The sequence below is a fragment of the Streptomyces sp. NPDC057854 genome, from assembly GCF_042797055.1.
GTDB lineage: Bacteria > Actinomycetota > Actinomycetes > Streptomycetales > Streptomycetaceae > Streptomyces.
In genome coordinates, this window is sequence record NZ_JBHVMF010000004.1 from 1 (window position 1) to 54,592 (window position 54,592).

Below are 54,592 nucleotides of genomic sequence, written 5' to 3' on the forward strand. Positions count from 1 at the left end.
GGCCGGTGCCGCGCGCGCCCGTGCCGGCGGACGCCTCGCTCTTCGGCGCCGCTCCGGCACCGCCGCCGCGGCGGCGCCGCGACGGACGGCCGCCGTCGCCGGTGGACGCGCGGGCGGGCCGGGACGCGGCCGGGGCGGCCGGCTGCGGCACCTCCAGGGTGACGGCGACGCCGGACGGCTCGCGGGCGCCGGTGAGGGTGGCCAGTTCCTCGTCGCTGGACTTCACGCGGAGGGTACGGGGCTGGATGCCGGCGTCCTTCATGAGCCGGCTGAACTCGTGCTTCTGCTCGGGCAGGACGAGCGTCACGACGCTGCCGGAGCCGCCGGCCCGGGCGGTCCGGCCGCCGCGGTGCAGGTAGTCCTTGTGGTCGGCCGGCGGGTCGACGTTCACGACCAGGTCGAGGTCGTCGATGTGGATGCCGCGGGCGGCGACGTTCGTCGCCACCAGCGCGGTGACGTGCCCCGTCTTGAACTGCTCCAGGGTCCGGGTGCGCTGCGGCTGGGTCCGGCCGCCGTGCAGGGCCGCCGCGCGGACGCCGACGGAGAGCAGCCGCTTGGCGAGCCGGTCCGCCGACCGCTTGGTGTCGAGGAAGAGGATGACCCGGCCGTCGCGGGCCGCGATGCGGGTGGTGACGGCCTTCTTGTCTGTCGCGTCCTGCACGTGGAGGACGTGGTGCTCCATCGTGGTCACCGCACCGGCGGACGGGTCCACGGAGTGGACCACGGGGTCGGTGAGGAAGCGCTTGACGAGCTTGTCGATGTTCTGGTCCAGGGTGGCGGAGAACAGCATCCGCTGCCCGTCCGGCCGCACCTGGGTGATCAGCTTGGTGATCTGCGGCAGGAAGCCCATGTCGGTCATCTGGTCGGCCTCGTCGAGGACCGTGATCCGGACGTCGTCGAGGACGCAGTCGCCGCGCTCCACCAGGTCGTTCAGCCGGCCGGGGCTCGCCACGACCACCTCGGCGCCGCGCCGCAGCGCGGTGGCCTGCTTGGTGATCGACAGTCCGCCGACGACGGTCGTCATCCGCAGGTTCACGGCGGTCGCGTACGGGGCGAGGGAGTCGGTGACCTGCTGGGCCAGCTCGCGGGTCGGCACGAGCACCAGCGCGAGCGGGGCCGTCGGCCGGGCCCGCAGCCCGGCCGTGCGGGCCAGCAGCGCCAGCCCGAAGGCGAGGGTCTTGCCGGAGCCCGTCCGGCCGCGCGCCAGCACGTCACGGCCGGCGAGCGAGTCCGGCAGGGTGGCGCCCTGGATGGGGAAGGGCGTGGTCACGCCCTGCGCGGCGAGGGTCGTGTGCAGCCCGGCGGGCATGTCGAGACGGGCGAAGTCGTCCACGGCGGGCAGCGGCGGCGTCACGCTCTCCGGCACCCGGAACTCGCCGGACGAGGCCGGCGACGGCACCTGGGCCGAGGCGGTGGCGGGGACGCGCTTGCCCGGCTTCCGGGGCCTACGGGACATAGATTTCTCTGCCTTTCTTCGAACTGCACGAACCACGGACTGCACGAACTACGGACTGCACGAACTGCGAACTGCACGCACCACGGGCGGCACGGGCCGCGCACGGCGCCGCACCGGCCGCGTACAGCACAAACCGGGGTCCGCGCCCTCACGGCGCGAACCCCGGCGAGTGACGGACTAGGGCGTCCGGTGATCAGGCGGGAACGATGTTCTCGGCCTGCGGGCCCTTCTGGCCCTGGGTGACGTCGAACGAGACTCGCTGGCCCTCCTGGAGCTCACGGAAGCCGCTCGTCGCGATGTTCGAGTAGTGGGCGAACACGTCCGGACCGCCACCGTCCTGCTCGATGAAGCCGAAGCCCTTTTCCGAGTTGAACCACTTCACGGTTCCCTGTGCCATGACTTTCTCCTTCTGTAAGGCAGAGGCCCCATCCGGAGATGCCGGTAAAACGAAATATGCGCCTGCGGAAAAGCATTCCGGTCAGGCGCACATAGGTTCATGGGTACCACAACTGCAACACTTCCCACCCTAACACGAAGAGGCCGACCGCGCGCGGTTCAGTCGCGGGCGGCCGGCGCCGACAGGGCGTGCAGGCGGAGCGCCAGCTGGATCTCCAGGGCGCGGGGCGGCGCCTGCCAGTCCGGGCCCAGGAGCCGGCCCACCCGCTCCAGCCGCTGCGCCACCGTGTTCACGTGCACGTGCAGGTCGTCCTTGGTGCGCGCGGGGCTCATGCCGCAGGCGAAGTAGGCGTCCAGGGTGCGCACGAGGTCGGTGCCGCGCCGCCGGTCGTACGCGACGACCTGGCCGATCGTGCGCTCCACGAAGCCGCCGATGTCCCGGCTGTCGGCGAGGAGCAGGCCGAGGAAGCCCAGGTCCTCGGCCGCGGCGCCCTCGCCGGCGCGGTGCAGCACCCGGAGCGCGTCGAGGCAGCGGCGGGCCTCCTGGTAGGCGGCGGCCACCCGGTCGGGGTGGTCGAGCGGGTCGCGGACGGGCGCGGAGGCTCCGACGGTGACGGGTTCGCGGAGGGCGCCGCCGAGCTGGGCCGCGGTCTGCCGGGCCAGTTCGGCGGCGTCCTCGCCGGGGCCCAGCGGCAGCAGGAGCACGGTACCGCCGTCGCGGGCGGAGGCGAGGCCGCGGCGGGTGGCGGCGAGGTGGGAGGCGGCGGACCGGAGGCGCTGCCGGTCGGCGCTCTCGCGGCCGGGCGGCTCGGTGCCGCTTCCGGGGCCGGCCCGGTCGACGCGGGCGGCGAGCACCACGTGGGGGGCGTCGCTGTCGGCACGGAGGCGGGCGGCGCGCTCGCGGAGCAGGCGGCGGTCGCGGTCGGGGGCGTCGAGGAGGTCGTCCAGCAGCTCGCCCCGTACCCGCTCCTCCGCCTCGCCGGCCGAGCGGCGGGCGAGCAGCAGCAGGGAGGTGACGAGCGCGGCCCGCTCCAGGGTCCGCAGGTCGACGGGGTCGAGGTCGGGCCGGCCGCGCAGGACGAGCGCGCCCAGGTGCTCGCCGCCGGCGGAGACGGCGGCGACCCAGTCGTCGCCGTCGCGGACCGCGTGTCCGCCGGCCCGGCGGGCGGGGCCGGCGGCGGTCTCGGTGAACTCGACGGTGCCGCCCAGGACCTCGGAGACGGCCTCGGCGACGTCGTGGACGCCGCCGCCGCGCAGGACCAGCTCGGAGAGGCGGTCGTGGACCTCGGAGGCGCGTTCGATGACCGCGCTGTGGGCGCGGATGATGTCGTTGGCCCGCTCCAGTTCGGCGAGGGCGGAGCGGGTCTCGGCGAGCAGGTTGGCGGTGTCGATGGCGACGGCCGCGTGGGCGGCGAAGGAGCCGAGGAGGGCGACCTGCTCGCGCTCGAAGACCCTGGCCCGGCGGTCGGCGGCGAAGAGCACCCCGATGACCTGGCTGCCGAGGGTGAGCGGCACGCCGAGGATGGCGACCAGGCCCTCGTCGCGGACGGCGGTGTCGATGGTGCGGGTGTGCTGGAAGCGCGCGTCGCCGAAGTAGTCCTCGGTGACGTAGGGGCGGGCGGTCTGCGCGACGAGGCCGCCGAGCCCTTCGCCCATGCCGAGGCGGACCTGCTGGAAGCGGGCGGAGACGGAGCCCTCGGTGACCCGCATGTAGGTGTCGCCGGCGACGGGGTCGTTGAGGCTCAGGTAGGAGACCTCGGTGCCGAGGAGGGCGCGGGCGCGCTGGACGATGGCGCGCAGCACCGCGTCGAGGTCGCGGAGGCCGGCGAGGTCGTGGGCGGTCGCGAACAGGGCGGACAGCTCGGCCTCGCGGCGGCGCCGGCCCTCCAGCTCGGCGCGGACGCGCAGGGCGAGCTGCTTGGCCTCTTCGAGGCCGGCCAGCTCCTCGGGCCCCGCGCCGCTCGCGCGGGCGAGGAGCAGGGGCCGGTCGTATGCCTCCGTGGCGGCTCCTCGGGCGAGGAGGTCCAGGTAGGAGACGTGTGCGTGGGACATGGACACAGGGATACCGGGCGGAGGCGGGCCCGCACTAGCCCTGTGGACGACTCCTGTGGACGACCGGCCCGCGACCGGCCCGGGCCCGCTCGCCCGCGGTGTCAGCCGCTGTGCGCGGTGCGGAACCAGGTGGGTTCGTCGACGAGCGCCCGCTCGATCCGGCGGTGGGAGAAGCGCTTCATCTCGGGGAGTGCGCCGATCTCGAACCAGTCGACGTCCAGCGACTCGTCGTCGTTGACCCGGGCCTCGCCGCCGACCGCCCGGCAGGCGAAGGTGACGTCGAGGTACTGGCAGATGTCGCCGTTGGGGTAGACGACGGGCTTGCGCAGCGTCTCCACCATGAGGATCCGTTCGGGCACGCACCGTACCCCGGTCTCCTCCTCCACCTCGCGGACCGCGCAGTCGGCGGGCTGTTCGCCGGGCTCCACGATGCCGCCGACCACCGCCCACCCGCCGGTGTCGGCGCGCCGTCCCAGCAGCACCCGGCCCCGGTCGTCGAACACGACGGCGCTGACGCCGGGCAGGAACAGCAGCTGGTGCCCGGCGGTCTTGCGGAGTTCTCGGATGAAGTCAGGAGTGGCCATGCGGTCGACCCTAGATCATCCGCCGGAGCGGCCCCGCGGGCTCAGGAACGCTCGCGCCGGGCCCGTACGCCGCGGGCCGCGGCCCAGCCGAGGCCGGCGACGGCGACGGCGGCGATCAGGGCCTCGGGGAGGGTGCCGAGCCGGGTCGCGGGGGTCCGCGTGGAGCGCAGCGGGACCTCCTCGACCAGGTAGTCGGGGGTGAACATGGCGGTCCGCGAGACGATATCGCCGTCGGGGCGGATGACGGCGCTGACGCCGCTGGTGACCGGGACGACGACGGACCGGCTGTGTTCGACGGCCCGGACGCGGGACATGGCGAGCTGCTGGTAGGTCATCTCGCTGCGGCCGAAGGTGGCGTTGTTGCTGGGGACGGTGAGGAGCTGCGCGCCGTGGGTGACGGTGTCGCGGACGGCCCAGTCGAAGGCCGCCTCGTAGCAGGTGGCGAGGCCGACCCTGGTGCCTGCGAGGTCGAAGACGCCGACCTTGTTGCCGGGGCCGAAGTCGCGGGCGACGCGGTCGACGTCGCTGTTGAAGAGGCGGACGACCGACCGCATCGGGATGTACTCGCCGAAGGGCTGGACGTGCCGCTTGTCGTAGGTGGCGACGGGTCCCTGGCCGGGCTCCCACTGGATGAGGGTGTTGCGGAGCTTGCCGGTGGGCGGGGAGACGACGGCGCCGATGACGGTGGGGGCCTTGACGGCGTCGACGGCGCCGCCGATGACGGCCGCGGCGTCGGGGTTGGCGTAGGGGTCGATGTCGGAGGAGTTCTCCGGCCAGAGGACGAAGTCCGGCTGGGGCTTCGTGCCGGCCTCGACCTCCGCGGCGAGCTCGCGGGTGCGGGCGGCGTGGTTGTCGAGGACCTGGCGGCGCTGGGAGTTGAAGTCGAGGCCGAGGCGGGGGACGTTGCCCTGGATGGCGGCGACGGTGGCGGTGCCGTCCTCGGGGGCGACGCTGACGAGCGGCAGGGCGGCGACGGCGCCGGTGACGGGGGCGAGGACGGACAGCGCGGCAACGGCGAGCGGTCCGCGCGGGACGGTGCCGGTGGCGCGGTGGACGCGGACGAGGCGGGCCGCGGCGTACAGCCCGAAGCCGCACAGGGCGACCGCGAAGCCGAGCACGGGGGTGCCGCCGACGGCGGCGAGCGGCAGGAAGATCCCGTCGGCCTGGCCGAAGGCGATCTTGCCCCAGGGGAAGCCGCCGAAGGGCACGCGCGCGCGTGCGGCCTCGCCGAGGATCCAGACGCCGGCGGCGAGCACCGGCCACCACGGCAGCCGGGAGACAGCGGCGATGCCGAGTCCGGTGGCGGCGACGAACAGGGACTCGACGGCGGCGAGCGCGAGCCAGGGCACCGGGCCGACCTCTTCGCCGGTCCAGACGAGGAGCGGCAGGAGGAAGCCGAGCCCGGCGAGGTAGCCGAGGCCGAAGCCGGCCCGGAGGCGGCGCCCGTCCAGGGCCCAGGCGAGCAGGGCGAAGGCGGGCGGCGCCAGCCACCACAGGGGGCGCGGCGGGAAGCTCAGGTAGAGCAGGACGCCGGAGAGCAGGGCCGCCGCGGGCCGGGCGAAGCGCGCGGCCCCGCCGAAGCGGCGCGGCCGGCCCTCGCCGGCGGGCGTGTCGTCGGCGGCTCCGGCCGCTTCGGGGGTGATGGTGGTGCTCACCTTGCGGAGTGTACGGGGCGTGTCTGTTGACGCCCGGCCCGGCACGGTACGCGCGCGGTCACCGCGCCCGCGCCGGTGCACGCGCGCGTGCCGGTCAGGCGCCGGTGGGGGTCTGGGGCGGGGCGGGACGGCGGAGCCGGCCGCGGATGGAGTCGACCGCTCCCCTGGCGCCGTCGACGGTGACGGTGAAGGTGCGGCCGTCGGCGAGCCGGAGGACCAGGCCCTCGCCGCGGCGGACGACGACGGCGGTGCCGCGGTCGGGGCGCCAGCGGTAGCCCCAGCCGCCCCACTGGCGGGGGGTGACCCGGGGGGCGTAGTCGGCGTCGACGACCTCGGTGAAGGGGATGGTCCGGCGCGGGACGCCGATGTGGCCGCAGCGGACCTCCAGGGCGCGGTCGTCGACGCGGACCTCGACGTGCACGAAGGCGAGGGTGCCGAAGAGGACGAGGAGTCCGGCGGCGACGCAGCCGACGACGGCCATGACGAGGGCGGCGATGCCGGAGGTCCACGGGGAGACGACGGCGAGGGTGATGCCGAGCGCCATGCAGGCGGCTCCGGTGGCGGCGGCGAGCCACTGGAAGCGATTGGTCGCGCGGCCGGTCCACACGGCGGGCGGGCGCCCGCCGGAGCGCTGCTGCCCGGAATGCCTCATAGCGGGGAGACTACCCAGAGTCGCCCGTTTCAGCGCGCCGGAGCGGGGTCATCCGGTCGCGGAGGGTGAGAAGGCCCGGGTCAGAGGGACGGCGCGGGGGCGCCGGCGACGAGCCGGCCGGCGGCGTAGGCGAGGGCGGCGGCCGGCAGTGTGCCGGGGCGCCCGCTGAGCAGCGCGGAGAGGGTGCCGGTCGGTGCGGCGCCGGGGGCCGGCCGGGCGCCGACGCGGCGGAGGGCCTGGGCGGCGACGGCGTCGGCGGAGCCGTGGAAGACGATCGGCGGGAGGCCGGGATCGCGGCGGGCGGCCAGGGCGGCGAGGATGCGGTCCTCGACCAGCTCGTAGTGGGTGCAGCCGAGGACGACGGCGCGGACGTCCGGCGGGGTGAGCGCGGCGGCGGCGGCGACGGCGCGGTCGACGGCGTCGGGGTCGGCGTGCTCGACGGCGTCGGCGAGGCCGGGGCAGGGCACCTCGGTGACCTCGGCGCCGGTGGCGAACTCGCGGATGAGTCCGCGCTGGTAGGGGCTGCCGGTGGTGGCGGGGGTCGCCCAGATGGCGACCTTGCCGCCGTCGGCGGACGCCGGCTTGATCGCGGGGACGGTGCCGATGACCGGGATGCCCGGTTCGAGGGCGGCGCGCAGGGCGGGCAGGGCGTGCACGGTGGCGGTGTTGCAGGCCACGATCAGCGCGTCGGGCCGCTCGGCGGCGGCGGCCCGGGCGACGGCCAGGGCGCGCCCGGTGAGGTCCTCGGGGGTACGCGGTCCCCAGGGCATGCCGTCGGGGTCGTTGGAGAGCAGCAGCTCGGCGTCCGGGCGCAGCCGGCGCACCGCGGCGGCTGCCGGGAGGAGGCCGATTCCGGAGTCCATGAGCGCGATCTTCACCCGGTCACCCTAGCCGATGGGCCCGGTGTTCCCGGCGTTCTGGGGCAGACTGCGGCGAATGAGCACCCTTGCCTGGTTCGCGTCCGTCTCCCTGGCCGTCTGGGTCTGGCTCCTGCTCGGCCACGGCTTCTTCTGGCGCACCGATCAGCGCCTGCCGCGGGCCGCCGGGCGTCACGCGCGCGTGGCGGCGGAGGACTGGCCCGGTGTCGTGGTGGTGGTGCCCGCGCGGGACGAGGCGGGGGTGCTGCCGCTGAGCCTGCCGTCGCTGCTGGCGCAGGACTATCCGGGCCGGGCCGAGGTGATCCTGGTGGACGACGGGAGCGCGGACGGGACCGGCCGGCTCGCCGCCGGACTGGCCGCCCGTCACGGCGGGCTTCCGCTGACGGTGACGTCGCCGGGGGAACCGGAGCCGGGGTGGACGGGCAAACTGTGGGCGCTGCGGCACGGGATGGCGCTGGCACGCGCGCGGGGGCCGGAGTTCCTGCTCCTCACCGACGCGGACATCGCCCACGAACCGGACAGCCTGCGCCGGCTGGTGGCGGCGGCGCTGGACGACGACCGGGACCTGGTGTCGCAGATGGCGCGGCTGCGGGTGGCCGGCCCGTGGGAGCGGCTGGTGGTGCCGGCCTTCGTCTACTTCTTCGCCCAGCTGTACCCGTTCCGGTGGATCAACGCGGACCGGCCGCGGGCGACGGCGGCGGCCGGCGGGTGCGTGCTGCTGCGGACGGAGACGGCGGTGGCGGCGGGGGTGCCGGACGTGATTCGTGAGGCGGTGATCGACGACGTGGCGCTGGCGCGGGCGGTGCGGGCGGCCGGCGGGCGGATCTGGCTGGGGCTCGCGGAGCGGGTGGACTCGGTGCGGCCGTACCCGGACCTCGGCGAGCTGTGGCGGATGGTGACGCGGAGCGCGTACACGCAGCTGCGCCACAGCCCGTGGCTGCTCCTGGGGACGGTCGCCGGGCTGGTGCTGGTGTATCTGGTGCCGCCGGTCGCGCTGGTGGCGGGGGTCGTGTCGGGGGACGCGGCGGCGGCGTGGGCGGGCGGGGCGGCGTGGGCGGTGATGGCGGGAACGTACGGGCCGATGCTGCGGTACTACCGGCTGCCGCTCGTGACGGCCCCGCTGCTGCCGTTCACGGCGTTCCTCTATCTGGTGATGACGGTGGATTCCGCGGTGCGGCACCACCGGGGGCGAGGCGGGGCGTGGAAGGGGCGGGTGTACTCGGGAAGCGGGGCGGCGAAGGGCGGGAATTTCGCTTCTCGACACGGGGAGTGACGCGGCGAATTCGGCGCGTATACAGGAAGCCCTTCGGTGCCGGATTGACGTTTCGGCATACCCAAGATCACTTCTCCCACCCCTTCCGGTCGCCTTTTCTTTATCCGTTCTTCATACCGGACGCGCCCCTCGTCGCCGATCCGCCCGACCAGCCGGTAACCCCCTCTCAGCTCGGGTTTTGCGCGATCATGGAACACCCGCCTGCCCGATTTCGGCACGTTCGCTCGGGTTGGGGATCCACGGCCGCCAGAAGCCCGTCAAAGAAGCTGTTGAGCGGGCTCCCCAATCGGCAGATCGTGGGCTTAACTTATGTGCCATGACCTCCCCCCGCTCCAGCTATGGAGGCGGTTACCAGACCGCGCCGTCCTTCCCGGACACCCCTATCTACGACTCCCTGGTCGCGGAGCGGGGCACGCCTCAGATCGCCCCGATCCGAGTGCCCGCCGCGTACGAGGCCCCCGTCGGCTACCAGGCCCCCGCGCCGACCGGTTCCTACCTGCCGGCGCTGCCGGCGGCGCTCCCCGCCCTCCCGTCCGCGCCGTCGCCGCAGCCGGCGCCCGCGTACCACGGCGGCGGGTACGGCTACCCGCAGCCCGCCCCGCAGATGGCGCCCGCGCCGCTGCAGCCGGCCCCGACGCCGTACATCCCGCAGCAGCCTGCCCCGCCGCGCGGCTACCCGACGGGACCCGTCCCGCAGCCGGCCCGCCCGGTGCCCACCGGCTACGAGGCGATGCGCCCGGCCGCCCCGCGCCCCGCCCCGGCGCCGGTCCCGGCCCCCGCGCCGTACCAGGACCCGTACAACCGCCCCTACCAGGGCGGCGGTTACTGACAGCCGCTCCCGCACGGCGGCCGGCCCCCGCTCCCCCGCGCGGCGGCCGGCCCCGTTCCGCCTCGGGTGCGGCTGGCAGGATGAGGGCATGTCCGACGCCGTACTCCGCTCCGTCCACGTCCACCCGGTGAAGGCCCTCCGCGCGCTCGACCGCACGGAGGCCGAGGTGCAGCCCTGGGGTCTCGCGCACGACCGCCGCTGGGCGGTCGTCGACGCCGGGGGGACGGTCATGACCCAGCGCCGCCACCCCCGGCTGGCCCTCGCCGCCGCCGAACCCCTCCCGGACGGCGGCCTGCTGCTCACCGCGCCCGGACGCGAACCGCTCCGGGTCGCGGTGCCGGAGCCCTCGGCGACGCTCACCATGGACATCTTCGGCAAGGCGGTGGAGACGGTGCCCGCGGGCGAGACGGCCGCCGCCTGGTTCTCCGCCTTTCTGGAGGCCGACGCGCGCCTCGTCCACCTCGACGCGCCCGAGCACCGGCGCCCCGTGAACCCCGCCTACGGGCGCCCCGGCGACACCGTCAGCCTCGCCGACGGCTACCCCCTGCTCGTCACCTCCACCGCCTCCCTCGACGCCCTCAACACGCTGATCGCGCGCGGCGAGCACGCAGCCGAGGGACCGCTGCCGATGACCCGCTTCCGGCCGAACCTGGTCGTCGACGGCGCCGAGCCGTGGGCGGAGGACGGATGGACCCGGCTGGCGGTGGGCGACGTGACCTTCCGGGTGGCGAAGCCGTGCGCGCGGTGCGTGGTCACCACCACCGACCAGACCACCGCCGAACGCGGCCGGGAGCCGCTGCGGACGCTGGGCCGGCACCGCAATCTGAACGGCAAGCTCGTCTTCGGCCTGCTCCTCATCCCCGAGCAGCGCGGCACCGTCCGCGCCGGCGACCCGGTCAAGCCCCTCGGCTGACCCGCCCCCCCCCTTCCGCTCGACAGGCGAGCCGCGCGCCCCACGGGCACACTCGTCGGAGGAGCGACGAACGAGGGGGTTCCGGGATGCGCGCAGCCACCGGACTCTGGCGCTGGCGGCACAATCCCCTGCGCAGGACGACGGACCTGGTCGAGGCGTGGGTGGCGCTCGTCGCCGCCGTCCTGCTGTGCGTGGCGGTGCCCGTGGCCGGCTGGACGGCCGGCTCCTCCGCGCAGCACTCCCTCCAGCGCGCCGTCCACGCCCAGCAGCAGGGGCGCGTGCCGACCACGGCCCGCGTCCTCGGCCCCGCCCCCGCGCCGCCCGGCGCCTCCGTCTCGGACCGGAACGCGGCCGAACAGCGGTTCCGGCGCGCGGTGACGGCCCGCTGGACCGCCCCCGACGGCACCTCCCGCACCGGCACCGTCACCACCTCCCGGGCCGACGCCGACCCCGGCGACACCTTCCCGCTCTGGACCGACCGGGCCGGACGCCCCGTGAACGCCCCGCTGGCCGGCGACACCGCCCGGGCCCACGCCTTCGTCGCCGGCCTCACGGCGGCACTCCTCGCCGGGCTCGGCGTGGAACTCCTCCGCCGGCTCGTGATGCGGCGGCTCGTGATGCGGCGGCACGCCCGCCTCGACCGCGCGTGGGCGACCGTCGGCCCGGACTGGGGCCGCACCGGCGCCGGCAGCTGACGCGACCGGAGCCCGGGCCTCCGCCCCTCGTACGGGTGCGGCTCGACGACCCGTCAACCCCGCGCCCCCTCGCGCGCTACGGTGGGGGGCCGGATCCAGTTCGGCGTCGACGTACGAGGCGGGGGCAGAGCACACCCATGGCACAGGGCACGGTCCAGGTGACGCACACCGGCACGTCGCGGTGGCGGCGCCGCACGGGCGAGTACGCCTCCCTCGCCGCCGCGCTGGAGGCGGCCGGCGACGGCGACGTCCTCACCGTCGCGCCCGGCACGTACCGGGAGAACCTCGTCGTGACCCGGGCGGTGACGCTGCGCGGACCCGAGGACGGTTCGGGGCCGGTGCGGATCGCGCCGCCGGACGGGGTGCCGCTGACGCTGCGCGCGTCCGCGATCGTGCAGGACCTGCACATCGAGGGCCAGGACGTGGCGGCGCCCGCGCTGCTCGTCGAGGACGGCACGCCGGAACTGCTCGACCTCAGGATCATGACCCGCTCGGCCGCCGGCATCGAGGTGCGCGGCCGGGCCCGCCCGACCGCCCGCCGCTGCACGGTCGACAATCCGGCCGGGGTCGGCATCGCCGCCGTCGACGGCGCCGGCGGTGTCTTCGAGGAGTGCGAGGTCGTCTCCGCCGGGCAGGCCGGGGTGTCGGTGCGCGGCGGCGCGCACCCGCGGCTGGAGCGCTGCCGGGTGCACCACGCGTCGGGCGCCGGGATCGCCGTCACCGGCGAGGGCAGCGGCCTGGAGGGCGTCGGCTGCGAGGTGTACGAGATCAAGGGCGCCGGACTGCAGATCGCGGCCCGGGGCACCGCGCACCTGGTGGACTCGTCCGTGCACCGCACCTCCGCCGACGGCGTCACCCTGGACACCGACGCCGTGCTCACGCTCTCCGACTGCGACATCCACGACGTGCCGGAGAACGCGGTGGACCTGCGGTCCCGTTCGGTGCTGACGCTCACCCGGTCGACGGTCCGCCGGTTCGGGCGCAACGGGCTGTCCGTGTGGGACCCGGGCACGCGCGTGGACGCCCACCAGTGCGAGATCCACGACAGCACCGGCGACTACCCGGCGGTGTGGGTGAGCGACGGGGCGAGCGCGGTGCTCGACGCGTGCCGGGTGCACGACGTGCCGGACGCGCTGTTCGTGCTGGACCGCGGCTCGCGGGTGGACGTCGTGGACAGCGACCTCACCCAGGTGCGGAACACCGCCGTGTCGGTGAGCGACGGCGCCACCGCCCAGCTCGACGACTGCCGCATCAAGGAGGCGTCCACCGGGGCGTGGTTCCGCGACCACGGCAGCGGCGGCACGCTCGCCAACTGCACCGTGGACACGGTGCAGACCGGCGTCATCGTCACCAAGGGCGCCGACCCGACGGTCGAGCGCTGTGTCGTCACCTCCCCCGCCGAGGCCGGCTTCTACGTGTCGGCCGAGGGCCGCGGCACCTTCCTCGGCTGCCGGGTCACCGGCAGCGGCGGCTACGGCTTCCACGTGATGGACGGCTGCCGGACGGTGCTGCGCCGCTGCCGGACCGAGCGGTGCGCGCGCGGCGGGTACGAGTTCCCCGAGGATGGGCCGGTGGCCGAGGACTGCACCGGCGACGAGAGCGCCGTCCGCGCGCCGTCCGTGCCGCAGCCGGCCGTCGCGGCCCCGGCCCGGGCGGACGGCGGACACTCCCCCGGCCTCCTCTCCGCCTATCCCCCGCCGCGCACCGCCGCCGCGGCGGCCCCCGCGTCCGCCGCGGTGCCGTCCGTCCCGGCGCCCCGCCCGTCCGAGGACGTGCTCGGCGCGCTGGACGCGCTGGTCGGCCTGGACAGCGTCAAGCACGAGGTGCGGACGCTCACCAACATGATCGAGGTGGGCCGCAAGCGGCAGGAGGCCGGCCTGAAGGCCGCCTCGGTCCGCCGCCACCTCGTCTTCACCGGGAACCCCGGCACCGGCAAGACGACCGTCGCCCGCCTCTACGGCGAGATCCTCGCGTCGCTCGGCGTGCTGGAGCGCGGGCACCTGGTGGAGGTGTCCCGGGTGGACCTGGTCGGCGAGCACATCGGCTCGACCGCGATCCGCACCCAGGAGGCGTTCGACCGGGCCCGCGGCGGCGTGCTGTTCGTGGACGAGGCGTACGCGCTGTCCCCGGAGGACTCCGGCCGGGACTTCGGTCGCGAGGCGATCGACACGCTGGTGAAGCTGATGGAGGACCACCGGGACGCGGTCGTGGTGATCGTGGCCGGCTACACCGCCGAGATGGAGCGCTTCCTCACCGTCAACCCCGGTGTGGCGTCCCGCTTCTCACGGACCATCAGCTTCGGCGACTACACGCCGGAGGAGCTGCTGCGGATCGTGCGGCAGCAGGCGGACGAGCACGAGTACCGGCTCGCGGAGGGCATGGACGACGCCCTGCTGACGTACTTCGAGAAGCTGCCGAAGGGCCCGGCGTTCGGCAACGGGCGGACCGCGCGCCAGACCTTCGAGTCCATGGTCGAGCGGCACGCGGGCCGGGTCGCGGTGCTCGCCGAGGCGAACACCGACGACCTCACCCTGCTCTATCCGGAGGACCTGCCCGAGCTGCCCTGATCCGCGGCCGCGTCCACGCCGCGCTGCCGCGGCAGGGCGGGCAGCAGCCGGTCCAGGAGCGCGGCCCGGCACATCGCGAAGGCGGGGTCGGCCTGGTAGTCGGAGTGGCCGAGGACCGGTTCGGGCAGCGGGTGGGCGGGGGTGCGTCCGTACGCGACGGGGTCGCGCAGCGCCGGGGCGTCGACGCCCGGGCGGCCGTCCTCGGCGGGGACCCGGACCGGGCCGCCGATGGGGTCGGTGGCCCGGTACAGATTGGTCCAGCAGTCCACGGCCCGGTGCAGGCCGCGCAGCGCGTCCGGGCCGAAGTAGGCGGGGAACCAGCGGCCGTAGAGCCGTTCCAGCGGGGAGCCGTAGGTGAGGAGGGCGACCCGGGCGCGGGTCGCGGCCGGCAGCTGCCAGACCGCGGCGGCGGCGAGGACGCTGCCCTGGGAGTGGCCGGAGATGACGAGCCGGCCGCCGGTCCCGGCGGTCCAGGAGCACATCCGCCAGGTGAGGTCGGGCACGGCCCGCTCGGCGTAGCAGGGCGGGGCGAACGGGTGGGCGGCGCGCGGCCAGAAGGTGCCGACGTCCCACAGGATGCCGATGGTGCGGCGGGCGGACGCGTCCCGGTAGGCGCGGCGGCCCCAGGTGACGAAGAGCAGGAAGCCGAAGCCGATCATCCAGGAGCCGAGTGCCTGGGTGGTGGCGGCGAGCCCGGCGACGGCGGGGTGCGCGCCGGCGAAGGCCCGGCCGGGGACCTCGCCGCTCGCCCAGGCGCCGGCGACGGACGCGGCGCCGAGGAGCAGGGCGGTGCCGGCGACGACGCCGACGAGGAGCGGGGCGGAGTCGGTGAGCGCGGCGCGGGCGCGGCTCGCGGCGATCTGGCCGGTACGGACGGGGTCGGGGCGCTCGCCGGCGTAGTCGGCCTCGACGGCGGCCCGCAGCCGGCGGGTGGCGAGCGCGGTGCGGGCGGCGAGGAGGGCGGCGGGCGCGAGCAGCAGCAGGAGCAGCACGGGGATGACGGACGCCTGCCAGCTGAGCAGGACGGGCGGTCCGGCGAGGGGGCTGCCGGCGCTGCCGGGGGTGGCGGAGCCGTCGAGCCGGTCCGCGACCCACTGGGCGACGCCTCCGGACATGACGCCGCCGAGGGCGCAGGCCAGCGTGGCGGTGGCGGGGCCGCCGAGTCCGGCGAGCGCGGTGCGCGGGTCGCGCCGGGGGCGCTGGAGCAGCAGGGCGACCGCGCCGAGGGCGACGACCAGGCCGCCCTGGGCGACGGTGAGGGCGCCGAAGGCGGCGTTCCCGGGGAGGGCGCCGGCGGAGGTCCAGCCGGGCCGGTCCCAGGCGGTGTGCACGGCGGTGAGCGCGAGCAGCCCGGCGGCGAGGGCCGGCAAGCGGGTGAGGACGGCGTGCTCGACGCGCTGGTCGAGCCGCCGCTCGCTGCGGCCCCGGCCGCAGACCGACCAGAGCACCAGGACGGCGCAGACCAGCAGGGCGGCGCGCAGGGCGAGTCCGGTGGCGGCGAGGGTGCCGGTGTCGTGGCGGGCGGGGGCGGCGGCGAGGGCGCCGGCGACGGTGAGGAGGCCGGCGGCGGTGTGCGCGGCGCGCAGCCGGGCGACGAGCCGCCTCCCGTACCAGAACCCGGGCCGTCCGAGCGCGGGCCGCGGATCCTCGGGCGAGGCGGATGCGGCGGACGACGCGGGCGTTGCGGGGTCGGCGGGGGCGGAAGGGGCGGTGGGCGGGTCGGCGGGGGCGGAAGGGGCGGTGGGCGGGTCGTCGGTGGGCAGGTCGTCGGTGGGCGGGCGCTGGGCCTCGTACGCGCTCCAGGTGCGGCGGGAGAGGTACCAGAGCAGGCCGACGAGCGCGGCGGGCAGGGCGGCGGCGAGGGCCAGCCTGCGACCGGGCCCGGACCACCAGCCGCCCCGGTCGGCGGCGAGGAAGCCGAGCCAGGCGCGGCCGTCGGCGCAGCCCGCGGTGCCCGCGCACTGCCAGGCCGTCAGGTCGAGGGCGACCTCGCAGGCGGCGGCGGTGAGCAGCACGGTGAGGGTGAGGGCGAGCAGCCGGACCAGCACGCCGTAGAGCCGGACGAGGGCGGGGCGGCCCGGGGCGGGCGGGCGCATCCAGTGGGCGAGGTTGACCACCATGAACGGCAGGAGCAGCAGCCACAGGGCGCGGGCGCCGTCGCCCGAGGTGAGGTTGGACCAGACGTACGCCTCCGGGACCGGCCCGGTCCGCCGGCGGTCGGGCCGGTCCTCGGCGCCGGCGTCGTCGGCGCGCCGGTGGACGGCGGCGGTGTCGTCACCGGTGACCCGCACGGTCCTGGGGTCGTCGAGCATGGACTGGGGAGTGGCTCCGCCGACTCCGTGGACGAGGAGTTCGAGTGCCGCGCCCCCGTGCTCCGGGGCGGGTGTGGCAGGGGACACTGAGGAGCTTCCTCTCGTGGGTGGGAGGATGCGACGTCGGCTCCAGGATCGCGGACGACCGTGCCCCCGCGCACGGCCTCTCACCGAATCCGACAGCCATTCCCTCGTCTCCTGCGGAAGGACCGGCCCCGGCGGTGACTGACAATCAGAACCTCCTCGCGGAGCAGCGACGCGCCCTGATCCTCGACGAGGTGCGGCGGCGCGGCGGTGTCCGGGTGAACGAGCTGACGCGGCGGCTCGGCGTCTCCGACATGACGATCCGGCGCGACCTGGACGCGCTGGCCCGGCAGGGCATGGTCGCGAAGGTGCACGGCGGGGCGGTGCCGGTGGCGGAACCGAGCACGCACGAGCCGGGGTTCGAGGCGAAGTCGGCGCTGGAGCCGAGCGCGAAGGACGAGATCGCGCGGGCGGCGGCGGCGCTGGTGCAGCCGGGCGCGGCGATCGCGCTGTCCGGCGGGACGACGACGTACGCGCTGGCCCGCCGGCTGCTGGACGTGCCGGACCTGACCGTGGTGACGAACTCGGTCCGGGTGGCGGACGTCTTCCACGAGGGGCGTCCGGTGTCGGGCGAGGGGCGGCGGGCGCCGACGGTGGTGCTGACCGGCGGGGTGCGGACGCCGTCGGACGCGCTGGTGGGGCCGGTGGCGGACCGGGCGGTCCGCTCGCTCCACTTCGACCTGCTGTTCCTCGGGGTGCACGGCCTTTCGGTGGAGGCCGGTCTGTCGACGCCGAATCTGGCGGAGGCGGAGACCAACGGGTGCCTGATGCGGTCGGCGCGCCGGGTGGTGGTGGTCGCGGACCACACCAAGTGGGGGACGGTGGGCCTGAGTTCGTTCGGGACGCTGGACGAGGTGGACACCTGGGTGACGGACCGGGGCATGGCCGCGGAGGTGCGGGCGGAGGTCGCGGAGCACGTGCCGGGGCTGCTGGTGGCCGGCGAGGTGGCGGCGTGAGCCGGTTCCGGGTGGAGCGGCGGACCGGCCTGGTGCCGGAGGAGGTGTGGCGGCGGCTCACCGACTGGCCGGCGCACGGCCGGCAGGTGCCGCTGACCCGTACGACGGTGCTGACGCCCGGTCCGAACGGGCCGGGGACGCGGTTCACGGCCCGCACCGGGCTCGGGCCGCTGGGCTTCGACGACCCGATGGAGGTGGTCCGCTGGCAGCCGCCGCACCGGAACCGGCCAGGGGTGTGCCGGCTGGAGAAGCGCGGACGGCTGGTGCGCGGCTGGGCGGAGTTCGAGGTGGCGGCGGCGGCCGGCGGGACGCGGGTGGTGTGGACGGAGGAGCTGGCGGTACGGGGCCTGCCGGGCGTGTGCGACGGGGTGCTGGCGCGGGCGGGCCGGAGGGTGTTCGGCCGGGCCCTGGACGGTCTGCTGAACACCTAGCGATCGAACGGGCTTTCGCCTTGCCGGGGTGACCGCTAGGGTGCTTCCTCCCATCCGCACCCCTCGGGGAGGTCCGGTCCATGCCACGCCGACTCCGGCCGGTGGAGCTCGACTTCACCGGCGCCGCGCCCGTCCGCCTCGCCTTCGAGGCGGTGCTCCAGGCGCCGCCCCCGGCCGTCTACCGCGCGATCGCGGTGGAGGTGGGCAGCCTGCCCGCCTGGTTCGCCCCGGTCGCCTCGGCCGTCCCCCTCGACGACGGAGCGCGCCGGACGATACGGCTGCGCGGCGGCGTCCGGTTCGAGGAGACGATCCTGGCCGCCGAACCGGACCTCCGCTACGCCTACCGTGTCGACCTCACCAACGCGCCGGCCGTCTCCGCGCTGGCCGAGGAGTGGGCGCTGGCGCCGTCGGGCGCGGGGACGCGGCTGCGCTGGACGATGGCGGCCGACGGCCCCGCCGCGTTCCGCGCGGGGCTGCGGCTGGCCTCGCCGGGCCTCGGCGTGTCGTTCCGGCGGGCGGCGTCGGCGCTGGACCGGCGGCTCATTCCGGCCAGACGCCCGTCGCCAGGAACCGCTCCACGGCCGCCGCGTACGGGGTGATGTCGAGGCCCTGCTCGGCGAGCCAGGCGTCGGAGTAGTACTTGTCGAGGTAGCGGTCGCCGGGGTCGCAGATGAGGGTGACGACGCTGCCGGTGCGCTCCTCGGCGACCATCTCGGCCACGATTTTGAAGGCGCTCCACAGGCCGGTGCCGGTGGAGCCGCCCGCCTTCCGGCCGATGGCGGTCTCCAGGGCGCGGACGGCGGCCACGCTCGCCGCGTCCGGGACCTTCATCATCCGGTCGACGGCGCCGGGCACGAAGCTGGGCTCCATCCGGGGCCGGCCGATGCCCTCGATGCGGGACCCGCAGTCGGCGGTGGCGTCGGGGTCGTGGTGCACCCAGCCGTCGAAGAAGCAGGAGTTCTCCGGGTCGGCGACGCAGATCCGGGTGTCCTGCTGGGTGTAGTGGACGTAGCGGGCGATGGTGGCGGAGGTGCCGCCGGTACCGGCGGTGGCGACGATCCAGGCCGGCTCGGGGTACCGCTCCAGCCGCAGCTGCTGGTAGATCGACTCGGCGATGTTGTTGTTGCCGCGCCAGTCGGTGGCCCGTTCGGCGTAGGTGAACTGGTCCATGTAGTGGCCGCCGGTGCGGGCCGCGAGCGCCGCCGACTCCGCGTACATCGAGCGCGGGTCGTCCACGAAGTGGCATTGCCCGCCGTGGAATTCGATGAGCCGGCACTTCTCGGGGCTGGTGGTGCGGGGCATGACGGCGACGAACGGGACGCCGATGAGCTTCGCGAAGTACGCCTCGGAGACGGCGGTCGAGCCGCTGGACGCCTCGATGACGGGCTTGCCGGGGCGGAGCCGGCCGTTGCAGAGCGCGTACAGGAAGAGCGAGCGGGCGAGCCGGTGCTTGAGGCTGCCGGTCGGGTGGGTGGACTCGTCCTTGAGGTAGAGGTCGATGCCCCACTTGTCGGGCAGCGGGAAGCGCAGGAGGTGGGTGTCGGCGGAGCGGTTGGCGTCGGCCTGGACCTTGCGGACCGCTTCCTTCAGCCAGGCGCGGTAGGCGGGATCGCTGCGGTCGACGTCCACGGTGGCCATGGCCTGGACGGTGTGCGGGGTGGTGCTCAACGGTCTCTCCTCGCTGTCCCGCCGGGGCCGGGCCCCGGGCTTCCCACCCCCGACGATACCCCCTCCCACCTGGGCAAACGTTCCCTTTGACGCTCCATAGGCACGCCTTGGGGAACGCCCGTACGACGCTCCCTGGTGCCCGCGCCGACGGCCCGGCACACTGGGGAGGAACGCACAGGCGGAAGGGGTGGACCGGCATGACGGAACCGGAGTTCAGCGCCAGGGGCGTACGCATCGAGAGCCGGCAGCGCTCGCTCACCCGGGCCGGCGAGGTCCGCATCGAGGACGGCCGGCTCGCGCTGCTCACGAGTTACGGCTCCGAGATCGACAGCGCGCCCGTGAAGGCGGTCCGGGCGGGCCGCCCGTGGTTCGCGAAGGGGGACGAGACGGTGGCGCGGGTGAACGGCACGCGGTACCGCCTCACCATGGACGCCGCCGGCGAGGACGACGACCGGGACGCCGAGCAGGCGGGCCGCTTCCTCGCCGCGCTGAAGCGGGCCGCGGGAGGGCGCTGACCTGCGCGGGCTCGCGGCGGGTTGCGGGCCGGTGACGGCCGGGTCACGCTGGAACCACCTCACTGAGGGTTCACCGGCGGTGACACTGAGCTCAGTGCGCCGCCCTGATGTACCGCATGACAGATCCGAATCTCCGTCTTCTTCAGGACCACTTCGGGGAGTCGCAGCCGTGATCAGCGAGCCGAGCAGGTATTACGCGGTGGAGCTCCATGCCCTGCCGCACCGCATCCGACAGATCCGCAGGATCGTCGCCGCCCATCTGCGCCATTGGCAGCTCGACGACTTGGTCGATCCCGTCGCACTGGGAGTGACCGAGCTGTTGACCAACGTGCACCGCCACGCGCAGCCCGACAAGGAGTGCACCGTCGAGCTGGAACTCCTGCTCGACCGGCTGACCGTCTCGGTCCGGGACAACGACCCCCGGATACCGGCGGCCGCCGCCGGGACGACCGGCGACGACCCGCAGGACGGGCCGGACGCGCTCGCCACCTCGGGCCGCGGCCTCGCCCTCGTCGGGGCGCTCAGCGACAGCTGGGGCGCCCGTCCGCACGGGACGGGCGGCAAGGTCGTCTGGTTCACCCTCACCGCGCCGCCGTACGCCGGCGGTCCGGCCGTCGCCGCCGCCGAGGCCGGCCTCGGCTTCGGCCTGGTGCCGCTCGCCCCGGTCGTCTCGTACGGCCGGCTCGCGGGCGCGCCCCTGAGCGCGCCCGCCCAGGCCCCGGCGCTCGCGGCGGGCGGCGCCCTGGTCTGAGCCCGCTCAGGCGGTGGCGACCAGGGTCAGATAGGCGATGCCCAGGACGTTCCGGTAGCCGTTCAGCCAGCTCGACCGCTGCCGGTCGACCCGCTCGCGGGTCTCGGCGGCCAGCGGGTGGTCCGGGTGGGCGGCGAGCCACACCTCCGTGTCGTACCGGTAGCCGGACTCGAACGCCTCCCACTCGTCGCGGCCGGCCGTCTCGATCCACGCCGGGCGGAACCCCGCCCCGATCGCCAGGTCGACGAGCCCGCCCAGCGGCAGGTGGTCGGCGGCGCTCGCGCCGGGCCACATCGCGGCCAGCTCCCCCTCCTCCGGGATCCGCTCCCAGAAGCCCTCGCCGAGCACGACCAGGCCGCCGGGCCGGACCAGCCGGCGCAGCTCGCGCAGCGCCTCCGCCGGGTCGTGCCGCTCCGGGTCGCACAGCGCCTGGCTGGCGCCGAGGCAGAGGATCGCGTCGACGGGGCCGCGGGCGGTGCCGCGCGCGGACTCCTCCACGAAGAGCGTGCGGTCGGCGAGGCCGCGCTCGGCGGCGAGCGCCCGGCCCCGGGCCAGGTCCTCGGCGTTGATGTCGATGCCGACGCCCTGGGCGCCGGGCACCGCGTCGAGGATGCGGAGCAGCAGCTCGCCCCAGCCGCAGCCGATGTCGAGGACGTCGGCGGGCGAGGCGGCGGCGATCCGGCGGACCAGGCTCGCGGCGCGCTCCTCGGAGAGCGGGCCGTGGAAGGTGAGACTGCCCAGGCGGGGCGGGAGTTCGGCGTCGGTGGAGATCATGGACGGCGAGGCTACCGGCCGCGGCGGACCCGGCCCACCGCTTTTCCGGGCCGCGCCCGCCGGACCCGCGGCGGAGTCCCGTCCTCGGGCCCGTCCCCCGACGGGTCCCCGGTCCACACTCCGGCCCGTCCTCCGGTCACACGGGGGCGCCGGCGAGGGCGGCCAGCGGGTCGTCGAGGACCGGCTGCCAGGCCAGTTCGGCCGCGCCCACCAGGCTGTTGTGGTCGAGGGTGCAGGGCAGGATCGGCACGCCGCCGCTGCGGCCCCACAGGCTGCGGTCCGCGACGACCGCGCGCAGCCGCTCCGGGTCGGCGTCCAGCAGCTCGCGATGGAGGCCGCCGAGGATGATCCGGTCCGGGTTGAGGATGTTCACCAGGCCCGCGAGGCCGAGGCCGAGACGGTCGATCAGCTCCTCCACCGCGGCCCGCACCCCCGGGTCGTCGGGTGCGTTCCTGAGCAGGTCGCGGGCCTGCTGGAGCAGCGACACCTCCGGGCCGGGCGCGCGGCCGGCGACGGTGAGGAAGGCCAGCGGATCGGTCTCGACGTCCAGGCAGCCCCGGCCGCCGCAGTGGCAGGGACCGCCCTCCGGGTTGACCGGCAGATGGCCCACCTCCAGGGCGAGGCCCGAACTGCCCGTGTGGAGCCGCCCGTCGAGGACGAGCGCCCCGCCGACGCCCCGGTGCCCGGTCGCCACGCAGAGCAGGTCACGGGCGCCGCGCCCGGCGCCGTGCCGGTGCTCGGCGAGCGCGGCGAGGTTCACGTCGTTGCCGGTGAAGGCCGGTCCCTCGACGCCGGCGTCCCGGATCCGGTCGGCGAAGATCTCGCGGACCGGCGCGCCCGCCGGCCAGGCCAGGTGGAGCGGGTTCAGCGCGGTGCCCTCGGGCTCGGCGACGGCGGACGGCACGGCGAGGCCGGCGCCGACGCAGCGCCGCCCGGTCTCCCGCAGAAGCGCGGCCCCCGCGTCCACGACGGCGCCGAGGACCTGCGCCGGATCCGCCGAGACCGTCACCTTGCCGGGGACGGTGGCGACGACGGTGCCGCCGAGACCGATCAGCGCGGCCCGGAAACCGTCCGCGTGGACCTGCGCGGCGAGCGCCACGGGCCCCTTCTCGTCGACCGCGAGCCGGTGCGACGGCCGGCCCTGCGAACCGGCGGCGGCGCCGGGGTTGGAGTCGACCCGGATGAGCCCGAGGGCCTCCAGCTCGGCGGCGACGGCTCCGGCGGTGGCGCGGGTGACGCCCAGCTCGGCGGTGAGGACGGCCCGCGTCGGCGCCCGTCCGGTGTGCACCAGCTCCAGGGCGGGACCGAGCGCGCTCCGCCCCCTGTCCAGCCGAGTACGCGTCGTCGTCGCCTTGCCGTTCATGCGCCCGAGTCTGCCATGATCGGCGCCCGCCGCCGGACCCGCTCCCGTCACGGCCGGGGGCGGGTACGGGAGCGCGGCCGGGACAACAGGCCGACCTCGCGGCCGAGGCGTTCGGCGGCGGTGGCGAAGAACGCGTCCCGGTCCTCCACGATCCTGTTGAACTGGCCGAACACCTCGAACGACACCAGGCCGAAGAGCTGCGCCCAGGCGAAGACGAGGGCGACGGCGAGCGCGGGCGGCAGGTCGGGGGCGAGATCGGCGGCCAGCCGCTCGGCCTCCGGCGCGAGGCCGTCCGGCAGCGGCGGCAGCGCCACGCCCTCGTCCTGATGGGCGGCGCGGGCGGTCGCCACCAGCAGCAGGCCGACCCGGGCGGCCGGGCCGACGGTGTCCTGCGGGGCGCTGTAGCCGGGGACCGGGGAACCGTAGATGAGGGCGTACTCGTGGGGATGCTCCACGGCCCAGCGGCGTACGGCGCGGCAGACGGCGGTCCACTGGGCGAGGTGGTCGCGGGGCGCGGCGGCCACGGCGGCGGCGTGAGCCGTCTCGGCGGCGGCGCCGACGGCGTCGTACGCGTCGATGATCAGCGCGGTCAGCAGGTCGTCACGGCTGGGGAAGTAGCGGTAGAGCGCCGAGGAGACCATGCCGAGCTCGCGGGCGACGGCGCGCAGCGACAGCTTGGCGGCGCCCTCGGCGGCGAGCTGCCGGCGGGCCTCGTCCTTGATGGCGGCGGTGATCTCGATCCGGGCGCGGGCGCGGGCTCCTTGAACGGGGGTCATGGAGAGCAGTCTGCCACGGTTCGGAGCGCCGCACTGAAATGAGAGCAGTGCTCTTGCTTGCGAGCGTCGATCCGTGCAGACTGTTCTCAAGCGAGAGCAGTGCTCACGATTCAGGGAAGCGCTACGAATCGAGAGCAGCGCTCACGTTTTGCGGGCCCCGCACGCCCGACCCACCCCGCCAGTCCCGCCAGTCCCGCCTGCCCCGCCAGTCCCGAACGCCCCTATCGCCCCACCCGCCCCAGGAGGCCCCCATGTCCACCCCCGCCGCCGCCCCGCACGTCGTCAAGCCCGGCTGGTTCACCGTCAACGTCGTCAACCGGTCCGTCGCCTGGCTGACCCGGCGGGGCATCAGCGTCTGGGGCTCCCGGATCCTCGCGGTGAAGGGCCGCACGAGCGGCGTCTGGCGGACCACGCCCGTCAACGTCCTCACCCTCGACGGCGAGCGATACCTCGTCGCCCCCCGCGGCCACGTCCAGTGGACCCGCAACATGCGGGCGGTCGGCGGCGGCGAACTGCGCCTCGGCACGCACGTCGAGCCGTTCACCGCGACCGAGGTCGGCGACGACGCCAAGGCCGAGGTGCTGCGCGCCTACCTGAAGCGCTGGAAGGCCGAGGTCGGCGTCTTCTTCGCCGGCGTCGGCCCGGACTCCACCGACGCCGAGCTGCGCGCGATCGCCCCCAAGCACCCCGTCTTCCGCATCACCGCGGCCCCGGACGCGTGAGGGTGGGCACGGACCCCCGGCCCGTACCCACCCTCAGACACTCACGCACGCGCGCACCCACGGGCGCACGCCTCCCGGAACCGGCCCGGGCCCGCTCAGGACTCCTCGGCCGGCGCGGTCGCCGCGGGCGCCGCGTTCTCGTCGTCGCCGTCCTTGCGGCCCACGCCGCGGCCCGCCGGGCCGACGCCCGACTCCGTGTCCATGCGCTTGTCGAGCACTTCGAGCGCCCGCCGCGCCAGACCGTTCGACCGCACCATGGAGGCCAGGGTCGCCGAGCCGCGGGTGATGTCCGCGAACGCCTTCCAGGCCGGACGCACCCCGGTGATCACCGCGTGCAGCAGCCCGGGCCGGCGCTCGAAGACGGCGAGCATCCGCCGCCCGACCGCCATCTCCACACCCAGCCCCGCCTTGATCGCGAAGGCGTAGTTCAGCGCCTGGCGCCGGGCGTCCACCGCGTCGGCGGCCTCCGCCACCCGCACCGCCCACTCGCCGGCGAGCCGGCCGGAGCGGAGCGCGTACGAGATGCCCTCCCGGGTCCACGGCTCCAGCAGGCCCGCCGCGTCGCCGCAGACCAGGACCCGGCCGCGGGAGAGCGGCGAGTCGTCGCTGCGGCAGCGGGTCAGATGGCCCGAGGAGATCGCCGGCTCGAAGCCGGAGAGGCCCAGGCGGGCGACGAAGTCCTCCAGGTACCGCTTGGTCGCCGCGCCCTCGCCGCGCGCCGAGATGACGCCGACCGTGAGCGTGTCGCCCTTCGGGAACACCCAGCCGTAACTGCCGGGCATGGGGCCCCAGTCGATGAGGATCCGGCCCTTCCAGTCCTCCGCCACCGACGGCGGCACCGGGATCTCCGCCTCCAGGCCCAGGTCCACCTGCCCGAGCTTGACGCCGACGTGCGCCCCTATCCGGCTGGCGCTGCCGTCCGCGCCGACCACGGCCCGCGCGAGCACCGTCTCGCCGTCGGCGAGGACCACCGCGACCGTCCGCCGGTCCGGCACGGCCGGCCCGTGCTGCTCCACCCGGGTCACGGTCGCGCCGGTGCGCAGCTCCGCGCCGGCCTTCTGCGCGTGCTCCACCAGCTGGGCGTCGAACTCGGGCCGGTTGACGAGCCCGAAGAGCATCCGGCGGGAGCGGCGGGTGCGGGCGAAGCGGCCCTCCAGCGAGAAGGTGACCGCGTGGACCCGGTCCTGGAAGGGCAGTTCGAAGCCCGGGGGCAGCGCGTCGCGGGAGGGGCCGATGATGCCGCCGCCGCACGTCTTGTACCGGGGCAGCTCGGACTTCTCCAGGAGCAGCACCCGGCGGCCGGCGACCGCAGCCGCGTACGCCGCCGAGGCGCCCGCCGGGCCGGCGCCGACGACCACCACGTCCCAGACGTCGGGCCCGTCCGGGCCGGTGTCGGGGCCGGGCTCCGTGCCGGTCGCGCCCGCGGGGCCGGGCGCCGCGTCCGGCTCCGCGCCGGACGGGCCTGCCGCCGGGGCCGGCGCGCCGGGCACGAGCGGCTCGCTGTGCTCCGGACCGGCGTTCTCTGCGTGCTCGCTGCTCACGTGTGCTTCTGCTCCTGATCCGACCGGCGTCTGCTTCCCGCATCCTACGGCTCGGTAGGTCACGGCCCGGTCGTAGGATCGACGGTGCGATCGCCGTACCACCCGATACGCCGTTCGCTCCCTCTCGCACTCAACGTCGCACCCACGAGGAGCGTGCCCATGACGCCGAATCCGATCGCCGAGACCGTCCGGTCCCTGATGCCGCGGGCCAAGGCCGAGCTGGCGGAACTGGTCGCCTTCGAGTCGGTCGCGGACGAGGCCGTGGCGCCCCGCAGCGAGTGCGAGGCCGCGGCGAACTGGGTGGCCGGCGCGCTGCGCGCCGAGGACTTCCGCGACGTGGCGCTGCTCGACACGCCGGACGGTTCGCAGGCGGTGTACGGCGTGCTGCCGGGCCCGGCCGGCGCGCCGACGGTGCTGCTGTACGCCCACTACGACGTGCAGCCGAAGCTGGACGAGTCGGCGTGGGTGACCCCGCCGTTCCAGCTGACCGAGCGCGAGGACGGGCGCTGGTACGGGCGCGGCGCCGCCGACTGCAAGGGCGGCTTCATCCTGCACCTGCTGGCGCTGCGGGCCCTCAAGGCCAACGGCGGCGTGCCGGTGACCGTCAAGATGATCGTCGAGGGCTCGGAGGAGCAGGGCACCGGCGGTCTGGAGCGGTACGCCGAGGAGCACCCGGAGCTGCTCGCGGCCGACACCATCGTGATCGGCGACGCGGGCAACTTCCGGGTCGGCCTGCCGACGGTCACCGCGACCCTGCGCGGCATGACGATGATCCGGGTGCAGGTCGACACCCTGGAGGGCAACCTCCACTCGGGCCAGTTCGGCGGTGCCGCGCCCGACGCGCTCGCCGCGCTGATCCGGGTCCTCGACTCGCTGCGGGCCGAGGACGGCTCGACGGCGATCGACGGGCTGCCGGCCGACGCCGTGTGGGAGGGCCTGCAGTACCCGGAGGAGCAGTTCCGCGCCGACGCCAAGGTGCTGCCGGGCGTGGACCTGCCGGGCGCCGGGACGGTCGCCGACCGCATCTGGGCGCGTCCGGCCGTCACGGTCATCGGCATCGACTGCCACCCGGTGGCGGGCGCGACCCCGTCGATCCCGCGGACCGCCCGCGCGCAGATCAGCCTGCGGGTGCCGCCCGGCCAGGACGCGGCCGAGGCGACCAAGCTGCTCTTCGCCCACATCGAGAAGCACACGCCGTGGAACGCGCGGGTGACGCTGGAGCAGGTCGGCCAGGGCCAGCCGTTCCAGGCGGACACCGCCAGCCCGGCGTACGCGTCGATGGCGGAGGCGATGCGGGTGGCGTACCCGGGCCAGGAGATGCAGACGGCCGGCATGGGCGGCTCGATCCCGCTGTGCAACACGCTCGCCTCGCTCTACCCGCAGGCCGAGATCCTGCTCATCGGCCTGAGCGAGCCGGAGGCGCAGATCCACGCGGTCAACGAGTCGGTGTCGCCGGAGGAGCTGGAGCGGCTGTCGGTCGCCGAGGCGCTGTTCCTGGTGAACTACGCCGCGAGCCGCGGCGCCTGACGGTCCGCCGGCCGCCGGGCCGGGGCGTGGTGCCCCGCCCGGCGGTTCAGCGTCGGGCGAACCTCGCGGAGAGCGTAGAAACGCCCGGCGGGCGGTTCCGGCGCCTACGTTCGGCGTATGGAAGCGCTCAGGATCACGCCCCGGCTGCACCTGCTCGACTACGGGATCGGGCAGGCGTACCTGTGGCGGGACGACACGGAACTGACCCTGATGGACGCCGGCTGGGCCGGATCGGCGGACCGCACGACGGCGGCGATACGGGCGGCCGGCCTGGACCCGGACCTGCTGGCCCGGATCGTCCTCACCCACGGCCACCGCGACCACGTGGGCGGGGCGCAGGAGCTGGCCGACCGGCACGGCGCCGAGATCGTCGCGCACCGGCTCGACGCGCCGTACGTCCGCGGCGACCTGCCGGTGCCGGAGCCGGACCTCCTGGAGTGGGAGCGCCCGCTCTGGGAGCACGGCCTCACCTGCCCGGAGGCGCCGCCGACCCGGGTGGACCGGGAGGTCGGGGACGGCGACGGCCTCGGGTTCGGGGACGGCGCGGTGGCGGTGCACGTGCCCGGGCACACCCCGGGGTCGATGGCCGTCCACCTCCCCCGGCACGGGGTGCTGTTCGCGGGCGACGTCGTGGCCTCGGTCCAGGGGGTGACCTTCGGCGTGTTCCACGTGGACCGGGCACGGGCCCTGGAGTCGATGCGGCGGCTGGCGGAGCTGCGGCCGTCGGTGCTGTGCTGCGGGCACGGGCCCGCGGTCACCGAGAACACGGCGGAGCGGCTGGCGGCAGCGGCGGCGGCCGGGCCCGTGGCGCTCTGACGCCGGGCGGTCAGCCGACCGGGACGCCCGCCTCCAGGTTGAGCACCGTGCCGCGCTCCCGCGCGCGCAGGGCCCAGCGGAGGCGGTCGTACCGGACCGGCGGGAGGAGGCCGGCGGCCTCCTCCTCGGTGACGAAGCGCCAGGCGCGCAGTTCGGCGCCGGGGAGCCGGAGCCGGGCGGTGTCGGCGGGGGCGATCCGGCCGCCGTCGAAGAGCAGCCGGAGGCCGCCGAAGCCGGGTGGCTGGGGCCGTTCCCAGTCCACGAGGAGCAGCCGGGGGACGGCGTCGAGTTCCAGGCCGATCTCCTCGGCGACCTCGCGCATGCCGGCGCGGGCGGGCGGTTCGCCGGACTCGACGACGCCGCCGGGGAACTCCCAGCCGGGTTTGTAGGTGGGGTCGACGAGCAGGAAGCGGTCCTGGTCGTCGAAGAGGAGGACGCCGGCGGCCAGCGTCTCGCGGGTCGGTTCCGGGGTCTGGACGATGCCGCAGGGCGTGGCGAGGCCGTCCCGGACCGCGTCGGCGACGGCCCGGGCGGTCTCGGCGGCGGTGAGCGCCGAGTTGTCGACGGCGTGGGCGTCGGTGCCGAGCCAGCCGGCGGCGGCGTCCCGGTAGGCGGGGACGTGGGCGTGGCACCAGCGGCGGACGGCGGCGTCGACGTCCGGGTCGCCGTACTCGGCGCGCTGGTCGATCCGCGTCCGCAGGATCGTTTCCTCCGGTGCCAGGAGCACATGCCGGACGTCGATGCGGCGGGCGGCGAGGCCGCCGAAGATCTCGTCCCGGTACTCCTGCCGCAGCAGCGTCATCGGGACGACGAGCACCCCGCCGACCTCGGCGTGCAGGGCGGCGGCGGTGTCCACGACGAGCCGGCGCCACAGCGGCAGGTCCTGGTAGTCGTCCACCTCGGCGAGGCGCTTGGCGGGGAGGAGCCGGCGCACCTCGGCGCCGGTCGCCTCGGGGTCGTACAGCGTGCTGTGCGGGATCAGTCCGACCAGTTCGCGCGCCGTGCTCGACTTCCCCGCGCCGAACGCACCGTTGATCCAGACGATCACGATTCCCCCCTCATCGACGGCCCCCTGTGGCTTGCCCGCAACACCCTGCCACGAAAACCACGAACACACGTCCGGGCCGAGCCGTAACGCTTCGGGCCTTCCGGTCGTTGGGCACCACAGCACGAGGGGGTGCGGAGATGGATCGTACGGTTCTGGAGCGGTTTCCGGCGGGCGGGCCCCGGGGGCACTGGCCCGCCGAGGAGTTCGCGGGCGCGTGCCGCGAGGAGGGCGTGCCGGCGCGGGTGGTGATGGACCTGGCGTCCGACGCCTTCCTGGTCGTGGTGGAGCAGCGCAGACCGGAGCCCGCCCCGCCGGTACGCGGGTGAGCGCGCCGCCCGGGGCGGCTCAGCGCCCGGCGGCGCGGGCCGCGGCGGCGGCGCCGAGGAGGCCCGCGTCCGTGCCGGTGGCGGCGGGGACGACGGTCAGCCCGCGGGCGAAGGAGAGCGTGGCGTAGTCGGCGAGGGCGCGCCGGAGCGGGACGAAGAGGACGTCGCCGGCCGCGGCCACTCCCCCGCCGACGACCGCGACGTCGACCTCGACCAGGTGCGCGGTGGCGGCGATGCCGGCCGCGAGGGCCCGGGCGGCCCGTTCGAAGGCGGCGACGGCGACCGGATGCCCGGCGCGGGCGGCGGCGGCCACCGCGGCGGCGGAGGCGTCGCCGTCGGGCCCGGGTCGCCAGCCCTGGTCGAGGGCGTGGCGGGCCAGGTGCGGGCCGGCGGCGATGCGTTCGACGCAGCCCCGGCCGCCGCAGGCGCAGGGGTCGCCGTCGAGTTCCACGCTGAGGTGGCCGATGTGGCCGGCGTTGCCGGTGGGGCCGGGGTGGAGGCGGCCGCCGAGGACGAGGCCGCCGCCGACACCGGTGGAGACGACCAGGCCGAGGGCGTCGCTGTGGCCGCGGGCGGCGCCGAGCCAGTGTTCGGCGGCGGTCATGGCGACGCCGTCGCCGACGAGGGTGACCGGCCGGCCGCCGGTGAGCCCCCGGACCCGCTCGACCAGCGGGAAGTCGCGCCAGCCGGGCACGTTCACCGGGCTGACCGTGCCGCGGGCGGCGTCGACCGGTCCGGCGCTGCCGATGCCGACGGCCTCGGCGGCGTCCCAGGACGGGGAGGTCGCGAGGGCGTCGAGCACCTCCGCGACCGCGCCCAGCACCGTCTCGGCGTCCTCCCGCGCGGGGGTGGCCCGCCGGGTGCGGGCCAGGATCCGGCCCCCGGCGTCCACCAGCGCCCCGGCGATCTTGGTGCCGCCGATGTCGAGCGCGACGACCGGGCCGGAGCCGGGGGCCCCGGCGGGGGCGGACGCGGGGGCGGGGGCGGAGAGGGCTGCGGAGGGCATGGACGTAGGTTCTCACGGGGCCGCGCGGCGGCCCCGTGGCCCGTACCGCCGACCGCCGCTCCCCATGCGCCCGCGCCCGCTTCGACAACGTTATCCACGCTCTATGCTCGGTCCGAGGCGCATGATCCGCCGGCGTTCGCCCGCCGGCACCCCAGTACGGAGGAACCCCGCACCGTGGCCGAGACCCCCCGCCCCGAGCCCCGCTACGGCAACCGGCCCACGATGAAGGATGTCGCCGCGCGGGCGGGCGTCGGCCTCAAGACCGTGTCGCGGGTGGTGAACGGCGAGCCGGGCGTCACGCCGGAGACGGAGCGGCGGGTGCGCGACGCCGTCGACGCGCTCGGCTTCCGCCGCAACGACAGCGCGCGGGTGCTGCGCAAGGGCCGCACGGCGACGATCGGGCTCGTCCTGGAGGACCTGGCCGACCCGTTCTACGGGCAGCTCGGCCGGGCCGTCGAGGAGGTCGCGCGGGAGCACGGCACGCTGCTGATCAACGGTTCCAGCGCGGAGGACCCGGCGCGTGAGCAGGAACTGGCGCTGGCGCTGTGCGCGCGCCGGGTGGACGGCCTGATAGTGATCCCGGCCGGGGACGACCACCGTTATCTGGAGCCGGAGATCCGGGCGGGCGTGGCCACGGTCTTCGCCGACCGGCCGGCCGGTCTCCTCGACGCGGACGCGGTCCTCTCCGACAGCTTCGGCGGGGCCCGGGACGGGGTGGCGCACCTGATCGCGCACGGGCACCGGCGGATCGGCTTCGTCGGTGACCGGCCGCGGATCCACACCGCGGCCGAGCGGCTGCGCGGCTACCGGGCGGCGATGGCGGACGCGGGGCTGCCGGTCGACGAGCGATGGGTGGCACCCGGTCCCACGGACCCGGAGCGGGTGACGGCGGCGCTCGCGGGGATGCTCGGCGGGCCGGAGCCGGTGACGGCGGTCTTCGCGGGGAACAACCGGGTCACCGTCACCGCCGTGCGGGCGCTCGCCGCGCGCACCGCCCGGGACGGCGGCCCGCCGGTCGCGCTGGTCGGCTTCGACGACGTGGAGCTGGGCGACGTCCTGGGCGTCACGGTGGTCGCGCAGGATCCGGCGGCGCTGGGCAGGACCGCCGCGCAGCAGTTGTTCCGGCGCCTGGGCGGGGCGGCCGAGGCGCCCCGCCGGGTGGTCATCGGGACACGGCTCCTCGCCCGGGGGTCGGGCGAGGTGCCGCCGCCGCGCGTGTGAGCGGGCGGCCCGGTGGTCAGCGGCCGGCGCCGGCCGTGAGGTCGCCGCGGCGCGGGGCGGCGAACCGCTCCAGGTCGGCGCGGGTCATCCCGGTGAGGGCGTCGACCTCGGCGGTGTCGAGGGCGCCGCACTGGAGGCCGCGCAGCAGGTAGGAGGAGAGCGCCTTGGCGGTGGCGGGCTCGTCCATGACGTCGCCGCCCGCGTGGTTGGCGTAGGCGGAGAGGCGCTGGGCGGCGGTCTCGAAGCCCTCGCGGTAGAAGGCGAAGACGGCGGCGTAACGGGTGGGGATGTGGCCCGGGTGCATGTCCCAGCCCTGGTAGTAGGCGCGGGCCAGGGCGCGGCGGGTGAGGCCGTAGTGCAGCTTCCAGGCCTCGTGGACGTGGGCGGTGGAGCCGACCGGCAGCACGTTGGTGGAGCCGTCGGAGACGCGTACGCCGGTGCCGGCCGCGGCGACCTGCATGATCGCCTTGGCGTGGTCGGCGGCCGGGTGGTCGCTGGCCTGGTAGGCGGCGGAGACGCCGAGGCAGGCGCTGTAGTCGAAGGTGCCGTAGTGGAGGCCGGTGGCGCGGCCCTCGGCGGCGTCGATCATGCGGGCGACGGCGGCGGTGCCGTCGGCGGCGAGGATGGACTGGCTGGTCTCGATCTGGATCTCGAAGCCGAGCCGGCCGGCGTCGAGGCCGTGGGCCTTCTCGAACGCTTCCAGGAGCCGGACGAAGGCGGTGACCTGCTCGGGGTAGGTGACCTTGGGGAGGGTGAGGACGAGGCCGTCGGGGAGGCCGCCGTTCTCCAGCAGGCCGGTGAGGAAGACGTCGGTGGTGCGGATGCCGCGGTCGCGGACGGCGGCCTCCATGCACTTCATCCGGATGCCCATGTAGGGGGCGGCGGTGCCTCCCGCGTACGCCTCCGCGATCAGCCGCGCGGCCTTGGCGGCGTCCTGGTCCTCGTCGGCCCCGGCGTAACCGTCCTCGAAGTCGACCCGCAGGTCCTCGATCGGCTCCCGCTCCAGCTTGGTGCGCACGCGGGCGTACACGTCCTCGGCGAGGTCGTCGGAGAGGCCGAGGACGGCGGCGAAGGAGGCCGCGTCCGGGGCGTGCTCGTCGAGGGCGGCGAGGGCCTGGTCGCCCCAGGAGCGGAGGGTGCCGGCGTCGAAGACGTTGCCGGGGACGTAGACGGTGTGGACGGGCTGGCGGGTGCCGGGGTCGCCCGGGTAGCGGCGGTCGAGCTCGGCGTCCACCGCGGCGAGGGAGGCGCTGATGTCCTCGCTGACCGCGCCCGCGAGGCTCGTCGACACCTTCTCCTGCTGACCCATCCCTGATCCTCCTGTTTTCCGCTTCACGGAATCAACAATCCGTATAGCGAAGTTAGTAGGCCGCCGCATCTGCGTCAATGGTTGACCGAAACGGCCGGGGGCCGCACGGCGAAACTCGCCGTGCGGCCCCCGGACCTGCGGAAGCGCTGGTCGTCAGCCCTTGCGGGCCTGGACCTCCTGGGTGAGGACCGGGACGACATCGAAGAGGTCGCCCACCACGCCGTAGTCGACGAGGTCGAAGATCGGGGCCTCGGCGTCCTTGTTGATGGCGACGATGGTCTTCGAGGTCTGCATGCCGGCCCGGTGCTGGATCGCGCCGGAGATGCCGGCCGCGATGTACAGCTGCGGGGAGACCGACTTGCCGGTCTGGCCGACCTGGTTGGAGTGCGGGTACCAGCCGGCGTCCACCGCGGCGCGGGAGGCGCCGACGGCCGCGCCGAGCGAGTCGGCGAGGGCCTCGATGACGGCGAAGTTCTCGGCGCCGTTGACGCCGCGGCCGCCGGAGACCACGATCGCGGCCTCGGTCAGCTCCGGGCGGCCGGTGGACTCGCGCGGGGTGCGGGCGGTCACCTTGGTGCCGGTGGCCAGCTCGCCGAAGGAGACCTCCAGGGCCTCGACCGCGCCGGCGGCCGGGGCGGCCTCGACCGGGGCCGAGTTCGGCTTGACGGTGATGACCGGGGTGCCCTTGGAGACGCGGGACTTGGTCGTGTACGAGGCGGCGAACGCCGACTGCGTGGCGACCGGGCCCTCGGCGCCGGCCTCCAGGTCCACGGCGTCGGTGATGATGCCGGAGCCGATGCGGACGGCGAGGCGGGCGGCGATCTCCTTGCCCTCGGCGGAGGACGGGACGAGCACCGCGGCCGGGGACACAGCCTGGTAGGCGGCCTGGAGGGCGTCGACCTTCGGGACGACCAGGTAGTCGGCGAACTCCGGGGCGTCGGCGGTGAGGACCTTCACGGCACCGTGCTCGCCGAGGACGGCGGCGGTGTCGGCGGCGCCGTTGCCGAGGGCGACGGCGACCGGCTCGCCGAGGCGGCGGGCGAGGGTCAGCAGCTCCAGGGTGGGCTTGCGGACGGCTCCGTCGACGTGGTCGACGTAGACGAGAATCTCAGCCATGGGACTTCAATCTCCTGCGAACGGAAAGAGCGGGGCGGTCTGGGGGGCTCGCGCGAGCCTCAGATGAACTTCTGGCTCGCGAGGAACTCGGCCAGCTGCTTGCCGCCCTCGCCCTCGTCCTTGACGATCGTGCCCGCGGTGCGCGCCGGACGCTCGTCGGCGGAGTCCACCGCGGTCCAGGAGCCCGCCAGGCCGACCTCGTCCGCGTCGATGTCCAGGTCGTCGAGCTCCAGCTCCTCGACCGGCTTCTTCTTCGCGGCCATGATGCCCTTGAAGGACGGGTAGCGGGCCTCGCCCGACTGGTCCGTCACCGAGACGACGGCCGGGAGGGACGCCTCCAGCGTCTCGGACGCGGTGTCGCCGTCGCGGCGGCCGGTGACCTTGCCGTCCTCGACCTTGACCTCGGAGAGCAGGGTGACCTGCGGGACGCCCAGGCGCTCGGCCAGGATCGCCGGGAGGACGCCCATGGTGCCGTCGGTGGAGGCCATGCCGGCGATGACCAGGTCGTAGCCGGTCTTCTCGATCGCCTTGGCGAGCACCAGCGAGGTGGCCATGACGTCGGAGCCGTGGATGTCCTCGTCGTCGACGTGGACGGCCTTGTCCGCGCCCATCGACAGCGCCTTGCGGAGCGCGTCCCGCGCGTCCTCGGGGCCGACGGTGAGGACCGTGACCTCGGCGTCGTCCGCCTCCTCGGCGATCTGCAGCGCCTGCTCGACCGCGTACTCGTCGAGCTCCGACAGCAGACCGTCGACGTCCTCGCGGTCGACCGTCAGGTCGTCGGCGAACTTCCGGTCGCCAGTGGCGTCCGGCACGTACTTCACACAGACAACGATCCTCAAGCTCACGCCGGCTCTCCTACTGCATCGTCATAACTGGGCTGCCTTGTTGCTCGCAGCATAGGCGCCTGAAGGGCGGGTTTCCGGTCGGGGCGCCGGACGCCCCGACCAGATATTACTCGCCAGTACACCCAGTTCGTGACCATTAAGCAAGCGCTCAGCTATGTGATCTGGCCAACGCTCGCGGGAGGGCCGTCACGGGAACTCTCAGTCGCGCAGCGCCTGGAAACGCCCCTGGTGGTAGAGGAGCGGACGGCCGGCGCCGTCGGGCGACCCGGCGACCGCCTCGGCGATCACGATCCGGTGGTCCCCCGCGGGCACCCGGGCCACCACCCGGCAGACCAGCCAGGCCAGCACGCCGTCCAGCACCGGGACGCCCTCGGGGCCCCGGCTCCAGCGGGTCGGCGCGGCGAACCGGTCGGCGCCGCTGCGCGCGAAGGTGGCCGCCAGCTGCTCCTGGTGGTCGCCGAGTATGTGGACGCCGATGTGCTCGGCCTCCGCGACGACGGGCCAGCTGGAGGAGCCGGTGCCGACACCGAAGGAGATCAGCGGCGGCTCCGCGGCGACGGAGGTGAGCGAGGTGGCGGTGAAGCCGACGGGGCGCTCGCTGTGGGCGGTGATCACGGCGACGCCGGCGGCGTGACGGCGGAAGACGGAGCGGAGCAGGTCGGACGAGGCGGCCCTGGGGGCGCCGATCGCGGGAACGGTACGGAGCTCGGGCGAAACCGTCATGGAGTTGTCCTTCGTGCGGGGCGGCATGGAGCGGGGTCCGGGGGCGTCAGAAGCCCGGACAGCGCGCGCTCGCATGACGGCCCAGGTCCACATGGGCCCGGCCGTAGAGAAGGAGTTCACCGGTCACTCCGTCAGGGTGACGACGAGTGACGGCCCGGGTCAAGTGCGTACCGGGATGTGGGAGATGTGTCACCGCGTCAGGGGCGCGCGGACGGGCGGCTCACAGGGCGCGCCCGAGGGCGGCGATGACGTCGGCCCGGCGCGGCTGTCCGGCGGCCCGCCGGACGATCCGGCCGGCGGCGTCGAGCACGAGGACGGTGGGGGTACGGGTGACCTCGAGGGCGCGCACCAGGCCGAGGTGCTCCTCGGCGTCGATCTCCACGTGGGCGACGCCCGGCACCATGGCGGCGACCTCGGCGAGGGTGCGGCGGGTGGCGCGGCAGGGCTGGCAGAAGGCGCTGGAGAACTGGACGAGGGTGGCCCGTTCGCCGAGCCCGGCGCCGCCGAGCTCGGCCGTTCCGAGCCGCTGCATCCCGTCCGCCGTCATGTCCGTCCCCTCTCGTTCCCGCGCTGTTCTCCCCCGGTGCAGCGTCGCACGGCGGCGTCGGATTCCCGCCACGACCACCGCGAGTGACGAGAATCTCCCCGTACGAAGCCCCCTGGACTGGTCACAGCGGCCCACATGCGGCACGATCTGCCCAAAGCCGAAAACCTACGGCCGCGTAACTTCGCCGGGAGACCCTCCCACAGGCATAGACGAAAAGGTTTCTCTCCTATGGCAGAACTCGTGTACCGACCGGTGATCGGCGCCGCGCTGACCATGTTCAAGGCGCTCGACCTCAAGATCGACACACAGGGTTCGGAGCACATCCCGCGGACCGGCGGCGCCGTGCTGGTCAGCAATCACATCAGCTACCTCGACTTCATCTTCAGCGGTCTGGCCGCGCTGCCCCAGAAGCGCCTGGTGCGCTTCATGGCGAAGGAGTCGGTCTTCCGGCACAAGGTGTCGGGGCCGCTGATGCGCGCCATGAAGCACATCCCGGTGGACCGGTCGCAGGGCGAGCACGCGTACCAGCACGCCCTGGAGGCGCTGCGGGCCGGCGAGATCGTGGGCGTCTTCCCCGAGGCGACCATCTCGGAGTCCTTCACGCTGAAGAGCTTCAAGTCGGGCGCGGCCCGGCTCGCGCAGGAGGCCGGGGTGCCGCTGGTGCCGATGGCGCTGTGGGGGACGCAGCGGATCTGGACGAAGGGCCGCCCGCGGAACTTCAAGCGCGCCCACATCCCGGTGACGATCCGGGTCGGCGAGCCGGTCGAGGCCCCCGCCGACCAGTACGCGGGGGCCATCACCCGGCGGCTGCGCGACCGGGTGCAGGAGCTCCTGGAGGCCGCGCAGCGCGCCTATCCGGTGCGTCCGAAGGACGCGGCGGACACGTGGTGGATCCCGGCGCACCTGGGCGGCACCGCGCCGACGCCCGAGCAGCTGAAGGCGGCCGGGCAGTAGTCCCGGGCCCGGGTCACTCCGGGTCGCGGACGGTGATCAGGGCGCCGGGGCTGACCTTCTGGAGGGCCTCGGCGAGCTCCTGGCCGGCCGTGAGCAGTTCCCCGCGGGTCATGGGGGCGAGGGACTCCAGCAGGAAGAGCGCGTCGGTGGTGGTGTCGTCGATGCGGGTGCGCGGTCCCTGGCGCCAGTTCCAGCGGCGGCAGGTGACGCCGCGCTCGTCGCACCAGACGACCTCGCCCGGTTCGGGGTGCTCGACGGTCTCCTCGCCTCCGGCGACGGTGACGAACTCCTCGTCGCCGGTCGCGCGGACGAGCCGCATGCCGCCCTCGATGCGGTGCAGGTCCTCGCCGCCGACCGGGACGAGGTGGGCGACGCTGACGGCGTTGTAGGCGTCGACGAGCCGGTTGATGCGGGGCAGTCCGCCGTCGGCGAGCGCCCGGCGCGCCAGCGCCTCCGCGGAGTTGCGCGTACGGGAGGGCTTGGCGCCGAAGGCGGTGTACGCGGCGCGCCAGGCGGCGACGTGCGGGTCCTGGTCCGGGGTGCGGCCGTCGAGCCGCGCGGCGAGCCGGGCGGCGGCCTCGTCGAGGAGGGCGGAACTGGTCGCGTCGCTGGGTCCGTTGACGAGCCCGCGGGCCTCGAGGGCGAGGTGGGTGAAGCCGGGGACGAGGGCGCGCACCTCGTCGGAGACGGTGAGCGTCAGGGGCATGGTCGCCGTTCCTTGCTGCCGGGGGTCACAGGTCCGTGGGGAGGGTCCGCCACAGGTGGGGCCGGTCGGTCGCGGTCCGGAGCGCGTGGAGGACGACCGGGTGCGGTTCAGTGTAGAGCACCGGGTAATCCACTTCATTGCACTCGGGGCGGACGGTCCAGGCCAGCCGTTCCTCGTGGAGGGAGAACTGGGCGTCGACGCCGGGGATGTTGCCGCGCACGTCCTGGCGGGCCCACCGCTCGCGGCCGGGCAGCAGGACGGCGGCCAGTCCGTGGACGACCGGGTTCGAGCCGTCGTCCTCGGCGAGCCGCTGGTAGCAGAGGGCGGCGGGGATGCCGCGGGCCCGCAGCAGCGCGGCGTACGCGATCGACTTCGCGTAGCAGATGCCGGTGCCGAGCTCCAGCACGTCGGAGGCGCGCCAGGTGACGCGGAGGTCTCCGGAGTCGGCGGAGTGCGGGATGGTGTCGCGGACGTGCACGAAGGCCGCTTCGGCGTATGCGTATGCGTCGGGGTGATCGGCCGCGATGCGGTCGGCCGTGGCGCGGACGAGCGGGTGGTCGTGGTCGACCGCCTCGCCGACGGCGAGGTACGCGGCGATGTCGGGGTCCTGCTGCACGAGTTCCATGCGGCAGGAGCATAGGAAGGCGGCCGAGCGGAGTCAATCTTTTTCCACTCGACCGCATACCTATGCAGTTGAACTCAGCGGGCCAGTTCTTCCTTCAGCGCCTGGAGGAAGGCGTCGACGTCGTCCTCCGTGGTGTCGAAGGAGCACATCCAGCGCACGTCGCCGGCCTGCTCGTCCCAGAAGTAGAACCGGAAGCGCTTCTGGAGCCGGCGGCTGACCTCGTGCGGGAGCCGCGCGAAGACCGCGTTGGCCTGCACCGGGTAGAGGATCTCGACCCCGTCCAGGGCGCGCACGCCGTCCGCGAGGCGCCGCGCCATCGCGTTGGCGTGCCGGGCGTTGCGCAGCCACAGGTCCTTGGCGAGCAGCGCCTCCAGCTGCACCGACAGGAAGCGCATCTTCGACGCGAGCTGCATGGACAGCTTGCGCAGGTGCTTCATGTGGCTGACCGCGTCCGGGTTCAGGACGATCACGGCCTCGCCGAAGAGCATGCCGTTCTTGGTGCCGCCGTACGAGATGACGTCGACGCCCACTGCGTTGGTGAAGGCGCGCATCGGCACGTCGAGGGAGGCGGCGGCGTTGGCTATCCGGGCGCCGTCCAGGTGCACCTTCATGCCCTTGGCGTGGGCGTGCTCCACGATGGCGCGGATCTCGTCCACGGTGTAGACGGTGCCCAGCTCGGTGTTCTGGGTGATGGAGACGACCTGGGGCATGGCCCGGTGCTCGTCCTCCCAGCCCCACGCCTGCCGGTCGATCAGCTCGGGGGTGAGCTTGCCGTCCGGGGTGGGCACCGTGAGCAGCTTGAGGCCGCCCATCCGCTCGGGCGCGCCGCCCTCGTCCACGTTGATGTGGGCGCTCTCGGCGCAGATCACGGCGCCCCAGCGGTCGGTGAGCGCCTGGAGGGCGGTCACGTTCGCGCCGGTGCCGTTGAAGACCGGGAACGCCTCCGCGAGCGGGCCGAAGTGGCTGTGCACGATCCGCTGGAGGTGGTCGGTGTACTCGTCCTCGCCGTAGGCGACCTGGTGGCCGTCGTTGGCGAGGGCGATGGCCGCGAGGACCTCGGGGTGGACGCCGGCGTAGTTGTCGCTCGCGAACCCCCGGACCGACGGGTCGTGGTGCCGACGGGCGTCGGTCCGGGGTCCGAGGGCCGCGGTCACGGCGCGGGGGTCAGCCACAGGCGCTGTCCATTCACTTCCTGGGCGGGCCGCTCCCACAGGCCGGCGATCTCGTCGGCCAGGTCCTTCACGTCGGTGAAGCCCGCGAACTTCGCGTTGGGGCGTTCGGCGCGCATGGCGTCGTGCACCAATGCCTTGATCACCAGGATCGTAGCCGCGGCCTGCGGGCCGTCGTCGCCGCCCAGCTTGCGGAAGGAGTCGGCCATGGCGAGGGTCCAGGCCTCGGCGGCGGCCTTGCCCGCGTTGTACACGGCGTTCCCGGCCTGCGGCTTGTGCGCGCCGACCTGGCTGACCAGCGCGTAGCGGCCCCGGCCGCCGCTGCGGAGCAGGGCGTCGTGGAAGGCGAGCGAGGTGTGCTGGACCGTGCGGACCAGGAGCTTCTCCAGGAAGTCCCAGTCCTTGAGGTCGGTCTCGGCGAAGGAGGGACTGCCGCGCCAGCCGCCCACCAGGTGGACGAGCCCGTCGACGCGCCCGAACTCCTTCTCCGTCTTCTCGACCCACGCGCGCGTGGCGTCGAGGTCGAGGAGGTCGACGGTCTCGCCGACGACCTTGGCGCCCTGGGACTCGCGGGCGGCCTCGACCGCCTCGGCGAGCCGCCCGGGGTCGGCGTCGGCGGCGACCACGGTCGCGCCGGCGCCGGCGAGGCGGACCAGCGCCGCCCGGCCCGCGGGGCCGGCCGCGCCGGCCACCGCGATGACGGTCCCGTCGAGGGGTCCGCCGTTCGAATCGGCGTTCATGGGTGCCGCCTCCTCCGTCTCCTGGCGGTCCTCGCTCACGCGGCGGCCCGCTCGGTGCCCGCCATGTCCGCGGCGGTGATGCCCTTGGTCCCGGCGATCACGCCCTTCATCTTCTTGGCGAGGGCCTCGAAGAACATGCTGAGCGGAAACTCGTCGGGAAGCACGTCGTCGACGAGCTTGCGCGGCGGGAGGGAGAGGTCCAGGGCGTCGGGGCCCTTGGCCCACTTCGAGCCCGGGTGCGGGGCGAGGTAGCCGGAGACGAACTCGTACGCCTTGAACCAGTGGACCAGCTTCGGGCGGTCGATGCCGTCGCGGTAGAGGGTCTCGATGTCGGAGCAGAGGCGGTTGGTGACCTCGGGGGCGCGCTCCCAGTCGATGGTGAGGACGTTGTCCGTCCAGCGCACCACGTCGTTCTTGTGGAGGTACGCGAAGAGGAGCTGGCCGCCCAGGCCGTCGTAGTTGCGGTTGCGGTCGCCGGTGAGCGGGAAGCGGAACATCCGGTCGAAGAGGACGGCGTACTGCACGTCGCGGCCGTGCTCGTTGCCCTCGGCCTCCAGCTTCACGGCCTCCTTGAAGGCGGTGAGGTCGCAGCGGAGCTCCTCCAGGCCGTACATCCAGAACGGCTGGCGCTGCTTGATCATGAACGGGTCGAAGGGCAGGTCGCCGCGGCTGTGGGCGCGGTCGTGGACCAGGTCCCAGAGGACGAACGCCTGCTCGCAGCGGGTCTGGTCGTCCAGCATCGCGGCGATGTCCGCGGGCAGCTTCAGGCCCAGGGTGTCGACGGCGGCGGCGGTCACCTTGCGGAAGCGGGCGGCCTCGCGGTCGCAGAAGATGCCGCCCCAGGTGAAGCGCTCGGGGACCTCGCGGACGGCGACGGTCTCCGGGAAGAGGACGGCCGAGTTGGTGTCGTACCCGGCGGTGAAGTCCTCGAAGGTGATGCCGCAGAAGCCCGGGTTGTCGTAGCGGGTGGCCTCCAGCTCGGCCAGCCAGTCGGGCCAGACCATGCGGAGCACGACGGCCTCGAAGTTGCGGTCCGGGTTGCCGTTCTGCGTGTACATGGGGAAGAGCACGAGGTGCTGGAGCCCGTCCGCGCGGCCGGCGGCCGGGTGGAAGACCATCAGCGAGTCCAGGAAGTCCGGCACGCCGAAGCCGCCGTCGGACCACTTGCGCAGGTCGGCGACGAGCGCGCGGTGGTACTCGGCGTCGTGCGGCACGAGCGGGGAGAGCTGCTCGACGGCGGACACCATGCGGTCCACGGTCAGCTCGACGACGGCCCGGGCGGGCGCGCCCTCGGCGTCCAGGTCCACGGAGCCGTCGGCGCTCTGCCAGACGCGGAGCTCCTCCACGGCGTTCTTGAGCTCGGCCCACGCCGGGTGGTCGATCACCCGGCTGTCGGCGGCTATCGCCCCACCGGTCACGTCCTGCACAAGAATTTCCGTCATGCCTCTTCCTCCACAGGAGAACCTTGCGTCAAGAAACCGTATCCACGCAGGGCTGAGCACCGCAAGAGGAGCAAGAGAAATTCTCCCGTGAGACACCCGCCCGACCGCATTTTTTCCTGTCAGCCGGGGGGTGGTGACGTGCTTCCGCCGGAAGGATCAGACCAGGGGCTTCACCAGAAGCTCGAAGCGGAGGTCGTCGCGCCGGGGCACGCCGAAGCGCTCGTCGCCGTACGGGAAGGGGCTCGTCTCGCCCGTGCGCCGGTAGCCGCGCCGCTCGTACCAGGCGATCAGCTCCTCCCGGGCGGTGATCACCGTCATGTGCATCTCGCGGACGTCCCACAGCTCACAGACCCGCCGCTCGGCCTCCGCGATGATCCGCTTGCCGAGACCGGCGCCCTGGAGCGCGGGCCGGACCGCGAACATGCCGAAGTAGGCGGCCTCGCCGCGGTGCTCCAGCTGGCAGCAGGCGACCGTCTCGCCGTCCCGCTCCACCAGCAGCAGCACGCTGCCCGGGGCGGAGATCACGGCGGCCACGCCCTCCGGGTCGGTGCGCTGCCCGTCCAGCAGGTCCGCCTCCGTCGTCCAGCCCGCGCGGCTCGCGTCGCCCCGGTAGGCCGACTCGACCAGGGACACCACGACGGGCACGTCGTCGAGCACCGCCTGCCGGTACGTGACGGTGCCGGGCTCCTGGCTCGCGGCGGTGTCGGAAACGGGCGTGGCGGTGTCCATCGTGCGGGGCTCCCCTCGGGCGCTGTGGATCGGCGTGCGCGATCGTTCCGAGCCTAACGCGCGCCTCCGCACCCCCTTTCGTACGCCTGTGCGCGCCCGTGCGCCCGCGTGCGCGCTCGCCGCCCCGGGCACCCTTCCGGCGGGGGTACGAGTCGAGGGGGAGGTGTGCCGTGCACGGACCGGCCCTGTCCGGGTGGCTGCTCGTCGCGCTGTGCGCCGCCAGCGGCGCCTACTGCCTGCTGCGGATGCGGGCCTGCGCCGGCGCGGAGCGCCGGGCCGCGCGCGCCGAGGCGGTGATGGGCTTCGGGATGGCCGCCATGGCGCTGCCCGCCGCCGTCGTCGGCCCGCCGTCCTGGAGCTGGGCGGTGTACGCGGCGCTTTTCGGCGCCGTGGCCCTGGGCGACCTGCTCGCCGCCCGCCGCGACGGACACCGGCTGCACCACGCGGTGGGCTCCCTCGCCATGCTCTACATGGCGCTGGCGATGGCCCCGGCGGCCGGCGGCGGCGCGCAGGGGGTGCACGGGGCGCACGGCGCGGGCACGGCGGGCGGCATCCCCCTGCTCACCGGCGGCCTGCTCCTCTACTACGGGGTGTACGTGCTCCGCACCGGCGCCCGGCTCGTCCCGGCCGCGCCGCACGGACCCGCGCCCGTGGCGGCCGGGACGGTGGCGGCGGCGGGAGGCGGCGCGTGGGCGAACCGGCCGGAGCTGACCGTGGTGTGCCGGCTGTCCATGGGGCTCGCCATGCTGGCGATGCTCTGCACGCTCTGAGTCCCTCTGCGTCCCTCTGCGTCCCTCTGCGTCCCTTGTCCCGCGCGGACGTTCGGACCGGGACCGGCCGAAACCGTGGCGTGCGTCACTTGCCCGGCGGGGCCATACCCCCGGGGAGCACCCCCTCATAGGCTGACGTCATGTCGGTCTCCCTCGCACTGCTCCTGCTCGGCGTCCTGACCGCTCTCACCGCGCCCCGGCTGCTGGCCCGGGCCCTCTGGGTGGAGCGAGAACCGGTCGTAGCGCTCTGGGTCTGGCAGTGCGTGGTGGCCGCGGTGCTGGTCAGCTTCGCGCTCTCGATGACGTTCAGCGCGGCGGCGGCCTGGCAGGCCGTGCGCGGGCAGGTCTTCGCGCCCGCGCCGCGCGCCGTGCTCGACGCGTACGAACTCTCCACCGGCGGCGGCCCCTGGTCGGCGGTGATCGCCGTGGTCCTCGCGGCCGGCGGCCTGTGGTCGGGCGCCATGCTCGGGCGGGAGATCGGGCTGGCCCGGGCCCGCCGCCGGCAGCGCCGCGCCGAACTGCTGGTCCGCGCGCCGCAGCTGCCCGGCGAGGAACCGGCCGCGGGCCGGCTCGTCGTCCTGGAGGGCGAGCGGCCCGACGCCTGGTGGCTGCCCGGGACCACGCCCCGGCTGGTCGTCACCACCGCCGCCCTGCGCCGGCTGAAGGGCCGCCAGCTCGACGCGCTGCTCGCCCACGAACAGGGCCACGCCCGGGCCCGGCACGACTGGCTGCTGCACTGCTCCGGCGCGCTCGCCGCGGGCTTCCCCGGCATCCCGGTCTTCACCGCCTTCCGCGAGGAGATGCACCGGCTGGTCGAGCTGGCCGCCGACGACGTGGCCTCCCGGCGCTTCGGCCGGCTCACCATCGCGCTCGCGCTGGTCGAACTGAACGAGGAGCGGGGCGTGTTCGCCGCCGCACCCGGCACCGGACCGCTCGCCGGACTCCCCCGGCGGGTCGACCGGCTGCTCACCGCCGCGCCACGGCTGCCCGCCACCCACCGCCTGGGGCTCACCGCGACCGCCGCACTGGTCCCGGTCGTCCCGCTGCTCGTCGCCTTCTACCCGGGCCTGGCCGCGCTCGGCTAGGCCGTTTCTTTCGGATCAGGCCGGGTAGCCGGCGCCGGCGGAAGGGTGGCCGGTTCTGGTGTCGCGGGGGCGGTGCGCGGCGGCCGGTCCGGCAGGATCGTGGAATGCGTACTTCCGCCGTGGTGTCCGGGGGCCTCGCCCTGTTGTTGCTCGTCCTGGTGGTGGCCGGCTGGTCGCCGCTGCTCACCTTCGACCGCGCCGTCGACGAGGCGCTGCACCGCAGCGCGGTCGCCCACCCCGGCGTCACCAGAGCCCACCGGCTGCTCAGCGACTGGGTGTGGGACCCCTGGACGATGCGCGCGCTGGCCTGCGCCGCCGTGCTGCTGCTCGCCAGGGCCGGACACCGCCGGCTCGCCTGGTGGGTGGCCGGGACGGTGGTGGCGGCGGCCGGGGTGCAGCAGGCGGTGAAGGCGCTGGTCGGCCGGGACCGGCCGGAATGGCGGGACCCGGTGGACTCGGCCGCGTTCTCCGCCTTCCCCTCCGGGCACGCCATGACCGCGACCGTGGTCTGCGGGCTGCTGCTGTGGGTGGTCGCCGTCGTCGGGCGGGAGCCGTGGCGCGGCTGGGGCACCCTGGCCGGGCTCGCGGTCGTCTCGGTGCTCGGCGTCGGCTGGACCCGGATCTACCTGGGCGTGCACTGGCCGTCGGACGTGGTCGCCGGCTGGCTGCTGGGCTGGTGCTGCGTGGCCGTCGCGGTGCTCGCGTACCGCCGGAGCACCGCCCCGCGGCCGCTCCCCGCGGGGCCCCGTGCGGGCGGCGGACGGGCCGGCGGGAAGGCGACGTGACGAAGCCGCCCGTCCTGGACGATCCCCCGTGTCGCCCAGGACGGACGGCCTCCCCGCCGTCGCGCCACGGGGGCGGGGCGGCGGGCCACGCTGAGTATATTGGCCGAGAGCCAGTCAACGCAGGAGCCCAGCATGACGCCGCGTAGCCCATCGGTCAACGAAGAGCTGAGGCGGCGTTCGCGGGAGCGGATCCTGGCGGCGACGGTCGAGCTGGTCGGGCTGCGCGGATACGAGGCCACCACCCTCGGCGACATCGCCGAACGGGCCGGGGTGGCCCGGGGTCTCGTCTCGTACTACTTCCCCGGCAAGCGCCAGCTGCTCCAGTCCGCCGTGCACCGTCTGATGCACCTCACGCTGGCGGAGGCACTGGAGCGGGAGCCACGCACCGAGGACGGGGCGGAGCGGCTGGCCCGGGCGATCGACGCGATCCTGGGGCTCGCGGTGGACCGGCCGACGCTGATGCGGACCCACATGGCCGGGATCCTCCAGGCCGAGGGCTTCGTGCGGTGCGAGGAGCAGCAGCGGCTCGCGTTCCTGCTGCGGGACACGGTGGAGCGGTACGGCTCCGAGGACGTGGACCGGGACTATCCGCTGCTGCGGGCGCTGCTGATGGGCGCGGTGGTGGCGGTGCTGCTGCCGGGCGCGCCGATGCCGGTGGCGCGGCTGCGGGCGGAGCTGTTCCACCGCTACGGGCTGGCGTGGGAGAGCGGCATGCCGCCGGACGGTGGTCCGCCCGACGGCATGCCCTGAGGCGTCCGGGGTCAGTCCCGGTCGCCGAAGTCCTCGAAGTAGTCCGGCTGGGTCTGGACGTTGAGCTCGTCCATGCGGACCTTCTTCCCGGCGTCGGTGCGCGGGTCGGAGATCTTCAGGACGTCGAGGCCGCGGGCGATCTCGTTGGAGTAGATGTGTCCGTTGTAGTAGTAGGCGGACCAGGAGCCGCCGGTGGTGAGGGCGGTGGCGGAGACCGGGCCGCGGTCGAACCAGCCGATCTCCTTCGGGCGCGCGGAGTCGGTGAAGTCCCAGATCGAGACGCCGCCCTGGTACCACGCCTGGACCATGATGTCCTTGCCCTTGACCGGGATCAGCGAGCCGTTGTGGGCGACGCAGTTCTCGGTGGCGGCCTGGTGGCGCGGGATCTTGAAGTAGCTGCGGAAGACCAGCTTGCGGTTCTTGCCCTTGCCGGTGATGTCGTAGACGCCGTTGGCGCCGCGGTTCGGGCCGACGGCCGCGTTGCAGGTGGCGCCGCCACCACCGCCGAGCTCGTCGGTGAAGACGACCTTGTTCGCCTTCTGGTTGAAGGTGGCGGAGTGCCAGAAGGCGAAGTTGACGTTGTCCTGGACCTGGTCGATCACCCGGGGGTGCTCGGGGTCGGAGACGTCGAAGAGGATGCCGTCGCCCATGCAGGCGCCGGCGGCGAGGTCCTTGCCGGGCAGCACGGTGATGTCGTGGCAGCCGGTGGTCTTGGAGACGCCCGGGTTGGTCGGGGCGCCGGGGTTGCCGCCGCCGTCGGGGCCCTCACCGGGGAAGAGGACGGGGAAGCCGACGACGCGGGCGCGCTCGGGCGCGTCGCGCGGCACCTTGATGACCGAGATGCCGTCGTGCGGCGGCTGGCAGTCCGGGAAGGCCGCGTTCGGCGAGTAGGAGGACACGTACACGTACACGTCCTTGCGCTGCGGCAGGAGCGTGTGGGTGTGGGAGCCGCAGGCGGTCTCGACGGAGGCGACGTACTTCGGGTTGGTGACGTCGCTGATGTCGAAGATCTTCATGCCCTCCCAGGACTCCTTGACGGAGGCGGGCTGGGTGGTGCTGGCGCACGAGTCGTCGCTGCGGGAGGAGTCGGTGGACAGGAAGAGGAGGTTCCCGGAGACGGAGATGTCGTTCTGGCTGCCGGGGCAGAGGACCTGGGCGACGGTCTTCGGGGCCTTCGGGTCGCTGATGTCGAAGACGCGGAAGCCGTCGTAGTTGCCCGCGAAGGCGTAGTCGCCCTGGAAGGCGATGTCCGTGTTGAGGCTCTTGAGCGCGTCCTTGGGGACGTTCGCCAGGAGTTCGATGTTGTCTGTCTTCACGATCTCGTCGACGCCGGGTATGTCGCCGCTCTGGATGGCGGCCCGCGCCCCGGCGGCCTGCTCCGCCGAGACCGGCGCCTGGACCGGCGCGTCCCCCGGGTCGGGGGTGGCGGCGGCCGTGCCGGTGGCGAGCAGCGCCGCGAGCAGGCCGGCCGCCGCGGTGGCGGTGCCGAGGCGTCTGATCCGGGACCGTGGACTGTGCGGAATAGGCAACGAAGTCACTCCGTCCTCCGTGTTCTCCGTTCAAAGGTGAACGGTTCTGGCCACGGCAGTATGTTCCTTGGCGTGCACATCCCAACAGATGGCAACACAGATGTCATGAAGGAATCTGCTCAACTCCCCGGAAAAACCTGCTAGGAACAGCCCCCTGTACCGCAAAACCCCCTGGAGGTACCGTTGCTGATCCGCCACCACCGGCGCTCCGCCGTCGCCGCGACCCTCGCCGCGCTGGCCGTCTTCGCCCTGGGCGCCTGCGAGTCGGAGTCCGGAACCGCGGCCCCGGAGCCCACCGCGACCGGCGCCGCCGCGGCGGTCGTCGTGCCCGGCAGGCCCGGCGAGCCGGCCCGGCGGGTCTCCCCGGAGGAGGCGGCGAGCCTGCTGCCCGACGAGCGGCCGAACGGCGCCGACTTCCGGTACGTGCAGATGATGATCGTCCACCACCGGCAGGCCCTGACGATGACGGCGCTGGCCCCGGAGCGGGCCGGATCGGCCGCGGTGCGGATGCTGGCGGAGCGGATCGCGGCGGCGCAGCAGCCGGAGATCGGCGCGATGGAGGGGTGGCTGAAGACCCACGGCGGGCCCCGGGACCAGGGCACGCACGCCCATCACACGATGCCGGGCATGGCGACCGACGCGCAGCTCGCGGAGCTGCGGGTGGCGAAGGGGACGGCCTTCGACGAGCTGTTCCTGGAGCTGATGGTGACGCACCACGAGGGCGCCGTGGCGATGGCGGCGGAGGTGCTCGGCCAGGGCAACAACGTACAGGTGGAGGAGATGGCGAACGACGTGATCGCCCAGCAGACGGCGGAGATCGGCCGGATGCGGGACCTCTGACCGCGGCCCGCCCGTCCGGCCGGGGCGCGGTCTCCGGGAGGCCGGGGCACGGTCTCCGCGAGACCAGAGCGCGGCCGTCCGGGGGCCGCCCGGTCAGGCGCCGGGCGCCGCCTCGCGGGCGGACTGCGCCTCGGCCGCCGCGAGGACGGTGTCGAGGAGGCCGGGGAACAGGGCGTCGAGGTCGGCGCGGCGGAGCCCGTTCAGCTTCGCCGTGCCGCGGTAGTCCTGCCGGATCACGCCGGCCTCGCGCAGCACCCGGAAGTGGTGGGTGGTCGTCGACTTGGTGACCGGGAGGACGAAGAAGGAGCAGGCCAGTTCGGTCTCGGCGGCGGCCAGTTCGCGCACGATCCGCAGCCGCACGGCGTCGGAGAGCGCGTGCAGCACCGGCTCCAGGCGGATCTCCTCGCGCGCCGGGTGTTCCAGGAGGCGGGGGCTGGCGGCGGTCGTCATGGCGGCGGCTCCACTTTCTCCCGGGGGTCGGCCGGGACGGGCTCCCATTGTACGAGGATCCTCGTAGTTTGACAGTCGCCGTACTACGATGGGTATCGTACGAGCATCCCGCCCGGCCCCGCACGGCCGGCGACCCAGCCGTCCCGAAACGGAGTCCCGATGAGCGCCGCCCTCTTCGAGCCCTACACCCTCCGCTCGCTGACCGTCCCGAACCGCGTCTGGATGGCGCCGATGTGCCAGTACTCCGCGGAGGTCTTCGGGCCGAACGCGGGGGTGGCCGGCGACTGGCACTTCGCCCACTACGCCTCCCGCGCCACCGGCGGCGCCGGCCTGATCCTCGTCGAGGCCACCGCGGTCGCCCCCGAGGGCCGGATCAGCCCCGCCGACCTCGGCCTGTGGAACGACACCCAGACCGAGGCGCTGCGCCGGATCGCCTCCTTCGTCAAGGCCCAGGGCTCCGTCCCCGGCATCCAGATCGCGCACGCCGGCCGCAAGGCCGCCACCCAGCGGCCCTGGCTCGGCCGCGGCCCCGCCCCGGCCGAGGAGGCGTGGCAGCCGGTCGCGCCGAGCCCGCTCCCCTTCGACGAGAACCACCCGGTGCCCACCGAGCTCACGGAGGACGGCATCCGGGAGATCGTCGGCCAGTTCGCCGCCGCGGCCCGCCGCGCGCGGGAGGCCGGCTTCGAGGTCGTCGAGGTGCACGGCGCCCACGGCTACCTCATCGGCGAGTTCCTCTCCCCGCACAGCAACCACCGCACCGACGCCTACGGCGGCTCCTTCGAGAACCGGACCCGGCTCGCCCTGGAGGTGGTGGACGCGGTCCGCGCCGTCTGGCCCGAGGACCTGCCGGTCTTCTTCCGCATCTCCGCCACCGACTGGCTGGAGGACGCGGGCTGGACCCCGGACGAGACCGTCCGCTTCGCCGCGCTGCTCCGCGAGCACGGCGTCGACCTGCTCGACGTCTCCAGCGGCGGCAACGGCGGCCCCGCCCGGATCCCCGTCGGCCCCGGCTACCAGGTGCCGTTCGCCGCGCGGGTCAAGGCAGAGACCGGGCTGCCGGTCGCCGCCGTCGGCCTCATCACCGAGCCCGGCCAGGCCGAGAAGATCCTCGCCAACGGCGAGGCCGACGCGGTCCTGCTCGGCCGCGAACTGCTCCGCGACGCCTCCTGGCCGCGCCGGGCCGCGCGCGAACTCGGCGCCACCGTCTCCGCGCCGCCGCAGTACGCCTGGGCGATCTGACCGTCACCGGACGGTCACGGGGTGTCTCCGGACGCCGTTGTCAGTGGGCGGGTGCAGACTGGCCCGTATCCGTGACAACGGCGTCCTGGAGGTGGGCACCCATGCCCGACGTACTTCTCACCGTAGGCACCCGCAAGGGACTCTTCATCGGCCGCAGGCGCGACGGGCGGTGGGAGTTCGACGAACCCCACTTCCCCGCCCAGGCCGTCTACTCGGTCGCCATCGACACCCGGCCGGACACCCCGCGGCTGCTGGTCGGCGGCGACAGCTCCCACTGGGGCCCGTCCGTCTTCCACTCCGACGACCTGGGCCGGACCTGGACCGAACCGCCCGCGCCCGCCGTCAAGTTCCCGCAGGACACCGGTGCCTCGCTGGAGCGCGTCTGGCAGCTCCACCCGGCGCCCGCCCACTCCCCCGGCGTCGTGTACGCGGGCACCGAACCCGCCGCGCTCTTCCGCTCCGACGACGGCGGGCGGTCCTTCGTGCTGGTCCGGCCGCTGTGGGAACACCCCACCCGCTCCCGGTGGGTGCCCGGCGGAGGCGGCGAGGCGGTGCACACGATCGTCACCGACCGCCGCGACCCCGACGCCGTGACCGTCGCCGTCTCCACCGCCGGCGTCTTCCGCAGCCGGGACGGCGGCGCCTCCTGGGACCCGGCCAACCACGGCGTCTCCGCCGTCTTCCTGCCCGACCCGGCCCCGGAGTTCGGCCAGTGCGTCCACAAGATCGCGCAGGACGCCGGCGACCTCGACCGGCTGTACCTGCAGAACCACTGGGGCGTCTACCGCAGCGACGACGCCGGCGGCCGGTGGACCGACATCGGCGGACCGCTCCCCTCCGACTTCGGCTTCGCCGTCGCCGCGCACCCCCACCGCCCCGGCACCGCGTACGTCTTCCCCATCACGGCCGACTCCGACCGCGTCCCGGCCGACCGCCGCTGCCGGGTCTACCGCACCACGGACGCCGGCGAGAGCTGGGAACCCCTCGACAAGGGCCTCCCCCAGGGCGACCACTACGGCACGGTCCTCCGCGACGCGCTCTGCACCGACGACGCCGACCCGGCGGGCGTCTACTTCGGCAACCGCAACGGCGAGGTGTACGCCAGCGCCGACGACGGCGACACCTGGCAGCTCCTCGCCGAGCACCTGCCCGACGTGCTCTGCGTCCGGGCGGCGGTGATCTGAACCTCCCGCCGCCCGCCGCCCGTCGGCGACCCGCTCAGGGCAGCCGCCAGTCCACCGGCTCGGCGCCCTGGGCGACCAGCATCTCGTTGGCCCGGCTGAACGGCCGGGAGCCGAAGAAGCCCCGGTCCGCGGAGCGCGGCGACGGGTGCGCCGACTCGACGGCCGGCAGATTCCCCAGCAGCGGACGGGCGTTGCGGGCGTCCCGGCCCCAGAGGATCGAGACCAGCGGCTTGCCGCGGGCGGCGAGGGCGCGGATGGCCTGCTCGGTGACCTCCTCCCAGCCCTTGTTGCGGTGGGCGCCCGCGTTGCGCGGGGCGGTGGTCAGCGTCCTGTTGAGCAGCAGGACGCCCTGCCGGGTCCACGGCGTGAGGTCGCCGTTGGACGGCTTCGGGTGCCCCAGGTCGGTGTGCATCTCCCAGAAGATGTTCAGCAGGCTGCCCGGCAGCTGCCGCACCTCCGGGGCCACCGCGAAGCTCAGGCCGATCGCCATCCCCGGCGTGGGATACGGGTCCTGACCCACGATCAGGACCCGCACGTCGTCGAAGGGCTGCTGGAAGGCGCGCAGGACGTTCGGCCCCGACGGCAGATAGGTCCGGCCCGCGGCGAGCTCCTGCCGCAGGAAGTCGCCCATCTCGGCCACCCGGCCCGCGACGGGCTCCAGGGCCTTCGCCCAGCCGGGCTCCACCAGTTCGCTCAACGGTCTCGCAGTCACGGTCCGTCACTCTAGCGGCCTACACCGACAACGCCCTCCGCCCCTAGACTGCGGCCCCCAGCCCCCACCCGGTGAGGACGGTCGCGAGCGTGGACAACCGGAGCGAGCACCCCGCAGGACCGGCGGACGCCGTGGTCGTCGGCATCGACTCGGGAGGCTCGGGGCTGCGCGTCGCGCTCGCCCGGGCCGACGACGGCACGGTCCTCGACCGGGCGGACGCGCCCGGGCCCGTACGGACGGGGCCGGGCGGGATCTCCGCCGCCCACTTCCTGGAGTCGGTGCTGCCCGCCGTCGCCGCGCTGCGGGCCCGCTCCGGCGGCGGGCGGCCGGTGCGCGCCGCCGCCGTCGGCGCCGCCGGCATGGCGACGCTCGGCGACGAGCTGCGGGCCGTGCTACCGGGCGCGTTCGCCGACGCCTGGGGGGTGCGGGCGACCGCCCTCGCCGCCGACGCCGTCACCGCGTACGCCGGAGCGCTCGGCAGCCGGCCCGGCGCCGTCGTCGCCGGCGGCACCGGGCTGATCGCCCTCGGCACCGACCTCACCGGCTGGCGGCGGGCCGACGGCTGGGGCCACCTCCTCGGCGACTGCGGCAGCGGCGCCTGGATCGGCCGGGCCGGCCTGGAGGCCGCGATGCGCGCGTACGACGGCCGGCGCGGCGGTTCGGCGGCGCTGCTGGCCCGGGCCGAGAAGCGGCACGGCCCGGCGGCGGGGCTGCCCGCCGCGCTCTATCCGCGCACCGACCGGCCGGCCGTGCTCGCCGCCTTCGCGCCCGACGTCGCGGCCTGCGCGGGCGAGGACCCGGTCGCCGCGGCCATCCTCGAGCGGGCCGCGGAGCACATCGCCGACGCGGCCGAGGCGGCCTGCCCGCCGGGCCCGGCGTCCGCGGTGGCGCTGACCGGCGGCCTCTTCAGGCTCGGCGAGCCGCTGCTCGCACCCCTGCGGGCGGCGCTCGCCGAACGGCTGCCCGGGGTGCGGGCCGTCGCCCCCGCGGGGGACCCGCTCGACGGGGCGGTGACGCTGGCCGCCGGCCTCGCAGGCGGCGGGATCCGGCTCCCCGCGGACCCCGCGCTGCTGCGGACCGTCTGACCGGCCGGCTCCGGAGTCCGGCATCGTCGCTGGTGGGAGCGGTGCGGAGGCGTCCGGAGGGGGCCGGTCCACGATCCGGCGCCAGGCGGACCGGACATACAGGGGCAGAAGGCGCGGGGTGCCACCTCACCGAACGCTCCCGTCCGCAAAGCCAGTAGCATGCGGCGCCATGAGCACCCCCACTGGGCCCGCCAACGGCCTGCCTGTACGAATGCCGCGCCCCCGCCCGTCAGGGCGGCACCGCCGCCCCGACCCGGCGGCGGCGCCCGAGGGCGCTCCCGCCCTGGTGCTCGCCGTCCCCGGCGCGCCCTCGGCCGCCATACGCTCCCTGGCCGACGAGCTGGTGAGCATCGCCCGGTCCGAGCTGCCCGGCCTGGAGGCCGCGATCGGCTTCCTGGACGGCGACGGCGAGGAGTACCCGACGCTCGCCGGCGTGCTGACCGCCGCGGCGGAGCTGCGCGAGGAGCGGTACCGGATCGCCGTGGCCGCCGGCCGCGAAGTCGGCGCCCCCGAGGGCCCGGCCGCGATCGTCGTCCCGCTGCTCGCGGGGCCCGACAGCGCCGTCATGCGCCGGATCCGCCAGGCCGTCATGGACAGCGGCAACACCGCGGAGCTGACCGACGTGCTCGGCCCGCACCCGCTGCTCGCCGAGGCGCTGCACGTGCGCCTGTCGGAGGCGGGCCTGGCCCGCGCCGACCGGGCCCGGCTGTTCACCGTCGCCACGGCCGCGGACGGCATCGTCCTGGCCACCGTGGGCGGCGAGGAGGCCGTGCAGGCCGCCGGCATCACGGGCATGCTGCTCGCGGCGCGGCTCGCCGTGCCGGTGATGGCCGCCGCGCTCGACCAGGAGGGCTCCATCGCCTCCGTGGCCGAGCAGCTGCGCGAGGCGGGCGCGGTGCAGCTGGCGCTGGCCCCGTACCTGATCGGCCCGGAGCTGGCCGAGGGCCTGCTCGACGAGGCGTCGAAGGAGGCCGGCTGCCCGGCGGCCGAGGCCCTGGGCGCGTACCCGGCCATCGGCAAGCTGGTGCTGTCGCAGTACGCGGCGGTGCTCGGCCTCCCGCAGCAGGGCGCGGCCCCCGCGCACTGACGCCCGGAACGCACGAGGGCCCGCACCGGAACCGTCCGGTGCGGGCCCTCCGGCGTGCCCGGGGCGGCCCGAGCCCGGCCGTCAGTCGAAAACGACGCAGGTGACCGCCGGGGCCTCGACGGAGCCGGCCCGGACCGGGGTGCCGGTCCCCGGGTCGACGTCGAACCAGGTCACGTCGCCGGAGCGCTCGTTCGCCGCGTACAGGCGCCGTCCGGACGGGTCGAGGGCGAGGTCGCGCGGCCAGGTGCCGCCGCAGGGGACGGTGGCCGAGCGGATCGCCTCGTCACCGGACGGGGAGAGGACGAGGACGGCGAGGGTGTCGGTGCCGCGCACGGCCACCCACAGGAACCGCCCGTCCGGGGAGACGACGACGGCGGAGGGGTA

55 protein-coding genes (1 of these 55 cut by a window edge) are annotated in these 54,592 nt (G+C 75.0%); 25 read left to right on the forward strand and 30 right to left on the reverse strand.

Annotated elements, in window-relative coordinates:
• The 7 genes from ACFVQZ_RS07970 to ACFVQZ_RS08000 all read right to left on the reverse strand — a co-directional run.
• A partial coding sequence (locus ACFVQZ_RS07970) for a DEAD/DEAH box helicase (protein ID WP_383620468.1) occupies positions 1-1,456 on the reverse strand: 1,456 nt, incomplete at its 3' end.
• A 193-nt stretch (positions 1,457-1,649) separates the two neighbouring features.
• On the reverse strand, positions 1,650-1,853 hold the full coding sequence (locus ACFVQZ_RS07975) for a cold-shock protein (RefSeq protein ID WP_030498085.1): 204 nt from the start codon (positions 1,851-1,853) through the stop codon (positions 1,650-1,652).
• Positions 1,854-2,011: 158 nt separating this feature from the next.
• Entirely contained in the window at positions 2,012-3,904 is a 1,893-nt protein-coding gene (locus ACFVQZ_RS07980; protein ID WP_383620470.1) for a helix-turn-helix domain-containing protein, read from the reverse strand.
• A gap of 101 nt (positions 3,905-4,005) precedes the next feature.
• On the reverse strand, positions 4,006-4,488 hold the full coding sequence (locus ACFVQZ_RS07985; protein WP_383620472.1) for an NUDIX domain-containing protein: 483 nt from the start codon (positions 4,486-4,488) through the stop codon (positions 4,006-4,008).
• A 41-nt stretch (positions 4,489-4,529) separates the two neighbouring features.
• Positions 4,530-6,143, reverse strand: coding sequence for an apolipoprotein N-acyltransferase (gene lnt / locus ACFVQZ_RS07990; protein WP_383620474.1), 1,614 nt, complete (start codon positions 6,141-6,143; stop codon positions 4,530-4,532).
• Positions 6,144-6,237: 94 nt separating this feature from the next.
• Positions 6,238-6,795 carry a hypothetical protein gene (locus ACFVQZ_RS07995; RefSeq protein ID WP_030498089.1) on the reverse strand — a complete coding sequence of 186 codons (558 nt, stop codon included), beginning with the start codon at positions 6,793-6,795 and terminating at the stop codon, positions 6,238-6,240.
• A gap of 80 nt (positions 6,796-6,875) precedes the next feature.
• Positions 6,876-7,673, reverse strand: a complete 798-nt coding sequence (locus tag ACFVQZ_RS08000) for an aspartate/glutamate racemase family protein (RefSeq protein WP_030498090.1) — start codon at positions 7,671-7,673, stop codon at positions 6,876-6,878.
• Positions 7,674-7,731: 58 nt separating this feature from the next.
• Here ACFVQZ_RS08000 and ACFVQZ_RS08005 point away from each other — a divergent pair, with 58 nt between their 5' ends.
• The 5 genes from ACFVQZ_RS08005 to ACFVQZ_RS08025 all read left to right on the forward strand — a co-directional run bounded on the left by ACFVQZ_RS08005 (position 7,732) and on the right by ACFVQZ_RS08025 (position 13,950).
• On the forward strand, positions 7,732-8,946 hold the full coding sequence (locus ACFVQZ_RS08005; protein WP_383620476.1) for a glycosyltransferase: 1,215 nt from the start codon (positions 7,732-7,734) through the stop codon (positions 8,944-8,946).
• 316 nt (positions 8,947-9,262) lie between these two features.
• On the forward strand, positions 9,263-9,775 hold the full coding sequence (locus ACFVQZ_RS08010; protein WP_030498092.1) for a DUF6643 family protein: 513 nt from the start codon (positions 9,263-9,265) through the stop codon (positions 9,773-9,775).
• Between the two features lie 88 nt (positions 9,776-9,863).
• Entirely contained in the window at positions 9,864-10,688 is an 825-nt protein-coding gene (locus ACFVQZ_RS08015) for an MOSC domain-containing protein (protein ID WP_383620479.1), read from the forward strand.
• An 86-nt stretch (positions 10,689-10,774) separates the two neighbouring features.
• Positions 10,775-11,383 carry a hypothetical protein gene (locus tag ACFVQZ_RS08020; RefSeq protein WP_383620481.1) on the forward strand — a complete coding sequence of 203 codons (609 nt, stop codon included), beginning with the start codon at positions 10,775-10,777 and terminating at the stop codon, positions 11,381-11,383.
• A gap of 137 nt (positions 11,384-11,520) precedes the next feature.
• On the forward strand, positions 11,521-13,950 hold the full coding sequence (locus ACFVQZ_RS08025; protein ID WP_383620483.1) for a right-handed parallel beta-helix repeat-containing protein: 2,430 nt from the start codon (positions 11,521-11,523) through the stop codon (positions 13,948-13,950).
• On the opposite strand, the gene ACFVQZ_RS08030 is transcribed toward ACFVQZ_RS08025, so the two are convergent.
• Entirely contained in the window at positions 13,920-16,349 is a 2,430-nt protein-coding gene (locus ACFVQZ_RS08030) for a hypothetical protein (RefSeq protein WP_383620485.1), read from the reverse strand. The genes ACFVQZ_RS08025 and ACFVQZ_RS08030 overlap by 31 nt on opposite strands.
• A gap of 134 nt (positions 16,350-16,483) precedes the next feature.
• Here ACFVQZ_RS08030 and ACFVQZ_RS08035 point away from each other — a divergent pair, with 134 nt between their 5' ends.
• The 3 genes from ACFVQZ_RS08035 (at position 16,484) to ACFVQZ_RS08045 (ending at position 18,332) form a co-directional block, all read left to right on the forward strand.
• The gene (locus tag ACFVQZ_RS08035; protein WP_383620487.1) at positions 16,484-17,302 is read left to right on the forward strand and encodes a DeoR/GlpR family DNA-binding transcription regulator; all 819 of its coding nucleotides are present in this window, start codon (positions 16,484-16,486) and stop codon (positions 17,300-17,302) included.
• Positions 17,299-17,733 (forward strand): SRPBCC family protein, encoded by a 435-nt coding sequence (locus tag ACFVQZ_RS08040; protein ID WP_383620489.1) that lies wholly within the window; start codon positions 17,299-17,301, stop codon positions 17,731-17,733. Before ACFVQZ_RS08035 ends, ACFVQZ_RS08040 begins: the two co-directional genes overlap by 4 nt.
• A gap of 80 nt (positions 17,734-17,813) precedes the next feature.
• Positions 17,814-18,332 (forward strand): SRPBCC family protein, encoded by a 519-nt coding sequence (locus ACFVQZ_RS08045; RefSeq protein ID WP_383620491.1) that lies wholly within the window; start codon positions 17,814-17,816, stop codon positions 18,330-18,332.
• Here ACFVQZ_RS08045 and ACFVQZ_RS08050 read toward each other — a convergent pair.
• On the reverse strand, positions 18,274-19,371 hold the full coding sequence (locus tag ACFVQZ_RS08050; protein WP_107645564.1) for a PLP-dependent cysteine synthase family protein: 1,098 nt from the start codon (positions 19,369-19,371) through the stop codon (positions 18,274-18,276). The genes ACFVQZ_RS08045 and ACFVQZ_RS08050 overlap by 59 nt on opposite strands.
• A 227-nt stretch (positions 19,372-19,598) precedes the next feature.
• Here ACFVQZ_RS08050 and ACFVQZ_RS08055 point away from each other — a divergent pair, with 227 nt between their 5' ends.
• Entirely contained in the window at positions 19,599-19,916 is a 318-nt protein-coding gene (locus tag ACFVQZ_RS08055) for a hypothetical protein (RefSeq protein WP_383620492.1), read from the forward strand.
• A gap of 169 nt (positions 19,917-20,085) precedes the next feature.
• Positions 20,086-20,667: an ATP-binding protein gene (locus tag ACFVQZ_RS08060; RefSeq protein ID WP_081959682.1), complete on the forward strand. Its 582-nt coding sequence runs from the start codon at positions 20,086-20,088 to the stop codon at positions 20,665-20,667.
• A 6-nt stretch (positions 20,668-20,673) separates the two neighbouring features.
• Here the strand turns inward: ACFVQZ_RS08060 and ACFVQZ_RS08065 are convergent, their stop codons facing one another.
• The 3 genes from ACFVQZ_RS08065 to ACFVQZ_RS08075 form a co-directional block, all read right to left on the reverse strand.
• A complete protein-coding gene (locus tag ACFVQZ_RS08065; RefSeq protein ID WP_383620495.1) occupies positions 20,674-21,441 on the reverse strand; it encodes an SAM-dependent methyltransferase in 768 nt (255 codons plus the stop codon).
• Positions 21,442-21,577: 136 nt separating this feature from the next.
• On the reverse strand, positions 21,578-22,804 hold the full coding sequence (locus ACFVQZ_RS08070) for an ROK family protein (RefSeq protein ID WP_030498104.1): 1,227 nt from the start codon (positions 22,802-22,804) through the stop codon (positions 21,578-21,580).
• A 47-nt stretch (positions 22,805-22,851) separates the two neighbouring features.
• Complete coding sequence (locus ACFVQZ_RS08075; RefSeq protein ID WP_030498105.1) at positions 22,852-23,580, reverse strand: TetR/AcrR family transcriptional regulator; 729 nt, start codon at positions 23,578-23,580, stop codon at positions 22,852-22,854.
• Between the two features lie 251 nt (positions 23,581-23,831).
• Between ACFVQZ_RS08075 and ACFVQZ_RS08080 the strand changes: the two genes are divergently transcribed.
• Complete coding sequence (locus ACFVQZ_RS08080) at positions 23,832-24,302, forward strand: nitroreductase/quinone reductase family protein (RefSeq protein WP_030498296.1); 471 nt, start codon at positions 23,832-23,834, stop codon at positions 24,300-24,302.
• A gap of 95 nt (positions 24,303-24,397) precedes the next feature.
• On the opposite strand, the gene ACFVQZ_RS08085 is transcribed toward ACFVQZ_RS08080, so the two are convergent.
• Complete coding sequence (locus tag ACFVQZ_RS08085; protein WP_383620791.1) at positions 24,398-25,663, reverse strand: geranylgeranyl reductase family protein; 1,266 nt, start codon at positions 25,661-25,663, stop codon at positions 24,398-24,400.
• A gap of 339 nt (positions 25,664-26,002) precedes the next feature.
• Between ACFVQZ_RS08085 and ACFVQZ_RS08090 the strand changes: the two genes are divergently transcribed.
• Positions 26,003-27,370, forward strand: coding sequence for a dipeptidase (locus ACFVQZ_RS08090; protein WP_030498294.1), 1,368 nt, complete (start codon positions 26,003-26,005; stop codon positions 27,368-27,370).
• A 117-nt stretch (positions 27,371-27,487) separates the two neighbouring features.
• The gene (locus ACFVQZ_RS08095) at positions 27,488-28,186 is read left to right on the forward strand and encodes an MBL fold metallo-hydrolase (RefSeq protein WP_383620498.1); all 699 of its coding nucleotides are present in this window, start codon (positions 27,488-27,490) and stop codon (positions 28,184-28,186) included.
• Between the two features lie 10 nt (positions 28,187-28,196).
• On the opposite strand, the gene ACFVQZ_RS08100 is transcribed toward ACFVQZ_RS08095, so the two are convergent.
• Positions 28,197-29,234: an NUDIX hydrolase gene (locus ACFVQZ_RS08100; RefSeq protein WP_030498292.1), complete on the reverse strand. Its 1,038-nt coding sequence runs from the start codon at positions 29,232-29,234 to the stop codon at positions 28,197-28,199.
• 137 nt (positions 29,235-29,371) lie between these two features.
• Here ACFVQZ_RS08100 and ACFVQZ_RS08105 point away from each other — a divergent pair, with 137 nt between their 5' ends.
• A complete protein-coding gene (locus ACFVQZ_RS08105; protein WP_030498291.1) occupies positions 29,372-29,560 on the forward strand; it encodes a hypothetical protein in 189 nt (62 codons plus the stop codon).
• Positions 29,561-29,579: 19 nt separating this feature from the next.
• On the opposite strand, the gene ACFVQZ_RS08110 is transcribed toward ACFVQZ_RS08105, so the two are convergent.
• Positions 29,580-30,566, reverse strand: a complete 987-nt coding sequence (locus tag ACFVQZ_RS08110) for an ROK family protein (RefSeq protein WP_383620500.1) — start codon at positions 30,564-30,566, stop codon at positions 29,580-29,582.
• A 174-nt stretch (positions 30,567-30,740) separates the two neighbouring features.
• Between ACFVQZ_RS08110 and ACFVQZ_RS08115 the strand changes: the two genes are divergently transcribed.
• Positions 30,741-31,787 carry a LacI family DNA-binding transcriptional regulator gene (locus tag ACFVQZ_RS08115; RefSeq protein WP_383620502.1) on the forward strand — a complete coding sequence of 349 codons (1,047 nt, stop codon included), beginning with the start codon at positions 30,741-30,743 and terminating at the stop codon, positions 31,785-31,787.
• A gap of 16 nt (positions 31,788-31,803) precedes the next feature.
• Here ACFVQZ_RS08115 and ACFVQZ_RS08120 read toward each other — a convergent pair whose 3' ends face one another.
• The 5 genes from ACFVQZ_RS08120 to ACFVQZ_RS08140 form a co-directional block, all read right to left on the reverse strand.
• Positions 31,804-33,096: a DUF6986 family protein gene (locus tag ACFVQZ_RS08120; RefSeq protein WP_030498288.1), complete on the reverse strand. Its 1,293-nt coding sequence runs from the start codon at positions 33,094-33,096 to the stop codon at positions 31,804-31,806.
• Positions 33,097-33,249: 153 nt separating this feature from the next.
• A complete protein-coding gene (locus tag ACFVQZ_RS08125; protein ID WP_030498287.1) occupies positions 33,250-34,212 on the reverse strand; it encodes an electron transfer flavoprotein subunit alpha/FixB family protein in 963 nt (320 codons plus the stop codon).
• A 59-nt stretch (positions 34,213-34,271) separates the two neighbouring features.
• On the reverse strand, positions 34,272-35,057 hold the full coding sequence (locus ACFVQZ_RS08130) for an electron transfer flavoprotein subunit beta/FixA family protein (RefSeq protein ID WP_030498286.1): 786 nt from the start codon (positions 35,055-35,057) through the stop codon (positions 34,272-34,274).
• Between the two features lie 198 nt (positions 35,058-35,255).
• Complete coding sequence (locus ACFVQZ_RS08135; RefSeq protein ID WP_383620504.1) at positions 35,256-35,780, reverse strand: flavin reductase family protein; 525 nt, start codon at positions 35,778-35,780, stop codon at positions 35,256-35,258.
• 220 nt (positions 35,781-36,000) lie between these two features.
• Positions 36,001-36,327 carry a TlpA family protein disulfide reductase gene (locus ACFVQZ_RS08140; RefSeq protein ID WP_383620506.1) on the reverse strand — a complete coding sequence of 109 codons (327 nt, stop codon included), beginning with the start codon at positions 36,325-36,327 and terminating at the stop codon, positions 36,001-36,003.
• 228 nt (positions 36,328-36,555) lie between these two features.
• On the opposite strand from ACFVQZ_RS08140, the gene ACFVQZ_RS08145 reads away from it, so the two are divergent.
• Complete coding sequence (locus ACFVQZ_RS08145; RefSeq protein ID WP_383620508.1) at positions 36,556-37,281, forward strand: lysophospholipid acyltransferase family protein; 726 nt, start codon at positions 36,556-36,558, stop codon at positions 37,279-37,281.
• 13 nt (positions 37,282-37,294) lie between these two features.
• Here the strand turns inward: ACFVQZ_RS08145 and ACFVQZ_RS08150 are convergent, their stop codons facing one another.
• The 6 genes from ACFVQZ_RS08150 to ACFVQZ_RS08175 all read right to left on the reverse strand — a co-directional run bounded on the left by ACFVQZ_RS08150 (position 37,295) and on the right by ACFVQZ_RS08175 (position 42,692).
• Positions 37,295-37,987, reverse strand: coding sequence for a phenylalanine--tRNA ligase beta subunit-related protein (locus ACFVQZ_RS08150; protein WP_030498282.1), 693 nt, complete (start codon positions 37,985-37,987; stop codon positions 37,295-37,297).
• 25 nt (positions 37,988-38,012) lie between these two features.
• Positions 38,013-38,612: a transglutaminase family protein gene (locus ACFVQZ_RS08155; RefSeq protein WP_383620510.1), complete on the reverse strand. Its 600-nt coding sequence runs from the start codon at positions 38,610-38,612 to the stop codon at positions 38,013-38,015.
• 74 nt (positions 38,613-38,686) lie between these two features.
• Positions 38,687-39,766 (reverse strand): low specificity L-threonine aldolase, encoded by a 1,080-nt coding sequence (locus ACFVQZ_RS08160; RefSeq protein WP_030498280.1) that lies wholly within the window; start codon positions 39,764-39,766, stop codon positions 38,687-38,689.
• Complete coding sequence (locus tag ACFVQZ_RS08165; protein WP_030498279.1) at positions 39,763-40,521, reverse strand: SDR family oxidoreductase; 759 nt, start codon at positions 40,519-40,521, stop codon at positions 39,763-39,765. Before ACFVQZ_RS08165 ends, ACFVQZ_RS08160 begins: the two co-directional genes overlap by 4 nt.
• A 35-nt stretch (positions 40,522-40,556) precedes the next feature.
• Positions 40,557-41,963, reverse strand: coding sequence for a DUF6421 family protein (locus ACFVQZ_RS08170; RefSeq protein ID WP_383620511.1), 1,407 nt, complete (start codon positions 41,961-41,963; stop codon positions 40,557-40,559).
• Between the two features lie 156 nt (positions 41,964-42,119).
• The gene (locus tag ACFVQZ_RS08175; protein WP_383620513.1) at positions 42,120-42,692 is read right to left on the reverse strand and encodes a GNAT family N-acetyltransferase; all 573 of its coding nucleotides are present in this window, start codon (positions 42,690-42,692) and stop codon (positions 42,120-42,122) included.
• A 170-nt stretch (positions 42,693-42,862) separates the two neighbouring features.
• Between ACFVQZ_RS08175 and ACFVQZ_RS08180 the strand changes: the two genes are divergently transcribed.
• From ACFVQZ_RS08180 to ACFVQZ_RS08195, 4 genes are all read left to right on the forward strand, one after another.
• Positions 42,863-43,462 (forward strand): DUF5134 domain-containing protein, encoded by a 600-nt coding sequence (locus ACFVQZ_RS08180; RefSeq protein ID WP_383620515.1) that lies wholly within the window; start codon positions 42,863-42,865, stop codon positions 43,460-43,462.
• A 140-nt stretch (positions 43,463-43,602) separates the two neighbouring features.
• Positions 43,603-44,547, forward strand: a complete 945-nt coding sequence (locus ACFVQZ_RS08185) for a M56 family metallopeptidase (RefSeq protein WP_030498275.1) — start codon at positions 43,603-43,605, stop codon at positions 44,545-44,547.
• Between the two features lie 104 nt (positions 44,548-44,651).
• A complete protein-coding gene (locus ACFVQZ_RS08190) occupies positions 44,652-45,332 on the forward strand; it encodes a phosphatase PAP2 family protein (RefSeq protein WP_383620517.1) in 681 nt (226 codons plus the stop codon).
• Between the two features lie 132 nt (positions 45,333-45,464).
• On the forward strand, positions 45,465-46,082 hold the full coding sequence (locus ACFVQZ_RS08195; RefSeq protein ID WP_030492149.1) for a TetR/AcrR family transcriptional regulator: 618 nt from the start codon (positions 45,465-45,467) through the stop codon (positions 46,080-46,082).
• An 11-nt stretch (positions 46,083-46,093) separates the two neighbouring features.
• Here ACFVQZ_RS08195 and ACFVQZ_RS08200 read toward each other — a convergent pair whose 3' ends face one another.
• Positions 46,094-47,611: a hypothetical protein gene (locus ACFVQZ_RS08200; RefSeq protein WP_030492150.1), complete on the reverse strand. Its 1,518-nt coding sequence runs from the start codon at positions 47,609-47,611 to the stop codon at positions 46,094-46,096.
• A gap of 183 nt (positions 47,612-47,794) precedes the next feature.
• Here ACFVQZ_RS08200 and ACFVQZ_RS08205 point away from each other — a divergent pair, with 183 nt between their 5' ends.
• Positions 47,795-48,451: a DUF305 domain-containing protein gene (locus tag ACFVQZ_RS08205; RefSeq protein ID WP_383620519.1), complete on the forward strand. Its 657-nt coding sequence runs from the start codon at positions 47,795-47,797 to the stop codon at positions 48,449-48,451.
• A gap of 93 nt (positions 48,452-48,544) precedes the next feature.
• Here the strand turns inward: ACFVQZ_RS08205 and ACFVQZ_RS08210 are convergent, their stop codons facing one another.
• Positions 48,545-48,901, reverse strand: a complete 357-nt coding sequence (locus tag ACFVQZ_RS08210; protein ID WP_383620521.1) for an ArsR/SmtB family transcription factor — start codon at positions 48,899-48,901, stop codon at positions 48,545-48,547.
• 159 nt (positions 48,902-49,060) lie between these two features.
• On the opposite strand from ACFVQZ_RS08210, the gene ACFVQZ_RS08215 reads away from it, so the two are divergent.
• Positions 49,061-50,140 (forward strand): NADH:flavin oxidoreductase/NADH oxidase, encoded by a 1,080-nt coding sequence (locus tag ACFVQZ_RS08215; protein ID WP_030492153.1) that lies wholly within the window; start codon positions 49,061-49,063, stop codon positions 50,138-50,140.
• 101 nt (positions 50,141-50,241) lie between these two features.
• Positions 50,242-51,324: a WD40/YVTN/BNR-like repeat-containing protein gene (locus tag ACFVQZ_RS08220; RefSeq protein ID WP_383620523.1), complete on the forward strand. Its 1,083-nt coding sequence runs from the start codon at positions 50,242-50,244 to the stop codon at positions 51,322-51,324.
• Between the two features lie 34 nt (positions 51,325-51,358).
• On the opposite strand, the gene ACFVQZ_RS08225 is transcribed toward ACFVQZ_RS08220, so the two are convergent.
• Entirely contained in the window at positions 51,359-52,036 is a 678-nt protein-coding gene (locus ACFVQZ_RS08225) for a uracil-DNA glycosylase (protein ID WP_030492155.1), read from the reverse strand.
• Positions 52,037-52,125: 89 nt separating this feature from the next.
• Here ACFVQZ_RS08225 and ACFVQZ_RS08230 point away from each other — a divergent pair, with 89 nt between their 5' ends.
• Together ACFVQZ_RS08230 and ACFVQZ_RS08235 are read left to right on the forward strand one after the other, a co-directional pair.
• On the forward strand, positions 52,126-53,121 hold the full coding sequence (locus ACFVQZ_RS08230) for a BadF/BadG/BcrA/BcrD ATPase family protein (RefSeq protein WP_030492156.1): 996 nt from the start codon (positions 52,126-52,128) through the stop codon (positions 53,119-53,121).
• Between the two features lie 169 nt (positions 53,122-53,290).
• On the forward strand, positions 53,291-54,208 hold the full coding sequence (locus ACFVQZ_RS08235; protein ID WP_030492157.1) for a hypothetical protein: 918 nt from the start codon (positions 53,291-53,293) through the stop codon (positions 54,206-54,208).
• A gap of 81 nt (positions 54,209-54,289) precedes the next feature.
• On the opposite strand, the gene ACFVQZ_RS08240 is transcribed toward ACFVQZ_RS08235, so the two are convergent.
• On the reverse strand, positions 54,290-54,592 hold the final stretch of the coding sequence (locus tag ACFVQZ_RS08240; protein WP_030492158.1) for a lactonase family protein. Its footprint extends 759 nt past the window's final position; only the last 303 of its 1,062 coding nucleotides appear in the window; its start codon lies beyond the right edge, outside the window; the stop codon is at positions 54,290-54,292.

Excerpts from the sequence above, each read along its gene's own strand:
- ACFVQZ_RS07975 (WP_030498085.1), bottom strand. The coding sequence starts at position 1,853 with ATGGCACAGGGAACCGTGAAGTGGTTCAACTCGGAAAAGGGCTTCGGC.
- ACFVQZ_RS07980 (WP_383620470.1), bottom strand. The coding sequence starts at position 3,904 with ATGTCCCACGCACACGTCTCCTACCTGGACCTCCTCGCCCGAGGAGCC.
- ACFVQZ_RS07985 (WP_383620472.1), bottom strand. The coding sequence starts at position 4,488 with ATGGCCACTCCTGACTTCATCCGAGAACTCCGCAAGACCGCCGGGCAC.
- ACFVQZ_RS07995 (WP_030498089.1), bottom strand. The coding sequence starts at position 6,795 with ATGAGGCATTCCGGGCAGCAGCGCTCCGGCGGGCGCCCGCCCGCCGTG.
- ACFVQZ_RS08005 (WP_383620476.1), top strand. The coding sequence starts at position 7,732 with ATGAGCACCCTTGCCTGGTTCGCGTCCGTCTCCCTGGCCGTCTGGGTC.
- ACFVQZ_RS08010 (WP_030498092.1), top strand. The coding sequence starts at position 9,263 with ATGACCTCCCCCCGCTCCAGCTATGGAGGCGGTTACCAGACCGCGCCG.
- ACFVQZ_RS08015 (WP_383620479.1), top strand. The coding sequence starts at position 9,864 with ATGTCCGACGCCGTACTCCGCTCCGTCCACGTCCACCCGGTGAAGGCC.
- ACFVQZ_RS08020 (WP_383620481.1), top strand. The coding sequence starts at position 10,775 with ATGCGCGCAGCCACCGGACTCTGGCGCTGGCGGCACAATCCCCTGCGC.
- ACFVQZ_RS08025 (WP_383620483.1), top strand. The coding sequence starts at position 11,521 with ATGGCACAGGGCACGGTCCAGGTGACGCACACCGGCACGTCGCGGTGG.
- ACFVQZ_RS08045 (WP_383620491.1), top strand. The coding sequence starts at position 17,814 with ATGCCACGCCGACTCCGGCCGGTGGAGCTCGACTTCACCGGCGCCGCG.
- ACFVQZ_RS08050 (WP_107645564.1), bottom strand. The coding sequence starts at position 19,371 with ATGGCCACCGTGGACGTCGACCGCAGCGATCCCGCCTACCGCGCCTGG.
- ACFVQZ_RS08055 (WP_383620492.1), top strand. The coding sequence starts at position 19,599 with ATGACGGAACCGGAGTTCAGCGCCAGGGGCGTACGCATCGAGAGCCGG.
- ACFVQZ_RS08065 (WP_383620495.1), bottom strand. The coding sequence starts at position 21,441 with ATGATCTCCACCGACGCCGAACTCCCGCCCCGCCTGGGCAGTCTCACC.
- ACFVQZ_RS08070 (WP_030498104.1), bottom strand. The coding sequence starts at position 22,804 with ATGAACGGCAAGGCGACGACGACGCGTACTCGGCTGGACAGGGGGCGG.
- ACFVQZ_RS08075 (WP_030498105.1), bottom strand. The coding sequence starts at position 23,580 with ATGACCCCCGTTCAAGGAGCCCGCGCCCGCGCCCGGATCGAGATCACC.
- ACFVQZ_RS08080 (WP_030498296.1), top strand. The coding sequence starts at position 23,832 with ATGTCCACCCCCGCCGCCGCCCCGCACGTCGTCAAGCCCGGCTGGTTC.
- ACFVQZ_RS08090 (WP_030498294.1), top strand. The coding sequence starts at position 26,003 with ATGACGCCGAATCCGATCGCCGAGACCGTCCGGTCCCTGATGCCGCGG.
- ACFVQZ_RS08095 (WP_383620498.1), top strand. The coding sequence starts at position 27,488 with ATGGAAGCGCTCAGGATCACGCCCCGGCTGCACCTGCTCGACTACGGG.
- ACFVQZ_RS08105 (WP_030498291.1), top strand. The coding sequence starts at position 29,372 with ATGGATCGTACGGTTCTGGAGCGGTTTCCGGCGGGCGGGCCCCGGGGG.
- ACFVQZ_RS08110 (WP_383620500.1), bottom strand. The coding sequence starts at position 30,566 with ATGCCCTCCGCAGCCCTCTCCGCCCCCGCCCCCGCGTCCGCCCCCGCC.
- ACFVQZ_RS08120 (WP_030498288.1), bottom strand. The coding sequence starts at position 33,096 with ATGGGTCAGCAGGAGAAGGTGTCGACGAGCCTCGCGGGCGCGGTCAGC.
- ACFVQZ_RS08125 (WP_030498287.1), bottom strand. The coding sequence starts at position 34,212 with ATGGCTGAGATTCTCGTCTACGTCGACCACGTCGACGGAGCCGTCCGC.
- ACFVQZ_RS08135 (WP_383620504.1), bottom strand. The coding sequence starts at position 35,780 with ATGACGGTTTCGCCCGAGCTCCGTACCGTTCCCGCGATCGGCGCCCCC.
- ACFVQZ_RS08140 (WP_383620506.1), bottom strand. The coding sequence starts at position 36,327 with ATGACGGCGGACGGGATGCAGCGGCTCGGAACGGCCGAGCTCGGCGGC.
- ACFVQZ_RS08145 (WP_383620508.1), top strand. The coding sequence starts at position 36,556 with ATGGCAGAACTCGTGTACCGACCGGTGATCGGCGCCGCGCTGACCATG.
- ACFVQZ_RS08150 (WP_030498282.1), bottom strand. The coding sequence starts at position 37,987 with ATGCCCCTGACGCTCACCGTCTCCGACGAGGTGCGCGCCCTCGTCCCC.
- ACFVQZ_RS08155 (WP_383620510.1), bottom strand. The coding sequence starts at position 38,612 with ATGGAACTCGTGCAGCAGGACCCCGACATCGCCGCGTACCTCGCCGTC.
- ACFVQZ_RS08165 (WP_030498279.1), bottom strand. The coding sequence starts at position 40,521 with ATGAACGCCGATTCGAACGGCGGACCCCTCGACGGGACCGTCATCGCG.
- ACFVQZ_RS08170 (WP_383620511.1), bottom strand. The coding sequence starts at position 41,963 with ATGACGGAAATTCTTGTGCAGGACGTGACCGGTGGGGCGATAGCCGCC.
- ACFVQZ_RS08175 (WP_383620513.1), bottom strand. The coding sequence starts at position 42,692 with ATGGACACCGCCACGCCCGTTTCCGACACCGCCGCGAGCCAGGAGCCC.
- ACFVQZ_RS08185 (WP_030498275.1), top strand. The coding sequence starts at position 43,603 with ATGTCGGTCTCCCTCGCACTGCTCCTGCTCGGCGTCCTGACCGCTCTC.
- ACFVQZ_RS08190 (WP_383620517.1), top strand. The coding sequence starts at position 44,652 with ATGCGTACTTCCGCCGTGGTGTCCGGGGGCCTCGCCCTGTTGTTGCTC.
- ACFVQZ_RS08195 (WP_030492149.1), top strand. The coding sequence starts at position 45,465 with ATGACGCCGCGTAGCCCATCGGTCAACGAAGAGCTGAGGCGGCGTTCG.
- ACFVQZ_RS08210 (WP_383620521.1), bottom strand. The coding sequence starts at position 48,901 with ATGACGACCGCCGCCAGCCCCCGCCTCCTGGAACACCCGGCGCGCGAG.
- ACFVQZ_RS08215 (WP_030492153.1), top strand. The coding sequence starts at position 49,061 with ATGAGCGCCGCCCTCTTCGAGCCCTACACCCTCCGCTCGCTGACCGTC.
- ACFVQZ_RS08220 (WP_383620523.1), top strand. The coding sequence starts at position 50,242 with ATGCCCGACGTACTTCTCACCGTAGGCACCCGCAAGGGACTCTTCATC.
- ACFVQZ_RS08235 (WP_030492157.1), top strand. The coding sequence starts at position 53,291 with ATGAGCACCCCCACTGGGCCCGCCAACGGCCTGCCTGTACGAATGCCG.